Below are 57,671 nucleotides of genomic sequence, written 5' to 3' on the forward strand. Positions count from 1 at the left end.
ACCATTCATTTCCGATGAGCCATTGACGACCGCCTGAGGCGTATAGACCATCTTGGCATTGAAAGAATTGCGATAGGCGTTCTGGCGGTCTGTATTGTCCTGTGAGGCGAGCGTGTCACGCCAGCCCATGTAATCCCAGTAATTAACGTGGAACGATAGAGCCAGGACATTGGCGTCGTCGGCATATTTCGCCAAATTCTTGTCAGCCTGCGGACAGGATTTACAGCCTTGGCTGGTATAGAGTTCGAGAACAGATGTTCGCGTGCTGCTATCCTGAGCTTTCGCTACGCCCTGCATTGATAGGCAACCGGTGAATGCCAGCCCCAATGCAGCACAAACACCGCGCAAGCCGGGAACATAGTCGCCGGAAAGCCATGTATGTGTCCCATGGAAGGGGTAATGGAAGGTCACTTTGGGTTCATCCTACAATAATTGACGCTGACATCTATTATGTAGGAACTACGACGATCAATAGGAATTCACGTTGCAGTGAGATTTGCATACAGTGTGTTTCTTTTACCTCACTAAAGCATGTCGCGCTCAAATGGATTCATTTGAGCTCCCGCGAACATGCGACAATTAAAACAATCTAGAGCGAGCGCCATGGGTGCGATTAAGCGCGACACTCTCTAAGATATGTCTCCCATAAGCGGCAGTTGGCTCTTTGGGTATATGTGCAGCGTCGCGCTTTAATAATAGGCAGATTGAGAATGAGACCGAGTTTGAGAGAAAAGGGCATTGCCATCTGCGATGAGAAGATTGCGAAGAAGGGCGATACGGTCGGCATTTCGTTCTATGCATTCTTCGCCAACAAAAACACGGAGCCAGAGCTTCTTATGGAAGCCGCTGAGTGGTGGATAAAGATCCACACTCTCGATCATTTCGAAAAGGCCGTCAAAATCCGCGAAATGATCCGTTCAGGCCAATAAGATAGAAAAAGCCGCCGAATTGCTCCGGCGGCTTTTAGTTTGAAGCGCATCGCTGATTAAGCAGCGAGATCGCGCAAAACGGTCTGCAGAATGCCGCCGTTCTTCATGTAGTCGAGCTCGTCCAACGTATCGATACGGCAGATGAGCGGAACCTTCTTCACTGTACCATCGGCATAGGTGATCGAAGCGTCGACCTTCTGACGTGGGCGTACATCGGCAAGGCCTTCGATGGAGACGATTTCGTCGCCCTTCAGACCCAGTGTCTGCCAGCTTGTGCCTTCTTCGAAGACGAAAGGCACAATACCCATGCCAACGAGGTTGGAGCGGTGGATACGCTCAAACGACTGTGCGATCACGGCCTTGACGCCGAGCAGGTTGGTGCCCTTTGCAGCCCAGTCACGCGACGAGCCGTTGCCATATTCGACGCCCGCGAAGACGACGAGTGGCACACCTTCTGCCTTATACTCCATGGCCGCGTCGTAGATCGAGGTTTCTTCCTTCGACGGGTAATGGATGGTGTAGCCGCCTTCACGACCATTTTCGCCCAGCATGTGGTTGCGAATACGGATGTTGGCGAAGGTGCCGCGCATCATCACTTCGTGGTTGCCGCGACGTGTGCCGTACTGGTTGAAGTCGGCAATACCGACGCCATGGTCGATGAGGTATTTGCCGGCAGGCGACTGTGCCTTGATCGAACCGGCAGGCGAGATGTGGTCGGTGGTGATCTTGTCGCCGAAGAGGCCGAGGATGCGTGCACCCTTGACGTCGCCGATCTGACCTGCCGACTTGCCCATTCCCACGAAGTAAGGTGGGTTCTGTACATAGGTCGAGTTGTCGTCCCATGCATAGGTCTGGCCAGCAGGAACCTGAACGGCCTGCCAGTTTTCGTCGCCCTTGAACACGTCCGCATACTTCTCGGAGAAGATTTTGCGGGTAACGTTCTTGGCGATGAATTCCTGGATTTCAACTGACGAAGGCCAGATATCACGCAGGAATACCGGGTTGCCGTCCTGATCTTCACCAAGTGGCTCCTTGGTCAGGTCCTTGGTGACCGTACCGGCAAGAGCGTGAGCAACGACGAGCGGCGGCGAAGCAAGGTAGTTTGCTTGCACGTCCGGCGAAACGCGGCCTTCGAAGTTACGGTTGCCGGACAGAACGGCAGCCGCGATCAGGCCCTTTTCGTTGATCGTCTTGGAGATCGGTGCAGGCAATGGACCGGAGTTACCGATGCAAGTCGTGCAGCCGAAGCCGACGAGGTTGAAGCCAAGCGCATCCAAATCCTTCTGGAGTCCAGCGGATTCAAGATAAGCGGCAACCACCTGAGAGCCGGGAGCAAGCGAGGTCTTGACCCAAGGCTTGGTCTTGAGGCCCTTGGCAACTGCGTTGCGGGCCAGAAGACCAGCAGCAATCAGCACGCTTGGGTTGGAGGTGTTGGTGCAGGAGGTGATTGCGGCAATTGCCACATCGCCATGACCGAGATCGAAATCTTCACCTTCAACAGCGTAACGCGCAGTCTGGCCGGTGGTCTTCTTGTATTCGGTTTCAAGTGAGGTTGCGAAGCCCGATCCGATGTTTTCCAGCGCAATACGGCCTTCTGGCCGTTTTGGACCAGCCATCGACGGAACGACTTCACTCATATCCAGTTCGATAATATCCGTGAATACCGGATCAGGGCTGTCTGCTTCACGCCACATGCCCTGTGCACGCGAATAAGCCTCAACGAGCGCGATGCGGTCTTCTTCGCGACCGGTCGTGTTCATGTAGTTCAGCGTTTCTTTGTCGATCGGGAAGAAACCACAGGTCGCGCCATATTCAGGGCCCATGTTCGCAATGGTTGCGCGATCGGCAAGGGTCATATTGTCGAGACCCGGACCAAAGAACTCAACGAACTTACCAACCACGCCTTTTTTGCGCAGCATCTGTGTAACGGTGAGCACGAGATCGGTTGCTGTCACGCCTTCCTTGACCTTGCCGGTCAGGCGGAAGCCGATAACTTCCGGCAGCAGCATGGAAACAGGCTGACCCAGCATCGAGGCTTCAGCTTCAATACCGCCAACACCCCAGCCCAGAACGCCAAGGCCGTTGACCATGGTTGTGTGGCTGTCTGTACCAACGCAGGTGTCAGGATAGGCAACGGTCACGCCGTCTTCTTCCTTGGTCCATACGGCCTGTGCCAGATATTCGAGGTTCACCTGATGGCAGATGCCTGTGCCCGGAGGAACAACGCGGAAGTTCTTGAACGCCTGCTGCCCCCACTTGAGGAAGCGGTAACGTTCGCCATTGCGCTGATATTCGAGGTCCACATTGGCCTTGAAAGCCTGCGGATTACCAAATTCATCGACGATGACTGAGTGGTCGATGACGAGGTCAACGGGAACCAGCGGGTTAATCTTTTCCGGATCGCCGCCGAGGTTCTTCAGGCCGTCGCGCATGGCTGCCAGATCGACAACGGCGGGAACGCCGGTGAAGTCCTGCATGAGTACGCGTGCCGGGCGGTAGGCGATTTCCGCGCCTGCCGAGCCACGATCATTCAGCCACTTGGCAACGGCTTCGATGTCCGACTTCTTGACCGAGCGGTCATCTTCGAAGCGGAGCAGGTTCTCGAGCAGAACCTTCATGGAGAACGGGAGCTTGGAGATGCCTTCGAGGCCGTTCTTTTCGGCTTCGGTCAGGCTGTAATAAACATATTCCTTACCGGCGACGGTAAGGGTTTTGCGGCATTTAAAGCTGTCAATGTGTGACACTGCGTTCGTCCTTCATGCTACTGGCCGGAAAACCAGGACGAACGCCTCTGCTGCGTTTCAAGGACGCGCTAAAGGTGCGGGTGCAGTCATTTCCGCTGTCCGTCCCGAAACCTGTGCCCTCACGGGCCCCAAGTCTTTGAGATCGGCCAAAATTCGTTTCCACACCGACCGCTGGCATGGTAGCCCTCATATAGAGAGTTTCCTAAAACGATTCCAGACAGAATATCGTGAATTTGCTCCCTTGCGGCGAAATGTTGCGATCCTCGTGTTTAGCCCGAGCTGGACGCGCCTATTGCATAATTTCTTAAACTTGAATCAGTTTAAGATAAAAATATGCAGCAAGTTTAACTGTTAGAGCGACCCTTTGTGCGCCTTGCAGAGCGCCTGGCGCTCTAAGGAGAGAAAATGCGGCTTGAGGCCGAAAATCTGGCGGGTGAGCGCGGCGGCGAGACGATCTTCTCTGCCCTTTCCTTCGAATTGTCTTCCGGCGAAGCGCTGGTGGTCACAGGTCCGAACGGCTCTGGCAAATCAACAATGCTCCGAATCATATGCGGTCTTCTTGCGTTGGAAGAAGGTACGGTTACGTTGTTTGATGAAGGAACCGCGCTTCCTGTTCGCGCGGCTTGCCACTATCTCGGCCATCAGAATGCCATGAAACCTGCCTTGAGTGTGCGCGAGAATCTGTTGTTCTGGCAAAAGTTCAATGGCGAGCCACGCCTTGGTATTGACGAGGCGCTTGAGGCAGTTGATTTGCCTGGCGTCGAGCATTTGCCTTTCGGTTATCTTTCCACGGGACAGAAGCGGCGCGTTTCAATTGCCAAGCTGCTGGTCAGTCATCGCCCGTTGTGGATTGTCGATGAGCCGACTGCTGGGCTCGACAAAGCATCAGAGGCGCGCTTTGCAGGACTCATGCGTGGACATATGCAAGACGGCGGACTGGTTATTGCCGCCACGCATATCCCGTTGGGCTTAGACACCATTTCAGGAGCTGGTTTCGCGTCTGAAACTGCGTTTGAAAGAAACATTGGCGTCAAGTCGCTCGATATGGCCGACTATTCGCTTGAGGGCGTGTGATGCTGGCGCTTTTTATCCGAGATATGCGCCTCAGTTTCCGTGCCGGAGGCGGGGCGCTGATTGGAATTTTGTTCTTCCTCGCTGTGATCTCGGTGATGCCGTTCGGCGTCGGTCCTGATCTCAATCTCCTGTCGCGCATCGGCCCAGCCATGCTGTGGATCGGTGCATTGCTGGCAACATTGCTGGGATTGGACCGGCTGTTTCAGGCCGATCGCGAGGATGGTTCGCTTGATCTGCTGTTGATTGGCGCTGATCGGCATATGCTGGCATTTACCGTTTTTGTGAAATGTCTGGCCCATTGGGTGGCAAGCGTATTGCCGCTGGTGATTGCTTCGCCGATGTTAGGGCTGTTCATGAACATGGATGCAACCGCCACGGCTGCGACAGCACTCACACTTCTGGTCGGTACTCCGGCGATTGCCTTTATAGGAGCGGTGGGTGCGGCATTGGCCGTAGCCTTGCCGCGCGGTGGTTTGCTGGTTTCTGTCATCGTACTGCCATTGACCATTCCGGTGCTGATTTTTGGCGTATCTGCGTCTTATGGCGCGACTGATGCCGTGGCCCCCTTTTTTGCACCATTCCTTATTCTGTGTGCACTCACTTTGTTTTTCGCGGTTTTGGGTCCGCTGGCTGCAGCAGCTTCATTAAAAAGTTCGGCGGACTAAAGCATTTCCAGCAAAAGTGTGAAGCGGTTTTGCGTAGGATAATGCTCAAATATAATGTGATCCCGAAAAGCGGGAGCCGGTTTTCCAAACTTATAGTGTTTGGCGGATTGACGCAGTTGATTACGGTCAATTGAACGGCATACGGGGGGAGGTTAAGTATAGCGCATGACGAAAGACATCGCGAAAACCACAAGCTGGCTTGATCTGGCAAATCCCACACGCTTCCTGGCCTTTACGGGCAGGGTCTTGCCATGGCTTGGGCTTCTGTCTGCCCTGTTTCTAGCCGTCGGGCTATATATGGTTTTCCTGTCGCCAGAGGATTACCAGCAGGGCATTACAGTCCGTATCATGTATATTCATGTGCCTTTCGCATGGCTTTCCATGATGTGTTACTCAATTATGGCTATTTCATCGCTGGGTACATTGGTCTGGCGTCATCCGCTGGCCGATGTTTCTATTCGCGCAGCCGCACCCTTGGGTGCAGTGTTCACTGCTTTGGCGCTGGCCACAGGTTCGCTCTGGGGCAAGCCGATGTGGGGAACGTGGTGGGTGTGGGATGCACGGCTGACTTCCGTTTTCGTGCTGTTTCTCATGTATCTCGGCATTATCGCTTTGTCGCGCGCCGTGGATGATCCCACCAAGAGCGCCAAGTCTGTTGCGGTTCTGACGCTGGTCGGCTTCATCAATATCCCCATCATCAAATTCTCGGTCGACTGGTGGAATACTTTGCACCAACCAGCCTCTGTCTTCCGCATGGACGGCCCGACCATTGACGGCTCCATGCTGCGTCCGCTTTTTGTGATGGCGATTGGCTTCACGCTGCTGTTTCTCACGCTGCACATGATGGCGATGCGCAATGAAATCTGGCGCCGTCGCGTGGCCATGATGAAAAAGCTCGCGGCTCGCAATGCCGACCGCAGCCGTATGAAAAGAGAACGTACCGAGACCCAAGGGGAGGCAGTTCAATGAGCCACATGGCTTTTGTTGTAACGTCCTATGGCATTGCCGCAGGAGCACTTGCCATCACCATTGGCTGGATATTGATCGATCAGCGTATGCTGAAGAATGAGCTGAAACGGCTCGAGGCGCAGGGCGTGCGCCGCCGTTCGGCTAAAGGTTCAGCGCAATGACCGAGACGGTGCAGAAAACCGATGCGGCCAAAAAATCGCGCACATGGGTGGCGCTGCTGCCGCTACTGATCTTTGTCGGGTTGGCCGCAATCTTTGCCGTGCAACTCCTATCAGGCAAGGATAATACGACCATCCCCTCCGCCCTGATCGGCAAGCAGGCACCGCAAACAAATCTGCCAGCCGTTGAAGGCTTGCTGCGCGATGGTGCGCCTGTGCCGGGTCTCAACAGCGAAGATTTTATCGGTAAGCTCACACTGGTCAATGTTTGGGGGTCGTGGTGCGTACCTTGCCGTCAGGAACATCCATTGCTGATGGAAATCGCCAAGGATGAACGCATCCGCGTGGTCGGCCTCAATTACAAGGACCAGCCGGAAAACGCGCGCCGCTTTCTGGGCGATCTCGGCAATCCATTCGCTGCAGTCGGAGCCGACCGTGCCGGACGCTCAGCCATTGAATGGGGCGTCTATGGCGTGCCCGAAACTTTTCTCGTCGGCCCAGATGGCAAGATTATCTACAAGCATGTCGGGCCGTTCACGCCGGAATCAGTGAAGAATGATCTGATGCCTGTGGTGACTGGCGCGCTTGGCAACCGATAACAGGGATATTGCCATGTCTGGTTTGGATGTTGAGACGTCAGAATTGATTCACAATCAGGACGACGATCAAACAGGCGATTGCGCCCGCGAAGAGCGACAGAGACAATGTTATCCAGAACAGGATGAGCAGCCAGATGGCGCGCAACGGTTTGCGTGTGCGTAACAGATAAACTAGCTGCGCGAGGGGAAGCAGCAAAGCGCCGACGAACAGCAGCCCCCGAGAGGGAAGTGTGTGGCCGTTAATCAGTGCATCGGAATTAAGTGCCTGAAGCGATGCCATGAGAACTACAATAGCGGGGGCGATGACGGTCAGTTCCCGAAAATTTCCGCCCAGACCAAGTATGCCGTCCAGATAAAACGACATAGCGCCCATTATAAAAGGTATAAGGAATACTGCGCACAAAAGCGCCTTATTGGATTTAAAATTTTCTCGCACCACTAATTATACCCCTCACCATCAAGTGATTCTCCGATTGATGGTATAACGTGGGAGTTACTCAAGGTTGCAATAAAAAAGGCGGCTCGCGCCGCCTTAAATAATCTCTCCGATCAATCCGGCAACTTCCGCACCGCGCCCTTGGCAGCACTGGTTGCCATGGAGGCATAGGCTTTCAGCGCGGTCGAAACCTTGCGCTTGCGTTCTTCCAGAGGCTTCCAGCCCGTTGCTTCCTGCTCTTCGCGGCGCTCGGCCAGCGTTGCATCATCAACGGCCAGATGGATCTTGCGGTTCGGGATGTCGATATCGATGATATCGCCTTCACGTACCAGACCGATCGTGCCACCTTCAGCTGCTTCCGGCGAAACGTGACCAATCGAAAGGCCCGAAGAGCCACCCGAGAAACGTCCATCGGTGATCAGCGCGCAAGCCTTACCCAGACCCTTCGACTTCAGATAGCTGGTTGGATAGAGCATTTCCTGCATACCCGGACCGCCGCGCGGACCTTCATAGCGGATCAGCACAATGTCACCAGCCTTGATCTTGCCGTTCAGAATTGCAAGGACGGACGTGTCCTGGCTTTCAAAGATACGCGCAGGACCGGAGAATTTCAGGATGGAATCGTCCACGCCTGCCGTTTTCACGATGCAGCCATCTTCGGCCAGATTGCCATAAAGCACGGCCAGACCGCCGTCCTGACTGAAAGCATGTTCCTTGGAACGGATAACGCCTGTTTCGCGGTCGGCATCGACGCTGTCAAAGCGGCGATCCTGTGAGAAGGCGACCTGTGTCGGCACACCGCCAGGCGCTGCGGAATAGAACTTGTGCACCATTTCGCTCTTTGTGCGCGTGACGTCCCAGTGGTCGAGCGCCTTGGCCATGGTTTCGCTGTGCACGGTCGGGAGCGCAGTATTGATCAGGCCCGCTTTGTCGAGCTGACCGAGAATGCCCATAATGCCGCCTGCACGATGCACGTCTTCCATGTGAACCGTGTTGTTGGCGGGTGCGACCTTGCAGAGCACCGGCACGCGGCGCGACAGACGGTCGATATCAGCCATCGTGAAGTCGATTTCGGCTTCCTGTGCAGCAGCCAGCAGATGCAGAACCGTGTTGGTTGAGCCACCCATGGCGATGTCGAGCGTCATGGCGTTTTCAAAGGCCGGGAAGCTTGCAATCGAACGTGGCAGTACGTTTTCATCGTCCTGCTCATAATAACGGCGAGCGAGATCGACAATCAGATGACCAGCTTCCACAAAAAGGCGCTTGCGGTCAGCATGGGTTGCGAGCGTCGAGCCATTGCCGGGCAACGAGAGGCCGAGGGCTTCGGTGAGGCAGTTCATCGAGTTTGCTGTGAACATGCCTGAACACGAGCCACAGGTCGGACAAGCGGAACGCTCGATCTGCTTGACCTGATCGTCGGTGTAACTGTCATCGGCTGCTGCAACCATCGCATCCACGAGGTCGAGTTTCTTGACCTTGTCGTCCCAGACGACCTTGCCGGCTTCCATTGGGCCACCGGAAACGAACACGACCGGGATATTGAGGCGCAGTGCCGCCATCAGCATGCCGGGAGTGATCTTGTCGCAGTTGGAAATGCAGACCATCGCGTCGGCGCAATGAGCATTGACCATATATTCAACTGAGTCGGAGATGAGCTCGCGCGATGGCAGCGAATAGAGCATGCCGTCATGGCCCATCGCGATGCCGTCATCGACCGCAATGGTGTTGAATTCCTTGGCAACGCCGCCAGCCGCTTCGATTTCACGCGCGACGAGCTGGCCGAGGTCTTTCAAGTGCACATGGCCTGGCACAAACTGGGTGAACGAGTTCACCACAGCAATAATTGGCTTGCCAAAATCCTCATCCTTCATGCCGGTGGCGCGCCATAGGCCGCGCGCGCCAGCCATATTGCGGCCGTGGGTGGTAGTACGCGAACGATAAGGAGGCATTTTCAAACCTTTTAGGACTATCTCAGAGTGAACCTCGCCCCTTAAATAGGGTCGAAATGCGCTCTATTCTACTTTGTGATGCACATCTTATCCGAAAACTGCTTCACATTTTTCGGGATGCGCTAACCTGTGATGCCGGTATGGCAGAACCATTCCCGCAGAGCAAAGCGCAAATTGCCCCAGCGCTTGCACCGGGCGCGATCCTTTAAGGACATTGCGTTCAGCGGAAAAGTTCAGGCGTGCAATAGCAATCGCAGACACCGACAACAACAATCTAGCATAGTATTGATATAATGCAAAAGATTTAGCGTCTCAAACGTAACGAAATTTCTTTGATTGGCTGCGCACCCCAAAACCGGCGACGTGGATTCTGGATGAGATAGGCGGAAAACGAGAAGCTTTAACTTCCAGCCGTTACCATGGCGCTATCAAGCAGCGCATTGGCTGTCTTCATGCGTTGTTCTGCGGCAAGGCGAAACTCTTGTGGCAACCGGTCAGGGTGATTTTGCGCAGCGAACAGGCGGCGCAGACGTTGAAGTTCTGCCCGTTTCATCTCAGGCCGCAGATTGAGTTCCTTGCTAATGGATGCTTGCGACTGGATTTCCATTCGCTTTGCCAGGTCACACATTTCGCGTTCAAGCTTGTCCCGATCATTATCAACGTCTTGAAGATCAAATTGAGGAACAATACTTTCTGTCGTGTAAGACCCGTTTGAAACAGGATTGAACCCGGCAGAAAACACTGCAGACGCGAGATTAACAGTTGGTCGCAGTAACTGATCATCGCTGTCGCGATCCGCTTCAACTTCTTTCAACACGGTTGCAAAATCGGGGAAGCTTTGACGCATCAGACGCCTTGAGCCATGTTGGGTGTAAGCGCTGAGGCCAACGCTCTTGTCAGCACGTAAGGTGGAACAGGTTTCTGGAAAACGGGCATTTCCGGATAGCGAGCCGCGAGATGCGCAGGCAATCCACCGCCTGTGTGAATGACTACGAAGATGTTCCGGCTTTTCAGCCTGTCGAGAATGGGTTCCAGATCGCCATCAGCCAAGTTGACGTCGAGAATAGCTGCGTCGACATCCTGTTTATTTATAATATCTATGGCCTGCCTTACGGTACCCACGGGACCGACAACCGTTCCGTTGGCATCTTCTACAGTGGCGGCCACGTCGAGGGCGACGAAAATTTCGTCCTCTACGACCAGTACTCGCCTATGTTCAAGATTATCCATCTTCTTTCCAGTGTCGCTTTCGATCTAATCTTTCGTGAAGCCCATTTGGGCGGGCTATCACAGAGTCAATGCGCAAGGACACAGGGAGGTTCCCTGAGTGATCAGGATAATAGACTAATGGTGAATCAAATCTTTACTGCTCGGCTATTTACAACCTCGAGACGCGTGTATCGGATTCGGCCAAGTCAAACGTGCTCTAAAACGCGGTAAATGTGAGGGTGGTCAGCGAACGCACAATGTTTGGAATGTTCAGCACGTTTTCATTGATGAACTTGCCGATATCGTCACCTTCAGCGACATAGATTTTGGCGAGAAGGTCATATTCGCCGCTCGTCGAATAGAGTTCCGAAACGATCTCACGCTGAAAGAGCGTGTCCGCAACTTCATAAGTCTTACCAGGCGTGCATTGCAGTTGCAGGAAAACGGGCTTCATATCTCTTCCTTTCGCGGCAAATTGCTGTTTGACCGCTTATTCAATGCCTAGTGGTCATACAGCTAGAGTGCCGATTGCGTTTGCAGGTTTCAAGCACGGGCGGATACTTGAAATCAAGAGCGTTTCATCGGAACAGTCTGCGTTTCGATGGCCATTCTAATTTACTGAATTGTGTTTTTAATGAAGGAAGGCGATAAGACTCTCCAACAGTTGAAATAAGATAATAATTAAATGCTCTATGTACTGCCAGCCGTTCTGCTCCTGTTTTCACTGGCCTTCGTCATTGTCTGGGCTGCAGATCAACTGCGTCGCTATCTTTTGTGGTGCGCGTTGTGCTTTCTCTGCATTGGCTTGGCCATGCTTGCTCAGCTTGTCGATATACCCGCTGATGATGGTCAGAACACGATGTTGACGGCCACAGTCTACGTGCTTGGGGCTTTGGCAGGCGGGCATGGGATTCTACGCCGATCAGGCCTCAGTTTGCCGCTCTGGTTCTGCGCTGCAAGTCTTACGCTCGTCCTGGGTGGCGTTATCTATTTTCTGTATCCCCATCCAAGCCTGCTTGGCCGGGTGTATGTTCTCAATCTGGGGCTTGCATGTGTGATTCTGGGTATTGTCTGGTATCTGCGCGGCCTCGTTCATGGTTCTCCTGCTGACAAGCTCATACTGGGCATGCTGGTTCTGGTGGCGGTACAATTTTTTCCACGCACACTGCTGACTGCGCATTCCATTGTCAGTGAAGATACGCCGGTCGATTTTGCCTTCACGCCTTTCTGGCAATGGACAGTTTTTTCGACAGCCGTTGCAGCGGTTATTGCTGGTCTGGTGTTGTTTGCAGCAGCAAGTGCTGATCGATTCAATGAGCTGGTTAATGAGCGCGATAGCGATCCCCTCACAGGGCTTCTCAACCGACGTGGGCTGGAAACGCGCATGTTGGCTATGGGGCGCAGCAATGTTTCGGGTTGGGTTGTGGCCTGTGACATCGATTACTTCAAAACGATCAACGATGTTTATGGTCACGCAACGGGCGACGTTGTGTTGAAAGAGTTTGCCGATGTTCTCCAGTCGCATTTAAGGAGCGGTGATTTGACGGCACGTACCGGCGGCGAGGAGTTTATTCTTTATCTCAATGACATGCCGTCAGATGCCGCATTCGCCTTGGTCGAGAAGATACGGGAAAGCGTCAAGGCACGCGAATTTTCGCGTCTCTCAAGTGGCGCAAACGTTACATGCAGCTTTGGTGTTGTCAGGCTTCGAAACCAGGATGACCTCTGGCAAGTAGTGGAACGTGCCGACAAGGTACTTTATGCTGCTAAAGAAGCGGGCCGTGATCGCACCTTGTTTGAAGAGAATGTTTCCTGACAGCGCGGGGCGATCTTGTGGGGATGAAGGCCGATAAAATTGCCGTGATGGTCGACAAGCTGACGCAAAGAGTGTGTTATTAAAGAATTTCCAACAAAAGTGCGAAGCGGTTTTGTGTCGAATAATGCAAAAAAATAGATAGAGCAGTTCTAACGATTCAATCTCAACTGGATGCTCTAACCTCTTTCTTAAATCTCTTGCGAAGCGAGTTGCCCGAAATCTCATGAAATTTTTATCTGCTCTGATCCCGAATTCATTCGTCGCTCACCTTTTGTCGTTCATTACTATGTCGGTCGTCGTTTCTGTGAGTGCGCCGTCCATGGCTATGACAGCGCTCGAAAAGGCTCAGCTTGAAAAGCTCGATCCTGCAACGCGTCTTGAACAGCGCTGCGATGTCGAGGCGATGGAGCGGATCAGCCGGGACGAGAGAAAGTTTTCGGTCGACAAGGTTCTGGCCTATGCTTTTTCTGATCCAGTAGCGGGAAAGAACAGCATTCAGGCTGAAGGTGCTGCGTTTCGCAGCCGCGAGCATTGGTATAAGCTCGCTTTCGTTTGCAAGACGGATGACGAGCACATCAACGTCGTATCATTCGACTATGATATTGGTGATGAAGTTCCGCAGGATCAGTGGGACAAGCACTATCTCGTCCCCTGATCATTGGAGCGGTTTCGTTAAAACCGAACCGTTCGAAACGCTCTGATTATTTATTTTTACGCATTTCCGAACGCAAAAGCGGTTCCCGCTTTTGCCGGAAATGCTTTATTGTTCACTATCGTCAGCGCGACAGGACGAGAGAATTGTCGCCTCTTTGGCTGAATCGTCGGCTTCGAGGTGGCTTAAGATGGCTTTGCCGTCTTTTTCAGCCCAGCGATAGCTGTCTTGCTCATCCATGGCGACATATTTTTTGAGAGCGTCGTGCCATTGCAGCGCGACCATCTTGCCTTCAGCGTCGAGGACCGCGAAAGCTGGTTCCTCACCTGCATGAATGTAGGTGACTGGCACGACAACGCCGCGTTCACAGACGTAGTCGATGCGAATAATGGAATCCCGGCTGATTGATTGCGCCAGAACCGGGCTTGCCGTGAGAACTGTCATGACGGTTGCGATACCTGTGTTGTATAGGCCTTTTTGCATAACGACTTCTCCTTCGCCCGACCTGTTATCTGGCCTGTCGGTGCTATCCTCACGCCTTAGAGCGCGTTTCGATCTGATTGGATCAGATCGGCGCTCTAATTATCTGTTTTAACGCGCATCTTTGTCCGAAAACCGTTTCACACTTTTCGGGATGCGCCTTAATATGGCAATAGTTGTCTTTGCAAATATCAAACTCTGTTCGCCGCAAGCAGTTTGGCAATGCGTAGCAGAAAAGAGTCTTAAAATTTCAATTTTGTACGGGAACCTAATCCATCTTTATCCGTTGTAGCTCTGCTGGTCGTTAGATCGGCCGGGACCCGGACTAAATTTGCCCCCGCAATCCCAATCCGGGTCCCACCTTTTCCGGGGAACTGCCAATTTTAGAACCGGCATCTCTTCTATCTTAACATTGATAATTCTTACCTTCCTTCCAGGTATTGGAGGAGGGAGGTAGAAATTTATTCCTCACAATCCATTAGGATTGCTCATAATTTCCGAACTGCTTTCAAATAAGAGAAACCTTGTGGCATCCTGTGAGCTCAGACCTCTGATACTGTTTGATGAATGAAACGCGGAGAGGTGGCCCTGAACATGTCGAACAACATATCGAGATTCTCATTAACGCTTGCAGCTTTTGTGGCAACGGCGTCACTGGCAGGAACTATTCAGGCAAGCCATGCCGATCAGACGTTGCTGAATGTGTCCTATGATCCGACGCGTGAGCTGTACAAGGATTACAACGCGGCCTTTGCAAAACACTGGAAGGATCAGACAGGCGAAAATCTGACCATCCGCGTTTCCCATGGTGGATCGGGCAAACAGGCACGCTCGGTCATTGACGGCGTTAAGGCTGATGTCGTGACGCTTGCTCTGGAAAGTGATATCGACGCGATTGTCGAACATTCCGGGAAAATCGACAAGGATTGGCGCAAACGTCTTCCGGACAATTCCTCCCCCTATACCTCCACGATCGTTTTCCTCGTTCGCAAGGGCAATCCCAAGGCCATCAAGGATTGGGGTGATCTGGTAAAGGACGGTGTCGAGGTCATTACCCCCAATCCGAAAACCTCGGGCGGTGCACGCTGGAATTATCTGGCGGCTTGGGCGTGGGCTTATAAGGAGTATGGCGGCGATGAAGCTAAGATAAAGGATTATATCGGCGAATTGTTCCGCCACGTGCCTGTGCTTGATACCGGTGCACGCGGTTCGACAACGACCTTTGTGCAGCGCCAGCTTGGCGATGTGTTGTTGGCTTGGGAAAACGAGGCCTATCTTTCGATCGCTGAATTCGGTGAAGATGCTTTTGACATCGTGGTTCCACCGCAATCCATCCTCGCAGAACCACCAGTGGCGCTGGTCGACAAGAATGCCGATGAAAATGGCACCCGCAAAGTTGCCGAGGCCTATCTCGAATATCTCTATTCGCCGGAAGGTCAGGCGCTTGCATCCAAGCATTTCTACCGTCCATCCAAGCCGGACGTCGTACCTGCTGACCAGAAGCGCGAGTTTCCACAATTGCAGCTCGTGACGATCGATGATCCAATCTTTGGCGGATGGGCCAAGGCGCAGCCTTATCACTTTGGCGATGGTGGAACATTCGACCAGATATACAAGCCCGCAAAATAATCCGGCTGGTGGTTTAATTTCGACCCACTAGGACGCAGTCACACGCAAGATCAATAAAAGGGAACAAATATTGATGTCTTCGCGCCCTGCACCGGTCAGAGCAGGGTGGCATTTCAGAAAACCGAGTGTCATTCCGGGTTTCGGACTGACACTCGGTTTTAGTGTCGCCTATTTGACCCTTCTTATTCTTATTCCGCTTGCGGCTCTCGTGCTGCGCTCAACCGATGTCGGCCTGTCGGGGTTTTGGCGTATCGTCACTGACGAACGCACCATAAAAGCGCTTGAAACGAGCTTTGGCACAGCCTTCATTGCAGCACTTGTCAATGTTGTGTTTGGCGTGATCTTGGCCTGGGTATTGGTGCGCTATCGCTTTCCGGGGCGTCGGTTCATTGACGCAATCGTCGATATTCCGTTTGCACTTCCAACGGCTGTTGCCGGTATCGCACTGGCCTCGATCTATGCGCCCAATGGCTGGATCGGCAGCTTGTTGGCTCCGTTTAATATTCGGATCGCTTTCTCGCGTGCTGGCATCGTCGTCGCACTCATCTTCATCGGCTTGCCATTCGTGGTGCGCACTGTGCAGCCCATTATGGAAGAAATCAGCCGCGAAGTTGAGGAAGCTGCAGCAACACTTGGCGCATCGCGTTTCCAGACAATCTGGCGGGTGCTTCTGCCAAGTCTGCAACCTGCTATTCTCACAGGCTTTGCACTGGCTTTCGCACGCGGAGTTGGCGAATATGGCTCGGTTATCTTCATTGCGGGTAACACACCTTATGTATCGGAAATCGCGCCCTTACTGATCGTCATCAGGCTTGAAGAATATGACTATGCCGGTGCAACCGCACTTGCGACCGTGATGCTGGCACTTTCCTTTGCCATGTTGCTGTTTATCAATCTGATCCAGTCCTGGACGAGAAAGAAGTATGGCCATGGCGAATGACATGACAACTTCGATGCGCAGCGCTGTGACGGAAAGCCTGCCGACGCGGCTCCTTTTGATTGGTGTAGCGCTGGTGTTTCTGGCGCTCTTCCTCATTCTTCCGGTAATCGCAGTTTTTGTCGAAGCCTTTCGTAAGGGAACGGAAGAGTATCTTACAGCACTTGTTGAGCCGGACGCCTGGGCAGCGATCAGGTTGACCTTGTTGGTTGCGGCAATATCCGTGCCCGTCAATCTGGTGTTTGGTGTCGCCGCTGCTTGGGCAATTGCCAAGTTCGAGTTCAAAGGCAAAGCCGTTCTGACAACCTTGATTGACCTGCCATTTTCGATATCGCCGGTTATTTCCGGTCTTGTTTTTGTGTTGCTGTTCGCAAGCCATGGACTGCTTGGACCATGGCTATCGAGCCATAATATCCAGATACTCTTTGCTGTGCCCGGTATTGTGTTGGCAACGCTCTTTGTGTCATTCCCATTTGTGGCGCGTGAACTCATTCCGCTCATGCAGGAACAGGGAAGCGGTGATGAAGAAGCTGCAATTTCGTTGGGGGCAAATGGCTGGCAGACCTTCCGTTATGTGACTTTGCCCAACATAAAATGGGGGCTTCTCTACGGAGTTTTGCTCTGTAATGCGCGGGCGATGGGCGAGTTTGGCGCGGTTTCCGTGGTGTCGGGCCATATCCGTGGTCTTACCAATACGATGCCGCTGCACGTCGAAATCCTCTATAATGAGTATAATTTCGTTGCAGCCTTTGCTGTCGCTTCACTGCTGGCGCTCCTTGCTCTCGTGACCTTGGCACTAAAAGCATTTCTGGAGCTGCGTTATGGTGATGAACTGGCTGGTAGTAACGGGCATTAACAACTAACTTACAGACGATAATAAACCGCTCAGGCTTTGTTTTAGCAATTGGCGGTAGGGGAAAGGATTTGGAATGGAAGTTCGTGTCGCCGGTGTGCGTAAAGAGTTTGCTCGCTTTCCGGCATTGCATAATGTGTCGCTGGACATCCGTTCGAGCGAATTGATTGCGTTGCTTGGACCGTCGGGCTCAGGCAAGACAACTTTGCTGCGCCTGATTGCTGGGCTGGAAAAACCAACCGAAGGTGCCATTTATTTTGGTGAAGAGGATGCTTCGCACAAGAGTGTGCAGGAGCGGAACGTCGGTTTCGTGTTCCAGCATTATGCGCTGTTTCGCCATATGACGGTTGCCGAGAATATCGGTTTTGGCCTGAAGGTTCGCCCGAGCAGCACACGTCCTGCCACTGTCGAGATTAAACGCCGCGCGCTTGAATTACTCGATCTTGTGCAGCTGAAAGGGCTTGAAAACCGTTACCCATCACAGCTTTCTGGTGGCCAGCGCCAGCGCGTGGCTCTTGCGCGCGCTATGGCTATCGAGCCCAAAGTCCTACTTCTCGATGAACCATTTGGAGCGCTTGATGCGCAGGTTCGCAAAGAACTGCGCCGTTGGCTCCGTGAGATCCACGACAAAACTGGCCATACAACGGTGTTCGTCACCCACGATCAGGATGAAGCGCTTGAACTCGCAGATCGAGTGGTGGTGATGAGCCAGGGTCGTATTGAGCAGATTGGTACACCTGACGAGGTTTATGATACGCCCAATTCGCCTTTCGTTTACGGCTTCATTGGTGAATCCAGCACTCTGCCCGTGCGTATCGAGAAAGGCGAACTCTGGCTGGCTGACCGCAATATTGGTCTGACGGTCGATGGTGCCACCGACGGTGAAGCGCGGTTATTTTTCCGTCCGCACGATGTCGAGTTGCTTGACGGTTGTGGCGGCTGCATTGCGGGTACGGTAGTTGCGAGCCGCAGGTCTGGCGGCAAACGCCGTGTAGAGCTTGAAATCGGCGGTGCGCGCGAGCGCGTTGAGATCGAGATACCGGCCGAGCATCCGGCTTCGGAAAAAAGCCGCATCGCTTTTCGTCCTCGCTATTGGCGCGTTTTCGGAAATGATGATGCGCCCAATGCAATTGAAAACCCTCCGGTTTTAACCGAGGCTCAGGCCTAAAAATCGGCTGATCGATGCAGGACTGTATCAATGTGACATCCGCGTTTTTTAATAGATGCGGATGTCTTTTATCTTTTAAGGGCGAAGCGCGCCCTCGAGGCATTTTCGCAATCTATTACGCAGAGTAGTATTATTCTTATTTTCAGTATGTTAGGGTTGCAAAAGGCGCATATTTTATAACGCAACATTAATGTTCGGAAAGAATTGTGCGTTGCGATTTAAACGGTTTGAATATCAGCACAACCCGTCGTCGCATTTTGGCCAAATCATATCGACATTCAGGGAACCGAATACGGATACTGTCGTTCCCCTGAGATGAAAATTCTAAGTGCATTCAGTATCCACCCGCCGCATTTAACTTATTCCCTTCGGAAAGGCTGTTAAGGCACATGCCGGAATTGTCTTCTTCGCCGTCTAATTCGTCCATTGCCGATCGCAAGACTTCGGATCAGATTCCGCCCGAACAACCCTCTCCGATACGGGCTCTTTACAAAAGCGAGGATGAGCTGCGCGAACTCGCGGCCTCCGTTGCACGTGGCGAAGAGCTGGATTTGCCCGGCTATCAGGCTTTTGAATTCGATCAACGCCTGTCTGAAAATGGCAAGCTGATTCTGCACGCCTATCGCTCGTCCGATGCTGCTTCCCGCGCTGGCGAAACGATTACGCCAGCTGCACAGTGGCTCCTCGATAATCATTATCAGATCGATAAGACCGTTCAGCAGACACGCCGCGATCTGCCGCGCAAATTCATTCGCCAGCTGCCGCCCTATGCGGCCCGCGTTGAGAAATATCAGGACATGCCGCGTATTTTCGCGCTTGCATGGCTTTATGTTGCCCATACTGACAGCAATTTCTCGCTCAAGTCGCTGACCGCACTTGTTCAGGGCTTTCAGACTGTCGAGCCGCTTAAGATTGGTGAGCTGTGGGCGCTGCCGTCGGCCGTGCGTTATTTCCTCATTGAGAATGCGCGTCGTCTGGCGCTGCGCGTTGATCGCGCGCGCAACATGCGCAACCTCGCCAATACGGCTGCAGATCGCATTGTTGTTGCTGCGAATGGCGAGGAGCTCGACACGGTTCTGGCGCAATATGCGCATGCCGCCCGCGACAGCACATTTGCTACGCATCTGCTCTATCGTCTGCGCAGCGCTTCGACCGATACATCGGCCGCAGCAAGCTGGCTAGAGCGTATTCTTGAGCAGGAAGGCAGCAATCCCGAAGACGCCATCGTTGAAGAACATGCCCGCCAGTCCACTGGTGGCGTCACGATGGGCAATGTCATTCGAAGCCTCAAAACCATCGATGATATCGATTGGGAAACCTGGTTTGAAACCGTCAACGAGGTCGATGCGATTCTGCGCGATCACAGCGATTTCGAACTTCTGGATTTCCGTTCGCGCAACGCGTATCGCGTGACGATTGAAAAGCTTGCCCGCTTTTCGAACATGAGTGAAATCGACATCACCTGGGCCGCCCTCAAGCTTGCTGAAGACAGCAAGTCTGCCGGACCCGCCGATATCAACGGCACAGAAGGCAAGGGCTCAATCGCCCATTATCTTTCGGGTGAAGGTCGCTCCGAGCTTGAAAAGGTATGCGGCTACAAGGCACCATTCGGCGTCAAAGTCCTGCGCTTCTATCGCAATCTGGGTCTGTTGGGCTTCTTCATACCAACGGCCATTTTCACGATTCTGATCCTGCTGACGGTCAATTATTGCATGAGCCGGGCCGGGCTTTCGACCGATTTGCGCACTTTGTTCACGTTGCTCGCGATCTTCCCGGCAATGGACGCGTCATATTCGCTCTTCAATGCGCTGGTACCGTGGTTTGTGCAGCCGACGCGCCTGATCGGCTTTGAATACAAGGAAGGCCTGCCTGTTGAGGCACGCACGCTTGTTGCCGTGCCGACGCTTATCAATTCGCGCGATTCCATCGATGAGCAGATCCGCAATCTTGAAGTCCATTATCTGACCAATCCGCGCGGCGAGATTTATTTCGCGCTCGTTAGCGACTGGGTGGATGCCAAGCAGGAAATCACGCCTGCCGATATGGAAATCTATGAATATGCGCGTGATGAAATAGCCAAGCTCAACGAGCATTATACCGGTGGCGAGCAGCCGCGTTTCTTCCTGCTTCACCGTCGTCGTCTGTTCAATGAAAAGCAGAGCTGCTGGATGGGCTGGGAGCGCAAGCGCGGCAAGCTACACGAGCTGAACCTGCTGCTTCGCGGCGATCAGGATACGAGCTATTTCCCACCGGATGAGCGCCTGCCGAAAGACGTCAAATTCGTCATGACGCTGGACGCAGATACGCGGCTTACGCCTGAATCGGTCACCAATCTTGTTGGCAAGCTCAGCCATCCATTGAACCGTCCGGTTTTCGATGAGAAAACCGGCAAGGTTGTTCGTGGTTATGGCATTTTGCAGCCACGTGTGACGCCTTCGCTGACAACAGGCGACGAAGCTTCATTCCTGCAGCGCGTTTTCTCGGTCAATCGCGGCATCGATCCTTATGTCTTTGCCGTTTCCGATTCCTATCAGGATCTTTTGGGTGAGGGCACCTTCACCGGTAAGGGTCTTTACGATATCGACGCCTTCGAAATTGCGATGAAAGATCGCGTTCCAGAGAACACGCTTCTTAGCCACGATCTGCTTGAAGGTGGCTATGCGCGCGCGGCGCTGGTCAGCGATGTCGAAGTTGTTGAAGATTATCCGACCGGCTATAACGTCGACGTGTCGCGCCATCACCGTTGGGCGCGTGGCGACTGGCAGCTTCTACCATGGTTGTTTTCGACAGGCCGTGGTGTCAGCGCGATCACGCGCTGGAAGATGGTGGATAATCTGCGTCGCTCGCTCAATCCGATCCTGTGGCTGGTTGCGGCAATTGTCGGCTGGAGCGTGCTGCCAATCGGACCGGCGGCTGTCTGGCAGGGCTTCCTGATCATCAGCATGTTTGTGGCGCCGACCTTTGGCATCGTCACCAATCTTATTCCGTCAAATATGGACTATTCGCTCAAAGGCCATGCGCAGTCGGTTCTGACCGATATTGCATTGGGCACGGCGGATGTGGCGCTTCGCACCACCTTTATTGCACATTCCGCGTTCCTGATGGCTGATGCGATTGCGCGTACGATTTATCGCCTCTTTGTGTCGCGTCGCAATCTTCTCGAATGGCGTACAGCGGCACAGGCAAAGTCCGCCCCCGACACACTTCTGTTCTATTTCCAGATGATGTGGCCAGCCATTGTTATTGCGGGCATTGCGATTTTCATGCCGCTGGCTGCTCAAAGCCATGCTGCAATGATTGCGGCACCTTTTGCAGTCATCTGGTTTGCATCACCGCTCATTGCCTGGCTCGTCAGCCGTTCTGCCAAGCCGCAGGACACGCTGGAAGTGCTCTCGTCCGACAAATCGGCTCTGCGCCGGTATGCGCGCCGTACCTGGCGCTATTTCGCCGAGTTCACGAATGAGGAAAACAACCATCTTCCGCCCGATAACTTCCAGGAAGATCCAGCTCCGATCGTTGCGCAACGTACGTCGCCAACCAATATCGGCGTGTATTTTCTCTCGGTGATTGCGGCGCGTGACTTTGGCTGGATCGGCTTTACCGAGACGCTTGATCGCGTCGCAGCAACCGTCAACACGCTTGAGAAGATGGAGAAATATCAGGGCCATCTCTATAACTGGTATGAGACCAATACGCTGACGCCGATGCGTCCGCTCTACGTCTCTGCCGTGGATAGTGGCAATCTCGCTGGACATCTTGTGACACTCTCGTCGGCGCTGGAAGAATGGGCTGAAGCACCTTCGGTCTATCTTCAGGCTGATCTCGACGGTATTCTCGACGTCAACGACGTGCTTGAGGAAACAATTGCACGTATTCCTGATGATCGTCGTATCCTTCGTCCATTGCGCCGTCGTCTGGAAGAGCGGATCGCCAATTTCCGTCGTGCAGTGCGTACCATCAAGGAAGAGCCGGAAACCGCATCCTTCCGCACTATCAATCTCTCGCTCTTTGCGACCGATATTGTGCGCCTGATGGAAGAGCTCGACAGCGAGATCGAAACACCTGCAAGTGCGGAAGCGCGCGAATGGGCTTACATTCTCGTTGAAACCTGCAAGGCCCACACCGACGATTCTATGGGCGAGCACAACACCGATGAGCTGCGTGAGCGACTGCGGGATCTTGCTTCACGTTCGCGCCAGCTGGCCTTTGACATGCAGTTCGGTTTCCTTGAGCGCAAGGAACGTCGTCTTCTGTCGATCGGTTTCCGTGTGCAGGAAAACGAGCTTGACGAAAGCTGCTACGATCTTCTGGCGTCAGAAGCTCGTCTTGCGAGTTTGTTTGCCATTGCCAAGGGCGACGTGCCTGTTGAACATTGGTTCAAGCTTGGCCGTCTTCTGGTTCCAGTGGGTTGGAAGGGCGCTCTGCTCTCCTGGTCCGGCTCGATGTTCGAGTATCTGATGCCGCCGCTGGTCATGTCGGAGCCGCTCGGTTCGCTGCTAGATCAGACCAACAAACTCGTTGTGCAGCGTCAGATCGACTACGCGACCTCGCGCGGTCTGCCTTGGGGCATTTCGGAAGCGGCATTCAATGCGCGAGACGCGCATATGAATTACCAATATTCGAACTTTGGTGTGCCGAACCTCGGTCTTCAGCGAGGCCTGTCGCGTAATGCGGTTATCGCGCCTTATGCAAGCTTGCTGGCTTCTCAGTACCAGCCTGCCGCAGCCGTCGCCAACCTGAAGCGTCTGGAAAAACTCGGTGCACTCGGCCGTTATGGTTTCCACGATTCCGTGGACTTCACCCCGTCGCGCGTTCGCGAAGGTGAAACCTGTGCAGTGGTGAAAAACTATTATGCCCACCACCATGGCATGTCGATTATTGCGGTCAACAACGTGATCTTCGAAGGCCGTATGCGTGAACGCTTCCATTCCGATCCGGTGATCGAAGCAGCCGAACTGCTATTGCAGGAAAAGGCACCGCGCGAAATTCCGATGATCTATGCGAAGACGGAAAATCCGATGCGTGTGGATTCGGGCGGCTTCGACGATGCGCCGATGCGTATTATCGATGTGCCGTTCAAGGCCCCGCGCACAACGCATATGATGTCGAATGGCCAGTATGCGCTGATGGTGACGGCGAATGGCTCCGGCTACAGCCGTTGGCACAATTGGGACATCACTCGTTTCCATGCCGATGCGTCGGAAGACTTGCAGGGCACGTTCTTGTTCCTGCGCGATATGGAAAGCGGATACTGGTGGTCGGCGACCGGAGAGCCGGTACGCAACCCAGAGGAAGAAACCAAGACTGTCTTCACCGAAGACAAGGCGGAATTCTACAAGACTGCCGGTGACATCAAAACGGTTATGGAAGTGATCGTTTCGTCAGAATCTGATGGTGAAGGCCGCAGGCTTGATATCATCAACACCAGTGCGCGGGATCGTGTGATTGAAGTCACGTCCTATTCCGAACTGGTGCTGACCGATAGCGACAGCGATGCAGCACATCCGGCGTTCGCCAAGATGTTTGTCGAAACCGAAATCGCTGACAATGGCTCGACCATCTATGCGAAACGCCGCAAGCGTGCGCCGTCCGATCCGGACATTCATGTTGCGCATTTCGTAACCGATTTGTCGGGCTCCATCCGTGAAACCGAAGTCGAAACCGACCGTCGTGCATTTATCGGTCGCGGGCGTTCGTTGCGTGATGCCGCAGCCTTTGACGACGGTGCGACATTCACCGGAAGCCAGGGCTGTGTGCTTGATCCGATTGCATCGGTACGCACCCGCGTTCGCGTTCCGGCACATAAGAAGGTTAGCCTTGTTTTCTGGACCTTTGCGGGTGGAAGCCGTGATGCGGTTGAACATGCGGTCGCGATGCATCGCCATCCGGAAACCTTTGCTCGCGAATATTCTCTGTCATGGACAAGTTCGCAGGTTCAGCTCTACCATATCGGCATCAAGCCGGCGGAAGCTGCCGACTATCAAAAGGTTGCAGCCTATCTGCTTTACCCGGAACGCACTTTGCGTCAGCCGCCTGAAACGATTGCAAGCGGCCTTGGCAAGCAGTCCGATCTCTGGCCGATGTCGATCTCGGGCGATTATCCGATCTTTGCTCTTCGCATCGATAATGAAGCGGATCTTGATGTGTTACGTGGCGTGCTGCGCGCGCAGGAATATTGGCGTAGCAAGGGCCTGACGGTCGATGTCGTTGCGGTCAACGAGCGCGCATTCTCCTATGCGCAGGATACGCAACGCGCCATCGACTGGATCGTTGAAGGCTTCCGCGCGCGTGGTGGCGGTCAACCGCATATCTTTGCGGTTCGTCGCGATCAGATGAGTGAAGAAAGCTACAACACGCTTCTCGCTTCAGCCCGCATCGTGATGCATGCGCAGAATGGTTCGCTTGCCGAACAGTTGCGTCGCAGCGAGGAAATCACGGTTGATCTGGCCGCAAGAAGCGACGCAAAAACACCTGCAATTGCCCAGCAGGGCTTGGGTGCCGCAGGGCTTGCACCTGTTGCGCTTGAGCGCGGCACGGAAGAGCGCCGTCTGGTTGCTAAGCCAAAATCAGTCACACGTCCGGCTCCAACCGGCGATGATCTCCAGTTCTGGAACGGTTATGGCGGATTTGCTGAGGATGGCAGCTACGTTGTGCGGATCAACAACCGAACAACCACGCCGCATCCATGGATCAACGTTATCGCCAATCCGGATTTCGGGTTCCATGTTTCGGCGGAAGGTTCAGCCTTCACCTGGGCTGGCAACAGCCGCGATTATCAGCTTACCCCGTGGGCAAATGATCCGGTCACCAATCGTCCGGGTGAGGCGATCTATATTCTTGATCGTGAAACCGGACGCAGCTTTGCCCCGACAGCCAATGTACTGCGCGACGAAGCTGTCACCTATGAAGCCCGCCATAGCCATGGCTACACCACCTTCTCGGCACAGCACGGCGAACTGGCACTGGAGCTGACCCATATCGTTGACGCCGAAAAGCCGGTTCGACTTTCGCGTCTGACGATTACCAATAAGGGGCGGTCGAAGCGCAAGCTGCGTGCCTATGGTTATGTCGAATGGGTGCTGGGCAACGCCCGCGCCAAGAATGTGCCGTTCATCGTGCCATCGCAGGATGAAGAGCTCGGTGCGCTCTTTGCAGGCAATCCATATCATCCGGACAAGTCCGGCCAAGTGGCGTTTTTTGCGGCAACGGAAAAGCCGCAATCAGTCACGGCCGACCGTGGCGAGTTCATCGGTTCGACAGGATCGGTTGACAAGCCGGAGGTGGTTCTAGCTGGTAAGGCCCTTTCGGGAACGGTTGAAGCAGGACGCGATCCATGTGCAGCGCTTGCGCTCGATATTGAAGTCGGTCCGGGCGAAAGCCGTGAAGTGGTCTTCCTGCTCGGTAATGCTGCCGATCAGCAGCAGGCAAAGGTGCTTGTCGCAGAAAGCCGCAATGCATCCTTCGATGACAAGCTCACTGCTGCGGCCAAGCATTGGGAAGGGCTGTTCAGCCGCGTTCAGGTCAAGACGCCTGATCCGGCCTTTGACCTGCTGATCAATGGCTGGTTGCCTTATCAAGCAATTGCTTGCCGTATCTGGGCGCGTGCTGCCTTCTATCAGGCCAGTGGCGCGTTCGGTTTCCGCGACCAGCTGCAGGATACGCTGTCGCTGCTGCTCATCGATCCGTCATTGGCTCGTGCGCAGATTCTCAATGCGGCCTCGCGTCAGTTCCCTGAAGGCGATGTGCAGCATTGGTGGCTTCCAGCAACGGGTGCCGGTGTGCGTACGCTGATCTCTGACGATGTAGTCTGGCTTGGCTACGGCACATCGCTCTATGTGGAAACGACAGGTGATCGCGCGATTCTCGACGAGAAGCTGCCATTCCTTGAAGGCCGCAAGCTCGAAGAGGGCGAACATGATGCGTTCTACGAGCCGCAAATCTCGAAGAACACTGAAAGCCTATATGAGCATTGTGCGCTGGCACTCGATCTTGCGATTGAACGCACCGGCAAGCACGGTCTGCCGCTGATCCTTGGTGGCGACTGGAATGACGGCATGAATCTTGTCGGCGTAAAGGGCGAAGGCGAAAGTGTGTGGCTTGGCTGGTTCCTTGCCTATACATTGCGCCAGTTCATCCCGATTGCTGAATCTCGCAAGGATGCAAAGCGGGCAACCGCATGGGCTGTGCATCTTGAAAGTCTGACAAAGGCGCTTGATCGCGATGGCTGGGATGGCGAGTGGTATCGCCGTGGCTTCTTCGACAATGGCTCTCCGCTTGGCTCAAAAGACAGCGACGAATGCCAAATTGATGCCATCGCGCAATCATGGAGCGTGTTGTCGGGTGTTGCCGATCCAAAGCGTGCCGAACAGGCAATGGCTTCGCTCGAAAAGCATCTGCTTGACGATCAGGGCGAGTTGCTGCGTCTCTTCACGCCGCCTTTCGACAAGACGGTGCAGGAACCAGGCTACATTAAGGGCTATCCGCCCGGCGTTCGCGAGAATGGCGGTCAGTACACGCATGGTGCAACATGGGCCATTCTGGCACTGGCTCGCATGGGCAAAGCCGCAGAAGCGTGGCGTCTGTTCTCGCTCATCAGTCCGGTCAACCATGGACGCAATCCGGACGTCTATCGCGTCGAGCCATATGTGATCGCAGCTGACATCTATTCGGTCGAGCCGCGTCGCGGACAGGGTGGCTGGACCTGGTACACAGGTTCTGCTGGCTGGTTCTACCGCGTGGCAACGGAAGGTATTCTCGGTGTCACAAAGCGTGGCGATCGCCTGCATTTCGACCCGGCATTGCCACCTGAATGGGACGGCTATGAAGCTGATCTGCGCTTCGGCGACGCGACCTATCACGTGAAGGTGGTAACAGGTGCCAAGTCAAAGGCGATCAAGCTCAATGGCCGTAAAATCACCAAGCCCGATGAAGGGGTTGCGATCAAGCTCGATGGTGAACATGAGATCATTGTAGAGCTTCCCAAATCTGAATGAAGCATTTAAAAAGGCGGGTGAAAACCCGCCTTTCTTTTTGCTGCAAATCATCTGGGTGGTTGCAGCACATGCTCATGCAATGGAGGCCGTCATGGCCAAAACCGATATCGCACGGCGCGTCTTTAATCACGCATGGAAGCTTGATCCGATTGTTCGCAGCCTTCTGGACACGGATTTCTACAAACTTCTGATGTTGCAGATGATCTGGGGGCTTTACCCCAAGGTGGATGCGACCTTTGCGCTCATCAACCGCACAACCTCGGTGCGTCTTGCCGATGAGATCGATGAAGGCGAGTTGCGCGCGCAACTCGATCATGCACGCACGCTGCGTTTTACCAAAAAAGAGATGATCTGGCTGGCGGGTAACAGCTTCTACGGACGCAAGCAGATTTTCCAACCGGAGTTTCTTAATTGGCTGCATGATTTCCAGCTGCCAGAATATGATCTGCGCCGCAAAGACGGTCAGTATGAGCTGCATTTCCATGGGCCATGGTCGCACACGACCATGTGGGAGATCCCAGCGCTTGCGATCATTAATGAGCTTCGCTCGCGCGCCGCGATGAAAAACCTCGGGCCTTTTTCGCTAGATGTGCTTTATGCCCGCGCCAAGGCCAAGATGTGGAGCAAGGTTGAGCGGCTTCGCGAATTGCCGGACCTGAAAATTTCGGATTTCGGCACGCGTCGCCGTCACTCATTCCTGTGGCAGCGCTGGTGCGTCGAGGCCTTGAAGGAAGGTATCGGCGGCGCATTTACCGGAACCAGCAATGTGCTTTTGGCGATGGATAACGATCTTGAAGCGCTCGGCACCAATGCGCATGAACTCCCGATGGTGCTGGCAGCGCTTGCCAATACGGATGATGAGCTACGCACAGCACCCTATCGGGTGCTGCAGGACTGGAACCGCTATTATGGCGGCAATCTTCTGATTGTGCTGCCCGATGCTTTCGGCACAGCTGCTTTCTTGCGTAATGCGCCGGACTGGGTTGCCGATTGGACTGGCTTCCGCCCCGACAGCGCCCCACCAATCGAAGGCGGCGAACGCATTATCGAATGGTGGAAGTCTCGCGGCAAAGACCCACGCGAAAAACTGCTGATTTTCTCGGATGCGCTGGATGTGGATACGATTGAGGAAACCTATCGCCATTTTGAAGGCCGGGTCCGCATGAGCTTTGGTTGGGGCACAAATCTCACCAATGATTTCGCCGGTTGCGCGCCAACCACCATTCATGGCCTCAAAGCCATATCGCTGGTCTGTAAGGTAATCGATGCCAATGGACGCCCGGCGGTCAAACTTTCCGACAATCCGCAGAAAGCGACAGGCGATCCCAAGGAAGTCGAACGCTATCTCAAGTTTTTCGGCAACGAAGAGCGCGTCGAGCAACTCGTCAAGGTTTGACGATAAGTATGTCCGGAGAACTGTGAATTGATTTTCGAATAAGATTCGCACCACGGAATAGTTGAGACGCTTCGACCTTAATCATTTGGATCGAAGCGTACTCTTATCTTTATTCCATCAATCGGGCTGTGCCGGAAAGACGAATAGAGTCGCCACGCACATGGCCAATTTCTGCACGCAGATGAGATGGCACACCCATATCTTCGCCCTGAAACACTTCAATAGATCCGCCATGCGGCCAGCCCAAGTCGCGTAAATAGGCGGCGAAAGCTGCAGTGGATGCGCCGGTCGCCGGGTCTTCATAGACGCCGCCCGAGGCAAAGGGATTGCGGCTGTGAAAGCGCTGCGGCGTTTCTGAATGCACCAGAAGGATCGTTGTCCAGCCTTGCCGCTTCATCAGGACCCGCCCGCGCGGAAGATCATAATGCATGGCCGCAAGTTTCTCGCGTGAGCGCAATGCCAACACAATATGATCTGCGCCCGCATGGATAAGTGCCGGCGGAATGCCCGGTGCCAGATCATCTTTTTCATAATTGAACAGCGCTAGCGCCTGCTCAATCTCGATTTCAGATGCGGCGCGGTTGCGCGTCCCGGGTGATTGCAAGCTCGCAGAAAACAGATCGCCTTCCTTGCGGCCCTCCACGCTGATGTCGGAATTGTTGAGCTTTAATGCAAAACGCCCGTCACCTTCGCGCATGGCAAGTGCTGCACCGAGCGCAATTGTGGCATGGCCGCAGAACGGAACTTCCATTTCGGGCGCAAAATAGCGCACACGCCAGCTGTCTCCTTCCGGCATGGCAAAAGCCGTTTCCGAAAAGCCAACATCCTTGGCGATTTTCTGCATTTCCTCGGCTGAGGGGAGTTTTTCAGAAATCAGTACACCGGCGGGGTTACCGCCCTGATTGCCTTGCGAGAAGGCTGCTATGCGCAAGACGTCCAATGATTTGTCCTTCGCCAATTTTCGATTCTCTCCCGCCCTTCTTCTATAGAAAGCGCGAAATGCGTCGGGTCAAGGGCAATGCAGATCGATGGTACTTTGTGCCCGGTTATCGACGCGCTGATACGATCAGAAGCATTGGGCGCTCAACCTCATCGCGCAAGGCGGGCATTGCTTCGATTTGAGCAGGTGTAGGCCGCCATTCCTCAAGACTGTTGATGTCAAATCCTGCTTCAAGCAAAGCATTGACGGTCGTGCTGAGGCGACGGTGGTATTTAATGACACCATCTGCCAGCCAGTTGGTACGTCTTTCGCCCTCAATGGCATAATGATCAACTGGCCAATGCTTGTTTTGGTCTTCATCCACGATCCAACCGGGCATTAGCGGTGCCATGAAAATCGGATGTTCTATTGTGAAGATGAAATGGGAACCGGGACGAAGCGCCTGATGGATCGTGTTGAGCAGTCGGGAAAAGTCGCGGATATAGTGAAAGGCCAGCGAGCTATAGGCCAGATCGAATCGAGCTTCTGGTAGTTCTAATGTTTCCATATCTGCCTGCACATACCGGATCGCATCGTCCTGCGTGTCGTGCTGCGCGCGTTCAAGCATGTTCTCCGACAGATCGTACCCAGTGACGGAAGCCGCCCCCTGTTCGCGGGCAAAGCGAGAAAACCATCCAAAGCCGCAGCCCAGATCCGCAACGTCGTTGCCGGATAAATCAGGCAGCAGCGAGCGAATATAAGGCCACTCAGGCGCACCATCCAATCCGTAGACTGAGCGTGGCAGTTGGCTATAGGCGTTGAAAAAATCGGCGCGGTCGTAAATATTCTGAGCCATTGTCTGCTTTCCTGTTACTGAAAAGCAGAATTGGCTCTCGCCATCGAGAAATCAATCCCGCATTTCTGTTGCCCATGGCGGATTGGCACCAGCACGAGAAACAGTGATGGCCGCAGCGCGAACACCCAATGCCACCGCAGCATGGATCTGGTCTTCGTCGAGATTGGCTATAGCATCCTTCGTCAGTAGTCCCTGACCATGTAGGCTCGCGAGAATACCCGCATTGACAGTATCGCCAGCTCCCACAGTATCCACCACATCTACCTTCACGCCAGGCACGCGAACAGTTGCGTTTGCAGTATAGGCGTCGGCACCATGAGCGCCCTTGGTGATGACGATCAGCGTGGGGCCAAGCTTGAGCCATTCGGCGGCGATCTCGTCATGGCTGCCTTTTTCGCCGAACCAGTCGAGATCTTCATCTGAAAGCTTCACGATATCCGCGAGCGCGATCATGCGCTTCATGCGGGCGAGATGTTTTTCCCGATCGCTGACGAAGCTGGCACGAATGTTCGGGTCAAGGAACATAACACGCTTTGACGCTTCACGTGTCATCAGCGCTTCGTAGACGCTGCCACATGGTTCTGAAATCAGGCTGATGCAGCCAAAAAGCAGCGCATCTATCGCATCGTCTATCAGCGGTATGTCATTTTCTGAAAGCATGCGCAGTGCTGTGTTCTCATCATAAAAAGCGTAGCGTGCCTGTCCATCGACAAGGCGCACAAAGGCCAACGTCGTTGGCCGATCAGAGATCGCCGAATAAGAATAGTCGACATTCGAGCGTGCGAGCGTATCGCGCAGCACTTCGCCGAAGAAATCCGATGAAAGGCCTGAGAAAAAGCCAGTGGGAACACTCAGCCTGCCAAGAGCGATGGCCGTGTTGAACACGGAGCCGCCAGCAAAGGGTACAAAGGCTGTTTCGCCTTCTGCCGTTTCGCGTGGCAACATATCAATCAGGGCTTCACCGCAGCATAGGATCATATGGTCAACTCGGCTGTTAAATCGATTGAAGGTTTAGAATTGACAAGGTAAACACAAAAGCGCGGTGTTTTTCAACGCCGCGCCTTCGAAAATAATTAGACGTGCTGACCACCATTGATATGGATTTCCGAGCCGGTCACATAGGATGAGGCTTCGGAGCAGAGATAATAAATGGTCTCGGCCACTTCGGAGGTCTTTCCAAGGCGCCGCATTGGCAGCTGTTCTACCAGCTTTTCCGTACCGGGTGACAGGATGGCGGTGTCGATTTCGCCGGGCGCAATGGCATTCACTCGGATTCCATGCGGGCCAAAATCGGAAGCCATTTCGCGTGTAAGCGCTGCCAGTGCTGCCTTGGACGTCGCATAAGCAGTACCTGCGAAGGGATGAACGCGACTGCCTGCAATAGAAGTCACGTTGACGACAGAACCCTGTGCTGCTTCCAGCTCCTTGAACAGTCCGCGCGCCAGCATGATCGGGGCCATGAAGTTCACCTGAAAAACATCGCGCCAGACAGCCATGGGAGTTTCAATTGAATTCATGCGACGACCGCCTTCTGCTTTTGGCGAAATGCCAGCATTATTGACGAGCGCATGCAATTTACTGCCGTTGGCTTCCAATCTGCGGCGGATTTCAGCAATGGCTTTGCCGATATCTTCCTGATCGGCCAGATCGACCTTGATGTGGTCTTCGGGGCCTGCGGGCCAAGGGCAGTTTTCGGCGAAGTCCTGACGCGAGCAGGTAATGACGCGCCAACCGGCGCGCGAGAAGCGCTTGACCGTGGCGTGGCCAATACCGCGACTTGCCCCTGTCAGCACAAGGGTCTTACGTTCCGCATCTGCCTTGGGAGTGTCTGACTTGGGAGCATCAGACCGGGACGTATCAGTGTGGGAAACTGTAGACATGAAAACCTCACTCTCAATCCTTGAATAGACTAAGCTGCTCAGGATTTCGAGGGGAATTAGCAACAGGCAATGCGTGGTGCTTCACTTGATCGCGAGGCTAAAGCATGTCGCGCTCAAATGGATTCATTTGAGCTCCCGCGAACATGCGACAATTAAAAGAATCCAGAGCGAGCGCCTTGGGTGCGATTAAGCACGACACGCTCTAGGCCGATCAACGACCGGCCCGACTTTACGAGAGAACACTCCTACTGCGTATTACCCATGATGATGTCGAGCAACGTCGTTGAATCGCGCTGCTGCGGTGGTGGACCGCCAACATTACCCGGAGGCAGTGGTGCGCCATTGTCATTCACCGGATAATTGGCCGGTACGCCGGATTGCTGACCCTGCTGAACCGTATTGCGAGCGGGGGAGTCAGGTGCTGGTGGCCAATAGCCATCATCACCATTGCCTGCCATTGGTTGATCGCCATAGCCGCCTTGCGGAATCATGCCAGGTTCATATGGATTGTTCGGATCGATGCCGTCGCTGCCACCTGGCACGATGTTCTGAATGTCGTAATGGCCCGGAAGTTCTGCGACAGGCACACCCTTATGGGCTTCCTTCATGAAGGTTTTCCAGGCGGCAACAGGAAGCGTGGAGCCAAAGACCCGCTTCATGCCCTTGCCATCATCATTGCCGAACCAGACGCCGGTCGTGAGATTTGCTGTATAGCCGACAAACCACGCATCGCGGAAATTCTGGCTGGTGCCGGTTTTGCCAGCTGCAGGCCAACCAAAAGCTGCACGTTTGGCCGTGCCATCTTCCACTGTACGACGAAGCATCGCATTCATCATGCCAACAGTGCGCTCATCGATCACGCGCGGACCGACACCATCTTCTCTCTGGTAGAGAACCTTGCCTTCAGAATCCGTGATCCGGGTAATGAAATACACTGGCGCACGATACCCACCATTGGCAAACGGCACATAGGCGTCTGCCAATTCAAGCAATGAGACTTCTGAGGTGCCAAGTGCCAGCGAGGCATTGGGTTCGAGCTTAGACTGAACGCCAAGGCGGTGTGCGGTGTCGATTACGGTCTGCGGACCAACTTCCATGACCAGCTGCGCCGAAACGGAATTAAGCGAGTGAGACAGAGCCGTCGCCAGCGTCACTTCACCCATATATTTGCCGTTGTCGTTGCTGGGCGTCCATTTGCCGATCCGCACAGGCGCATCGTTGCGTACGGAATCCGGTGTACGACCCTGTTCTAGCGCTGTCAGATACACAAAAGGCTTGAATGAAGAGGCAGGCTGACGGCGCGCGTCGGTCACGCGGTCGAACTGGCTGGCGGCATAATCATAGCCACCCACCAATGCGCGCACTGCACCCGTACCATCAATGGAAACGAGCGCCCCCTGACTCACATTCATCTTCTTGCCGTTTGTTGAGATCTGATCCTTGATCGCTTCTTCGCCAGCGCGTTGGAGATTAAGATCGACAGTGGTTTCAACCGTGATATCGGTCTTTGTCTCGCCGATAAGCGCCGGAATTTCGGCAACGACCCGGTCGGCAAAATAGTTTTCAGAGCCCTGCCAGTAAGAGGCTGCGCGCGTTGGCGGCTCACTTTCTGCAATCGCCACCTGACGGTCATCGATCATGCCTTCTTCGCGCATGGCACCCAGCACCAGCTTGGCGCGGGCACTTGCTGCCTCTGGATCGCGCGCAGGCGAAAGACGCGAAGGGGCTTTGAGAAGACCGGCAAGAGTCGCCGCTTCCATCAGGTTCACGTCCTTGGCGGATTTCCCGAAATAGCGTCGCGATGCAGCATCGACACCATAGGCACCTGAACCAAGATAAACACGGTTCAGATACATCTCTAATATCTGCTCTTTGGTGTATTTATGCTCAAGCCAGAGGGCGAGCATCACTTCCTGTACCTTACGCTCCAGTGTGCGGTCGGGCGAGAGGAACAAGTTCTTGGCGAGCTGCTGTGTGAGCGTCGAGCCGCCCTGTACAGCGCGGCCCGAGGTCACATTGGTCACAATCGCACGCGCGAGACCAATCGGGTCAATGCCGAAATGTGACATGAAACGGCGGTCTTCGATCGCCATGACGGCTTGCGGAATAAACGGCGACATTTCATGCAAGCCGACTGCTTCGCCGCCAGTTGTGCCGCGATTAGCAATCAAGCCACCCTGGACATCAACAATACGCACATTTGGCGGACGATCCGGGATAGTCCAGTCGGTTGTCGGCGGCATTTTGGCTGCGAAGTAAACGAGCATGCCCGCAAAGGCGATGCCGCCCCAAAGACCCAACACGAGGCACCAGTAGAAGGCGCGGCGAACAAAGCCGAAAAAGCCACCACGCTTTTTGGGCGAGCGGCGCGAACCGCGGGGCTCGCGATCTTTCGTTGGTTTGCTTTTGCGTTGCGGACGGGCCATGCGCTCCTCCTCGTCGACGCGAAACACGTCCTCTTCCTTTTCCTGCGGTTTGCCGAAGGAAGGTTCGATACGTCCGTTTCTGCCGTCTCGCGATGTCATGTCGTTTTAGATCCGCCCACCTGCTGATCGGTTATTGGTTTTGTAACCGCTTAATTCATCAACCCGCATATATCGAGGGCGTTTATCGCCTGAAGGGTAAATGCGGCAGTTTAAAGGGGGGTAAACTTCGCATTCACAAAAAATAACGGTTCTGTCGCGCAAAAGGAAAGGCCCCGCAATGCGGGGCCTTTCCTGAGAACTCATCTGAACAGGTCAGATTAGAACTTGTATGCAACGCCGAGGCGAACTTCGTTGGTCTTGAACTTGTCGCGAACCGAACCGTCGCCAAAGCCGAAGTCGTAGTCCTTGTTACCATAATCGGTGTAACGGTATTCAAGACGTACGATGACGTTGTCAGTTGCTGCATAGTCAATACCTGCGCCAGCGGTCCAGCCGGTGAGGGTCTTGCTCTGCGAAGCTTCGAACGAGCCATCAGCACCAGTCGACGACAATGTGTTCTTTACGCTTCCGAAAGCAACACCACCAGCGATGTATGGAAGGAAGCGATCAACTGCGTAACCTGCACGGGCACGAACCGCACCCGACCAACGCAGCTTGCTTTCAACGCTGTCTGTTCCGTCAAGGAAAGTTTCAGAGTAGCTGTCCTTGAGGTTGTTGTAGGTCACGTCACCGTCGATACCCAGAACAACGCTGTTGCCGAGGTCGAAGTTGTAACCTGCATAGAGACCACCGAGGAAGCCGTCTGGCTTGACATTGATGCCGCCGTCAAAACGCGACTTGCCCCAGCCGTAACCGATCTGGCCACCAAGGTAAGCGCCGTTCCAGGTAAAGGACGGAGCGACGACAACTGGAGCTGGTTCTTCGTAAACTACAGCGTCAGCTGCCTTTGCGCCAGTTGCTGCGAGAAGAGCAACGGTGGATGCGAGAAGAAGAGACTTGAGCTTCATAATAAATCTCCTTTGGAGAACGGGGAATTCTAAATCTGTTGTACCCAATATAAGCGATTGCCGAAAAGAGTCTGTAGCAAGAAGGCCACAGTCGCGTAATTGTCGCAAAAGTTGCGCACAGAATCGTGATTAGCTTGATTAGCTGCTGTTCTTGGTTACCAAACAGTTAAAATCCAGGGTTGTATTCGGTGAGGATGTTTTTGCTATTTGGATTGGGGTATAGGGTGCGGGTCTAAAGCACGGAGAAAATAAAATGGGTGGGGCAACTGGCGCTGCGCAGCGTGTCGACTGGGTCGATATTGCCAAGGGTATCTGCATAATCTTTGTTGTCATGATGCATTCCACGTTGGGCGTGGAAAAGGCCGCCGACTCTGAAGGCTGGATGCATCATGTAGTGGCTTTCGCCAAGCCCTTCCGTATGCCTGACTTTTTCCTGATCTCCGGTCTCTTTCTCAACCTTGTCATCGATAGACCATGGCGGCGCTATCTTGATCGCAAGGTCATTCACTTTCTGTATTTCTACATTTTATGGCTGACGATCCAGTTCGCATTCAAGGCACCAGCTATTGCAAGCGAGGCCGGTATTGCCGGTGTTGTCGAAGCTTATATCATGGCGTTCATTGAGCCATTCGGAACACTCTGGTTCATTTACATTCTGCCGGTCTTTTTCGTTGCGACGCGCCTGTTGAAGCGCGTACCCGTTGGGTTGACTTTCGCATTGCTGGCCATTCTGGAAATTCTGCCAATCCATACCGGTTGGACAATGATCGACGAGTTCTGCTCGCGCTTTGTCTATTTCTTTGCAGGTTATGCTTTCGCACCCTTGATTTTCCGCACCGCCGATTGGCTGCGTCAACGCCCTGTAGTGGGAATATCTGGGCTGCTTATCTGGGGGCTTATCGAATATAAGCTGGTTTTCATGCCAGTACCGGAAAGCCTTGCTTTGCTGATAGCGCCGGCGGGTGACCTTTTAAACGGACGAGGGGCTATAAGCGATCTTCCGATTATTTCGCTTTTGCTGGGGCTTGTCGGTGCATTAGCGATAATTTCGATTTCATCGCTGTTGAGCTTGCTGCCGCATAAAAATGTGCTGCATCGAGGGTTAAGCTGGCTCGGAGCTCATTCGATTGTCGTTTATCTCGCATTCTTCCTGCCGATGGCGATCGCGCGGACAATTCTTCTGAAATTTGGTTTTCTTGATACCGGTACAGTTTCGCTGCTGACAACCGCAAGCGGTGTCATCGGACCGGTCATTCTCTACGGGTTTATTCAATGGGCAGGCTACGGGCAGTTTCTGTTTCGCCGTCCGAAATGGGCCATGATTGACCATACGCACCAAAAGAAAACTGCGGGTCAAGCGCATCCGGAAAAATGTGGAACGGTTTTCGGGCAGGATGCGCGTTAAACAAATAAAATGAGAGAGCGCTCTAGAGCGCCGTGCGCCCTCTTGGGCGCACAAAGGTCGCTCTAATACTTTATATTTACAGCATAATTTTACCTTAAACTGATTCAAGTTTAAGGAATTATGCTGTAACCTGAGCGCTCTCTCATGTCGCCGTTTAAAATGCTAAGAATGAGCGAATATATCTTGATCAGGCCACCCCATCAGATCAAGTTCAGAGCGGGTTGGCAGGAATTTGAAGCAGGCATCAGCCTGTTTCGCACGGCCATCACGCTCTAAACGCTTTTCGAATACTGCTTTCAGGCGATGCAGATAAAGCACGTCTGAGGCTGCATAATCGAGCTGGGCTTGGGAAAGCACTTCCGCTGCCCAATCAGATGATTGCTGTTGTTTGGAAATCGAAACATCGAGAAGCTCGTTGCAGATTTCCTTCAAACCATGACGATCCGTATAGGTACGCGTCAGCTTCGAGGCGATCTTCGTGCAGAAAACCGGTTGTGGCATGGTGCCGAACGTATGTGCAAGTACTGCGAGATCGAAACGTCCATAGTGAAAGATTTTGGTAATCGAACGATCTTTCAAAAGCTTAACCAGATTGGGCGCTTTCTTCTGTCCGGTTTCGATCTGGATCACATCTGCAGTGCCGTCGCCAGGCGAGATCTGAACGACGCAAAGCCTGTCGCGATGCGGGTTCAGGCCCAGTGTTTCGGTGTCGATAGCGACTGCATCAACCTGATAATTATCCAGGTTGGGCAAATCGTGCTTGTGAAAACGGATCGTCATTTAGTCTTCCTTATTTGGCTGCGATAGCGGCCATAATGCGAGCCCAAGAACGCTGGCCCTTATGGAAGGAATTCAGCTCATATTTTTCATTGGGCGAATGGATGCGATCATCTTCAAGGCCGAAGCCGACCAGCAGCGATTCCATACCGAGGAACTTGTCGAAGTCGCCGACAATCGGAATCGACCCACCCATGGCGATCAATACGGCTGGCTTTGGCCATTCGTCGGAAAGCGCATCCTTTGCCTTGGAAACAAGCGGAGAATCATATGGCAGCTGGATCGCCGGCGAACCGCCATGCGGATGGAATTCGACCGAGCAGTCGGCTGGCAGGCGTGCTTCAACGAATGCGCGGAAAGCTTCGCGGATTTTCACCGGGTCTTGCTTGTGAACAAGGCGGAATGAAACCTTGGCGGATGCCTCAGCCGCAATCACGGTCTTGAAGCCTTCGCCAGTATAGCCGCCGATAATGCCGTTGACTTCAGCCGTTGGGCGAGCCCAGGTCAGTTCCAGAACGCTGCGGTCTTTTTCGCCCGAAGGGACTGAGAGGCCAATTGGACCAAGGAAATTTTCAGCCGTGCGGCCAAGGCTTTCCCACGATTGCAAAATCTGCGACGGCGTTTCTTCTACACCTTCATAGAAACCCGGAACCGTAACCCGGCCGGTTTCATCATGCAGGTCGGCAAGGATTTTTGCGAGAATATGGATCGGATTGGCAGCCGCGCCTCCGAAGAAGCCGGAGTGCAGATCGCGGTCAGCAGCCTTGATGACGATTTGTTCGCCGACAAGTCCGCGCAGACCCACACTGATCGCTGGCGTCTCGGCGTCCCACATGGCGGTATCGCAAACAAGCGCCACATCGGCTTTCAGCTCTTGTTTATGGGCATCAAGGAAAGGCTTGAGCGAAGGAGAACCGGATTCTTCTTCGCCCTCAAAAAGCAATGTCACCTTCACTGGCAGATTGCCGTTAACGGCTTTGTAGGCACGGCATGCTTCGACAAAGGTCATGAGCTGCCCCTTGTCATCGGATGTTCCGCGACCGGTCAAGATCTTGCGACCATTGCCAACGTCCTTGATTGCAGGCTCAAATGGATCGTTGTCCCAGAGATTGAGTGGATCAACCGGCTGCACATCATAATGGCCGTAGAACAGCACGTGTGCCGCATCAGCAGTGGCACCGTCATGATGGGCAACAACCATCGGGTGACCCGGCGTGTCGCGCACACTGGCATCAAAGCCAATGGATTTCAGGTCTTCGACCAGCCATTCGGCGGCCTTCCGGCAGTCGGCCTTGTAAGCCGGGTCAGTCGAGATCGACTTGATCCGCAAAAGATCAAAGAGGTGATCGATGCTCTTATCGAGATTGGTGTCGAGATAATTGAGGACTTTATCGAGTGATTGCGCGGACATGGATGCTTCCTGACGAGTCGTAATACTGGTGGCACACTACAACCAGCAACCCGAAGAAGAAACCCAAATTGAACGCAAAACTGAGAGCAGAAAATGAATTGGCCGTTGCGGTGAGGGGGTTACCACAACGGCCATATCACTACACTCAAAAGCGACAGCCCGGAGAGGGGAATGAGGCTGTCGCGACAACCGGTATCCAACGGGGGACGGGTCAGAAAACCGGCGACCGACGTACTGTCGATGGGTGTAATCTGGCCCTCCAACTGTGGCTATTCAAGGGCATTTAAGATTACAAATTCGTAACATAAACGTTACCTTGCCGGATGAAATCCGTTATCAGTGATAACATGAAAACGTGTGAGGGAAGAGGCACTTATGGATAAGATCACAATGCTCAGTAAGAAGGGCTGGGAAAAGACGTCAGGCAAGTGGCACGGTGAGTTTGAAGGAAATGTGTTCGGGGCGGGTGCGTCCGTCATGTTCTATGCAACTGAAGAAGCGGGACGCGGCCCCAGATTGCATCGCCACCCCTATGACGAGATTTTCATTGTGCGTAAAGGCCGGGCCTTATTCACGGTTGGCGAAGAGCAATTCGTAGCCGACGAAGGCAGTGTCGTATTCGGTGCGGCCAATATTCCACACAAATATGTTAATGTGGGCCCAGGCCTTCTCGAGATGATCGATATTCATGTTTCTGGTGAGTTCATACAGGAAGATCTGGAGTAGCTCCCGTCTCTGAAAAGCGCACTCGTGCGATCCAACGGTGGACACTCGTTTCTCCTGACATAAGGCCGGTTTTCTTTGAGCTTTGTTTCCTTTAATTCTAAGCCATGAAAAAAGGTGATCATCTCTTCCTCGTTGACGGCTCGGGCTATATTTTCCGTGCCTATCATGCCCTGCCACCGCTGACGCGTAAGACGGACGGCTTGCCTGTTGGGGCCGTGTCTGGTTTCTGCAACATGCTGTGGAAGCTGTTGAAGGATGCGCGCAGCACCGATGTTGGTGTGGTGCCGACGCATTTTGCGGTCATTTTCGATTACTCGTCGCAGACTTTCCGCAAAGAGATTTTTCCCGAGTATAAGGCAAACCGCACCGCGCCGCCGGAAGATCTCATTCCGCAATTCGGCCTGATCCGTCAGGCAACGCGTGCATTCAATCTGCCTTGCATCGAAAAGGAAGGTTTTGAGGCCGACGACCTGATCGCAACCTATGCCCGTCTGGCTGAAAATGCAGGCGGCGATGTTACAATCATTTCGTCCGATAAAGATCTCATGCAGCTCGTGACGCCACAGGTGTCCATGTATGACAGCATGAAGGACAAGCAGATTTCGATCCCGGAAGTGATTGAAAAATGGGGCGTGCCGCCTGAAAAGATGATCGATCTGCAATCGCTGACTGGCGATAGCACCGATAATGTACCGGGAATTCCAGGCATTGGCCCGAAGACCGCTGCGCAATTGCTGGAAGAGTTTGGCGATCTTGATACGCTGCTCGCACGCGCTTCTGAGATCAAGCAGAACAAACGTCGTGAAAATATCATCGCTTTTGCTGACCAGACAAAAATCGCGCGGGAGCTCGTAACGCTTAAAACAGACGTGCCGCTCGAAGTTGATCTCGACGGTCTGGTGCTTGAGCCACAGAATGGTCCAAAGCTCATTGGCTTTTTGAAAGCGCTGGATTTCACAACGCTGACCCGTCGCGTGGCCGAAGCAACCGACACTGATGCGTCGGCGGTAGAGCCATGTCATATCGAAACGGAATGGGGTGCAGATGCACACGGTCCCGATGTCGATGTGCCAGCAAAATCAGCGGCCGCTTCGTCCGAAGTTTCTGTTGCCTCCGAAGTGTCTGACGTCAGTGGCTACACGCCGAAAGCATTAGCGGAAAGCCGTGCTGCAACGGCACTTGCGCAGAAAATCGACACCACGGCCTATACCTGCATTCGCGATCTTCCGACGCTGAACAAGTGGCTCGCGGAAGCTGTTGAGACCGGTCTTGTTGCCTTCGATACAGAAACCAATTCGCTTGATCCGATGCAGGCAGAATTGATCGGTTTCTCGCTGGCACTTGCACCGGGCAAGGCAGCTTATATTCCGCTCCAGCACAAATCCGGCATGGGTGATCTTCTCGGCGGAGGCATGGTCGAGGGGCAGATTCCACTTGGGGCGGCGCTCGACGCCTTGAAGACCGTTCTTGAGGACAAATCTGTTCTCAAGATTGCACAAAACATGAAATATGACTGGCTCGTCATGCGCCGTCACGGCATCAACACCGTGTCCTTCGATGACACGATGCTGATTTCCTATGTGCTTGATGCAGGCACCGGCGGACACGGCATGGACCCGCTTTCCGAACGCTGGCTTGGCCATACACCAATCGCCTATAAGGATGTAGCGGGCAGCGGCAAAAGCTCTGTAACCTTTGATATGGTCGATATCGATCGCGCAACGGCTTACGCAGCTGAAGATGCAGACGTAACGCTGCGCCTCTGGCAGGTGCTGAAACCACGTCTGGCCGCAGAAGGATTGGCGTCGGTTTATGAGCGTCTTGAACGTCCGCTGGTCGATGTGCTGGCACGGATGGAAGAACGCGGTATTTCTGTTGACCGACAGGTTCTTTCGCGCCTTTCGGGCGATCTCGCACAGTCAGCGGCCGCCTATGAAGATGAAATCTATGAATTGGCTGGGGAAAAATTCAACATCGGCTCGCCCAAGCAGCTTGGCGATATTCTGTTTGGCAAAATGGGTCTGCCGGGCGCGTCCAAGACCAAAACTGGACAATGGTCGACCTCTGCACAGGTGCTGGAAGATCTTGCCGCTGAAGGCCTACCTCTGCCGCGTAAGATTGTTGACTGGCGTCAGCTGACCAAGCTTAAATCCACTTATACGGATGCGCTGCCGGGCTTTATTCACCCGCAGACCAAGCGCGTTCACACCTCTTATGCGATGGCATCGACCTCGACAGGGCGTTTGTCTTCATCTGAACCAAACTTGCAGAATATTCCGGTTCGTACAGCCGAAGGCCGCAAGATCAGGACGGCATTCATTGCTGAACCCGGCAACAAGCTGATTTCTGCCGATTACAGCCAGATCGAATTACGCGTACTGGCTCATGTCGCCGATATTCCGCAGTTGAAACAGGCTTTTGCTGATGGCATCGACATTCATGCCATGACAGCATCAGAAATGTTTGGTGTGCCGGTCGAAGGTATGCCTTCGGAAGTGCGTCGCCGCGCCAAAGCGATCAACTTCGGTATTATCTACGGCATTTCGGCCTTTGGCCTTGCCAACCAGCTTTCCATTCCGCGTGAAGAAGCTGGCCAATATATCCGAACCTATTTCGAGCGTTTCCCCGGTATCAAGGACTATATGGAAGCGACCAAGGCGTTTGCGCGCGAACATGGCTATGTCGAAACGATTTTCGGGCGTCGGGCGCACTACCCGGATATTCGTGCTTCCAACCCGCAAGTGAGGGCGTTCAACGAACGTGCGGCAATCAATGCGCCTATTCAGGGTTCCGCAGCCGATGTCATTCGCCGTGCCATGATTCGCATGGAGAAGACGCTGGACGAAGAAAAGCTTGCAGCACGTATGTTATTGCAAGTGCACGATGAATTGATCTTCGAAGTGCCTGAAAGCGAGGTCGAGAAGACAATCCCTGTCGTTCGTCATGTGATGGAGAACGCTGCCATGCCTGCAGTGCCGCTTTCTGTGCCGTTACAGGTCGATGCGCGTGCAGCGCATAACTGGGATGAGGCGCATTGAGGGCTCAACCGGTTGACCTGAGAGGTTTGACACTATAGGTAAGCGGCAATTCTGTTGCTTCGGTAGTCGTCAGTGGGTTTGTGGCCAAAGGGTTTGCGGCCAAGGGTGTCGACTTGTGAAGCTTTTTTGAAAGTTAATCATGTCTCTGCCTGAATCCATTGCTCCGGCTCTCTCCGGAGCATTAGCCGCTCGTGGCTACAACACTCTCACCGCTGTTCAGAACGCTGTTCTTGCACCGGAAACGCTTCACGCCGATCTGCTCGTTTCAGCACAGACCGGCTCCGGTAAGACCGTTGCTTTCGGTCTTGCCATGGCTTCCACAATCCTTGGTGATGAACTGCGCTTCGGTAATCCTGGTGCGCCACTTGCCATGATCATCGCACCAACGCGCGAGCTGGCTCTGCAGGTTCAGCGCGAACTGGAATGGCTCTATGCTGATACTGGTGCACGTATTGCTTCGTGTGTTGGTGGCATGGATATCCGTTCTGAGCGCCGTGTGCTTGAACGCGGCTCGCATATCGTTGTCGGAACGCCTGGTCGTCTGCGTGATCATATCACCCGTAATGCGCTCGATATGTCTGAACTGCGCGTCGTCGTGCTCGATGAAGCTGACGAAATGCTCGATATGGGCTTCCGTGAAGACCTCGAATTCATTCTCGGCGAAGCACCTGCTGACCGCCGCACATTGATGTTCTCGGCAACCGTACCGAAGCCGATTGCACAGCTTGCCAAGCGCTTCCAGAAAGATGCACTGCGTATTTCTGCTGCGGGCGAAGCCGGTCAGCACGCCGATATTGATTATTTCGCGATGCCTGTTCCGCCGCAGGAGCGTGATCACGCGATCATCAATACGCTGCTTTATTATGATGCACAGAACTCGATCATTTTCTGCTCGACCCGTGAAGCTGTGAAGCACATGGCGAGTCGCCTTTCCAACCGCGGCTTTGCAGTTGTGGCCCTTTCGGGCGAACTGAGCCAGGCTGAACGTAACAACGCGCTGCAATCGATGCGTGATGGCCGTGCCCGCGTTTGTGTGGCAACCGACGTTGCTGCCCGCGGTATCGATCTACCTAATCTTGATCTCGTGATCCACGCAGATCTGCCAAACAATGCTGAAACCATGCTGCACCGTTCAGGCCGTACCGGTCGTGCGGGCCGTAAGGGCACCTGTGTTCTGGTTGTTCCATTCTCGCGCCGCCGCATTGCAGAGCGTCTTCTGCATATGGCAAAGCTTGATGCGCAGACTGTTCCAGCACCGGGCATCGCTGCGGTTCAAGCAAAGAACAACGAACGCATTCTCAATGGCGAGGCTTTCAATCAGCCGGTTGAAGAAGAGCATCAGGAACTCTTGAAAGCACTGACCGAGCGTTACACGCCGGAACAGATCGCCAGCGCGTTCCTCAATCGCGAACTTGCTGCGTTGCCTGCAGCCGAAGAAGTTTCTGACGCTCCGGTTCATCCGGTTGGCGGAAAGAAGCCTCGTGAACGTTCAGAACGTGGTGATCGTCCAGAACGTGGCGAACGCTTTGATCGCGGTGATCGTGCAGAGCAAGGCGAACGCTTCGACCGCAATGCGCGTTTCGATGGCGTCTGGTTCTCGGTTTCCGCCGGACGTAAGCACCGCGCCGATCCTAAGTGGCTTCTGCCTTTGATCTGTAAGGCCGGTGACGTTTCCAAGCGCGAAGTCGGTTCGATCAAGATTTTCGACAACGAAACGCGTTTTGAAATTGTTGCTTCCAAGGCTGATGAGTTCCGTCGTTCGGTTGAAGAACGCGGTACCGGTGAAAAGGGCCTCGTGATCCGTCCGGCCGTTGCAGGCGCTGGCGGCGACGCTGCTCCGCGCGAAGGCAAGCGTGATTTCAAGCCACGCAGCGACAAGCCAAGAAGCGATTTCCGCGACGGTCCGCGCGACAATAATCGCGACAATGCGAAGAACAGCTGGGCCAAGCCTAAAGGCGACTTCAAGAAAGATGGTTTCAAGAAGGACGGAAAAAGCGGCTATCCGAAGAAGAACCGCGGAGAGTAATTTCCGATCATAAAAAAAGCCCGCCAATCGGCGGGCTTTTTGTTGTCATCGGTTTTTGTCTTGTCTTGAATAAAAAGCCCCCGAAAGCTTTGATGTCTTTCGGGGGCTGTTTTTATACGTCCAGATTGGCAACGCTGAGCGCGTTTTCCTGAATAAACTCGCGGCGTGGCTCGACTTCATCACCCATTAGGCGCGAGAAGAGCGAGTCGGCATCGGTTGCGTCGTTTACCCGGACCTGCAGTAGCGAACGCACGTTCGGATCGAGCGTGGTTTCCCAAAGCTGATCGGCGTTCATTTCGCCCAAGCCTTTGTAACGCTGTAGCGTGAGACCTTTGCGGCCCGTTGCGAAAATCGCATCAAGCAGAGCCATCGCGCCGGAAAGCGTTTCAACCTTGTCTTTGCGACGAAGTACAGGCGGCTCGGCAAAGACTTCCGACATGCGTGACGCCACACGGTCGATCTGGCGTGCATCGGCAGAACCGAGCAGTGCCATATCGAGAATTGCGACATCCTTGACGCCACGAACTACGCGCTCAAAACGATAGCCGCCATCTTCAGTCACATGTGCAGTCCAGCCACGCTCTGTTTCTTCCGAGATCATGTCGAGACGCTGTGCAACAATGCCCGCAGAGGTTTGTGCAGTAGCGTCGTTTGCCGTTGAATTGGGGTTGAGAAGTCCGGCAATCGCTGCCTGTTCAACGACACTCCGGTCATAGCGCGTGTGCAGACCGGAGAGCAGCTGACGCAGCGTGCGTGCATCATCGACGACGGAACGAAGGTCTGGTCCGGCGCGCACTTCACCGCTTGCCATTTCAAGGGTTGCTTCTTCGAGGCCAGTTTCAATGAGGAAGTCCTCAAAGGCTGCTTCGTTCTTGATATATTGCGAGGACTTGCCGCGAGACACCTTATAGAGCGGAGGCTGCGCGATGTAGATATGACCGCGCTCGATGAGTTCCGGCATCTGGCGGAAGAAGAAGGTCAACAGCAGCGTACGAATATGCGCACCGTCGACGTCAGCATCCGTCATGATGATAATCTTGTGGTAGCGCAGCTTATCCGGGTTGAAGCCGTGAGTTTCATCTTTGCCGATGGAAGTGCCGAGCGCTGTAATCAAGGTGCCGACCTGATCCGATGAGATCATCCGGTCAAAACGGACGCGCTCCACATTGAGGATCTTGCCGCGCAGCGGCAGAATCGCCTGGTTCTGGCGCGAGCGACCGCTCTTCGCGGAACCACCTGCGGAATCACCCTCGACGATGAAGATTTCCGACTTAGCAGGATCGCGTTCCTGACAATCGGCAAGCTTGCCGGGCAGGGACGTCACACTCAGATTGCTCTTGCGGGTGATGTCGCGCGCCTTGCGGGCTGCTTCACGCGCTGCTGCTGCCTGAATGACCTTTTCGACGATGGTCTTGCCACCCGCCGGATGTTCTTCGAGCCATGTCGAAAGCGCTTCGTTGACGAGGCTCTCCACAATCGGACGCACTTCCGAGGAAACCAGCTTGTCCTTGGTCTGCGACGAGAATTTAGGGTCAGGAACCTTGACGGAAAGAACAGCGGTCAGACCTTCGCGGCAATCATCGCCGGTGAGCTGCACCTTTTCCTTCTTGGTCATGCCGGAAGCATCCGCATAGCCTGTTACCTGACGGGTGAGGGCACCACGGAAACCAGCCAAATGGGTGCCGCCATCGCGCTGCGGAATGTTGTTGGTGAAGCAAAGCACCTTTTCGTGGTAGGAATCATTCCACCACATGGCGACTTCAACGGTCATTCCGTCTTTTTCGCTCTTGATATAGATCGGCGTTTCCAGAAGCGACTTTTTGCTCTGGTCGATATATTTCACGAACTCGATGACGCCACCGTCATAGTGGAGTTCCTGTTCGCGAATATCGGCATGACGGCGATCAGCAAGCTTGATACGGACGCCGGAATTTAGAAACGCCAGTTCACGCAGACGGCGTTCCAGCGTGTCGTAATCAAACTCGATCATCGTGAATGTATCGGGCGACGGCAAAAAGCTGACTTCGGTCCCAGTGTCGCTGCCAGCGTCACCAGTGACGATCAGCGGGGAATCCGCGACGCCATGCGTGAAGCTCATTTCGTGGATTTTGCCTGCGCGGCGAATTTTCAGCTTCAGCCAGATCGACAACGCGTTCACAACTGAAACACCCACGCCGTGCAGACCACCCGAAACCTTATAGGAGTTCTGGTCGAATTTACCGCCGGCATGGAGCTGTGTCATGATGACCTCAGCCGCCGAGACGCCTTCTTCCTTGTGGATGTCGGTCGGGATGCCGCGACCGTTATCGGTCACGGTGCAGGAGCCGTCGGCGTTAAGCGTAACGGTGACAAGCGTTGCATGTCCGGCAAGCGCTTCATCAATGGCGTTGTCCACCACTTCGTAGACCATGTGATGCAGGCCGGAGCCGTCATCCGTGTCGCCGATATACATGCCAGGGCGCTTACGAACAGCGTCCAGACCTTTCAGCACACGAATGGAATCCGCGCCATATTCGGCGGGGGCTTCGGAATTCATCTCTGGAGTCTCGCTCATGAAAATCTTTCGAAAATGCGCCGCGGATGCGGCCTTAAAGCCTGCTGCAACTGCAGCATCAAAAACACTGTCGAATCACACGACAAACATGGTTTTAATATAGGCGTTAAAGGCGATTTTTCCAAATTTGGGGGCCAAATTTGCCGGGGATTCAGCTCATTTGGCTAGCTATACAGAATTGGGTTGGCGTGGGGTGTCTGGAACCGCCACAATTGGAGCTTATATTCTCTCAACGGGGGCGTTCTTGACCCGATTTTATAAACCCTGATTTTTTTAAAAAGGAACGCTTGATGGAAATTGCAGCCAAGATGACCGACACAGCAAATCCCTTTGTTCCGCCTGCACCGCGTCCGCGTGAAAAGCCGGTAGGCCGTTTCGAGATGATGCGCGTGGTTTATAAAAACCCGCTCGAATTATGGGGTGAGCCCTCATACAACGAGCCTTGGGTGTCGGTGAGCTGGCTTGGTATAAAAACCATCATCGCCAATGATCCCGGACTAATCCGCCATGTGCTGGTTGATAACGCCGCCAATTACCCCATGTCCGCCATTCGCCAGCGCGTTCTACGCCCAATCCTGCGCGATGGTCTTCTAACGGCAGAGGGGCAGGCCTGGAAGCGCTCGCGCAAGGCGATGGCACCGGTTTTCACACCGCGCCATATTGGCGGTTTTGCCGAGACCATGCGGGAGCGCTCAAAGCATTTTGTCGAGCGTTACAAGACAAGTGGCACGATAACCGATGTCGCCCACGACATGACGCTTTTGACCTATGATATTCTGGCAGAAACCCTGTTTTCCGGCGAGATCGCTGGCGATCCTAATGATTTCGCCCGCCAGATCGACAAGCTGTTTGAAACCATGGGCCGCGTTGATCCCTTTGATCTGCTTGGCCTGCCGGACTGGCTTCCACGTTTCACGCGTCTGCGCGGCCAGCAATCGCTTGGCTTTTTCCGTGAACTGGTTTCCGGCACAATTGCTATGCGTAAAGAGCGCATGGACAAGGGCGAGGACGTTCCAAATGATTTCCTGACGCTGCTTTTGCGCGCTGAAGGACCGGACGGACTGAACCGCTCCGAGATTGAAGATAACATCATCACCTTCATTGGTGCCGGGCACGAGACCACCGCCCGTGCGCTTGGCTGGACGCTTTATCTGCTTGCGAAGGCACAGCAGGAACGTGCACGCGTGGAAGCCGAAATAGACGCTTTCTTTGCGGATGGTGGCGATGATCTGCCGCCGCAGGAATGGCTGGCAAAACTGCCCTATACGCGCGCAGCGTTTGAAGAAGCGATGCGGCTCTATCCGCCCGCGCCGTCGATCAATCGTGAGGCGGCAGTCGATGACAGCTATGGCGATCTGAAAATTGCCAAAGGTACGGCTGTTTTGGTGATGCCGTGGGTGATCCATCGCCACAGGCTTTACTGGCAGGAGCCGGACGCTTTCAAGCCGTCACGCTTCTGGCCGGAAAACCGTGATCAGATCGACCGTTTCCAATATCTGCCGTTCGGCGCAGGCCCGCGCGTCTGCATCGGTGCAAGTTTCGCGCTTCAGGAAGCGGTTATTGCGCTTGCCATCTTGCTACGCGAACACCGCTTCGACGTGCTTGAAACGACGAAACCTTGGCCGGTTCAGAAGTTGACCACCCAGCCACAGGGTGGTTTACCGATGAAGGTGGTGAAGCGTTAAAGCATTTCCAGCAAAAGTGGGAACCGGTATTGCGTTCGGATATGCGTAAAAACAAATAGTTACAGGGATTCCAACGGTTCACTGTTAACTGGAACCGCTGTAAGTCGAGGCGGTGTTGGTCGCAACCCGGGCAAGGTGCTGATACTCAGCATCCGCAAGATTGAGAAGGTTCGCGAGTTCTTCGGGGCTGAACCATTTTATTTGCGAATGTTCATCGCAGACATTACGGGGTTCGCCACCGTCCCATGCCGTGACTTGATAAATCTGGCAGATGGAATCGCCGTATAAATCAGGTCTTTTCTCATCGACTGCACCGATCCAGCGGAACTGCGTTGGGCGAATACCGATTTCCTCACCCATTTCGCGAATGAGCGCCTCTTCCAGAGTTTCGCCGGGTTCGACATGACCACCGGGCGTGTCCCAATGTTCGGGCCATGCCTTTTTCCAAGGGGAGCGTAACCCCATCAGTACTTTTCCTTCGTCATTCACGACGAAGGCGCCGACTGTGACGACTTTTTTCTCCACGATGGCACTCCTGTTCTGACGAGGCGTTTGTAAACTAACTCACAGCGGTTCCAGTTAATATTGAACCGTCGGAACCGCTGTAACTATTTGTTTTTAAGCATTTCCGAACGCAAAACCGATTCCCACTTTTGCTGGAAATGCTTTAAGCGCCAGTTCACAAACGCACATTGCCAATTCTTATCTGCCAAGATGTTCTGCATGCCACTTGAGATGGTCATCCATGAAGGTCGAGATGAAGAAATAGGAATGGTCATAGCCTTCGTGCATGTTGAGCTTGAGCGGGATGCCAGCTTTCTTGCAGGCTTCTTCCAGCAACCACGGACGCAGGCCGTCATTGAGGAAGCCGTCTGCTGTGCCTTGATCGACAAGAAATTCCGGAAAGCGATAGCCATCTTCAATCAGCAGCGTTGCGTCATAGGCACGCCATGCGCGCTCTTCTGCCCCTAAATATTTTTCCAATGCAGGCTTCGACCATCCCGCCGTTGACGGCTGGACAATCGGCGCGAAAGCCGATGCCGACTTGAAACGGTCGGGGTTTTTTAAAGCAATTGTTAGCGCGCCATGTCCGCCCATCGAATGGCCGGTGATTGCCTGTCGCGACATATCGAGCGGAAACTCACTTGCCACCAGTTCGGTCAGTTCCTTGGTGATGTAGCTATACATCTGATAGTTCTTGGCAAACGGCTCTTGCGTGGCATCGACGTAGAAGCCAGCGCCTTTGCCAAATTGCCAGTTATCCGGCTCGTCGGGGACATTGTCACCGCGCGGACTTGTATCAGGGCAAATAACGGCAATTCCAAGTTCTGAGGCCATTTGGCGATATTCGCCCTTATCCATCACGTTTTGATGCGTACAGGTAAGGCCAGAAAGATACCACAGCACCGGAACCGCACCATCCTTTGCCTGTGGCGGCAGGAAGACGGCAAAGGTCATGTCGCATTGATTGGTCTCGCTCTTATGGCGATACACGCCCTGCGCGCCACCAAAGCTCTTTGCGGTGGAGATCGTTTCCATGAATAATCCTAATTTCCTAATGCCACCGCGACATTGACTGCCGCTGCGACAAGAACCGTATTGAAGAAGAACGAGACGACACTGTGCAACAATGTGGTGCGGCGCATATAGGTCGTGCTCAAATTGGTGTCGGAGGTTTGTGCGGTCATACCGATGACGTAGGAGTAATACGCAAAATCCCAGCCGCATGGCGCATCAGTTTCTGGAAAAAGGAACCCGCCTTTATGGCCGGCTTTGCTGGACTTGTCGGGCTGCCAGAAAACATGGGCATAGTGCAGCGCCGCCATCATATGGATCGTTGCCCAGCCAAGTGGCACGGCGGCAAGTGTCATTACGAGTGCAAAGCCATCGGGTTCCGGTTTCTGGTTAATCAGAATAAACAGCGAGGCAACCGCAACAATTACGGCAGCAAATGTCACCGAGAAGATGATCCATACTGGTTCGTCAGCGCTCGCTGCGTGTTTTTTCAGATAGGTCGCGGTGAGTTGGGGCAGTGCATATAGCGCGAGCCCCAGATAGATCAGGAAGAAGCAGTTTGCGCCAACGACTGGGGCAAGCGGGCTTTTAAGCGCGTAAGCGATGATGAATGCTGCCACGCCGCCAGCGGCGCCAAGGTAAAACGACATATGGCGGCGCAGCAAAAACATCAGGCGGTTACTTCCTTTGGGTCTAACCGCATATCGACATGCGGGATGCCGTCTTCGAGATATTCTTCCGAAATCGCGACAAAGCCGAACGAACCATAGAATTTCTGCAGATGGCTTTGCCCACCAAGCTCGATAGCGATGCCGGGGAACCGTTCATGCGCAAACTCCACCGCCTCTTTCATCAGACGCTGGCCGAGTTTGTAGCCGCGATAATCTGCTGCCACGACAACACGCCCGATCTTCACTGGCTTTCCTGTGCTCTCTGGCGGAAGAACGCGCAAAGACGCTGCAAGTTCCTCGTTATCAAGAATGCGTAAGTGAAACGCGTCATAGTCCTTGCCGTCGATTTCGGGGTAGGGGCATTTCTGCTCCACCACGAAAACATCCACGCGCAGCTTCAGCATCGCGTAAAGCGCGCGCGGCGTCAGGTTGTCGAGTTCACCCCACTGGGAAACGAAAATCTTTTCGCTCATCAGTAGACGATCACTGAGCGGATCGACTTGCCTTCATGCATCAGATCGAAAGCTGTGTTGATCTCATCAAGCGGCATGGTGTGGGTGATCAGGCTGTCAATGTCGATCTTGCCTTCCATGTACCAATCGACGATCTTCGGCACATCGGTACGACCGCGCGCGCCGCCAAAGGCCGTACCCTTCCAGACGCGTCCGGTGACGAGCTGGAACGGACGCGTTGCGATTTCCTTGCCGGCTTCCGCCACACCGATGATGATCGATTCACCCCAGCCGCGATGGGTGCATTCCAGCGCCTGACGCATGACATCGGTATTGCCGGTCGCGTCAAACGAATAATCCGCGCCGCCATCGGTCAGGTCCTGAATCGCCTGAACAACCTTGTCGTTGCCAATCTCGCGCGGGTTGATGAAGTCGGTCATGCCGAACTTCTTTGCCATTTCAACCTTGGATGGATTGATGTCCACACCGATGATTTTGTCGGCGCCAACCATGCGTGCGCCCTGAATGACATTGAGGCCAATGCCGCCAAGACCAAACACAACAACATTGGAACCCGGACGAACCTTAGCCGTATAAATAACCGCGCCAATGCCGGTGGTGACGCCGCAGCCGATATAGCAGATCTTGTCGAAAGGCGCGTCTTCACGAACCTTGGCAAGAGCGATTTCCGGCAGAACTGTGAAGTTCGAGAAGGTCGAACAGCCCATATAATGGAACACTTCGCCGCCATCGCAAGAGAAGCGCGTGGTGCGATCCGGCATCAGGCCCTGACCCTGCGTGGCGCGGATCGAGGTGCAGAGATTGGAGCGCTGCGACAAACAGGTTTTGCACGAGCGGCATTCCGGCGTGTAGAGCGGGATCACGTGATCGCCGGGCTTGACCGAAGTAACACCCGCGCCCACTTCCCGCACAATGCCTGCACCTTCATGGCCGAGAATGGCCGGGAATTTGCCTTCGGAATCAAGACCGGAAAGCGTGTAGGCATCGGTGTGGCAAACGCCGGTCGCCATGATTTCGACTAGCACTTCGCCAGCGCGTGGACCGCCGATTTCGATGGTTTCGATGGTGAGCGGCTTCTTTGCCTCCCAGGCAACGGCGGCACGTGATTTCATGGCTCTAGTCCCTTCCAGTTCATAAGGCACCTATTTCAGGTAGGTGCGCAAAATCCGCATGATTTCGTCGATTTGTGTATCAGGATCAGCCACGGAATCTTGCGCTATGGTCTCACGAGACTCCCCGCGCACTTGGCCAAATGTCTCGCGAAAATGGCTTTCCAGCACTTCCGCCATCAATCCGTTGGCAGCCCCGCGCAACGCTGCAATTTGCTGCAACAGGGCCGAGCATTCCGTGCCTGCTTCCACCGCGCGCTCCAATGCTTCGGCCTGCCCCTTGATACGGCGCAGGCGCGTCATCGCGCGCTTTTTGTCTTCCGGTGAATGCGGCATGAAATCTCCCGATTATTGCGAAACCTATATACTATAGGGGAGTATGTCAATTGCTCCAGAAATGCCTCTTGCGAGAATGATTTTCCCTGCAATTTGCCTATCGCGAATTTTACGCCTCAAGCTGCAAGTGCAAGAGCGGATAAGGGCGTCCCTGATCGTCAGTTTCCGAACGACCTGTCTCAACAAAACCGACATGGCGATAAAAGCCCACGCCTTGCGTGTTCTGCTCGTTCACATCAACAGTCAGCACCCCGATAATACCTTTCGCGTGGGCGATCATGTGCTTGCCAATGCCTTTGCCGCGCTCAACCGGTGAAATAAACAGACTGTCGATGTTGCCTTCGGTCATCCCCATGAAGCCGACCGGCGTACCGTCGTTTTCAACGACATCGACTTCTACATTCGGCAGATATTGCTCTCCGACCAACTTTTCGAGTTCAATGAAATCTTCGCGGCTCAGAAAGTCATGCGTCGCCAGCACGCTTTCCCGCCAGATCGCGGTGAGGGCCGGGGCATCGGCGGGCGTGGATTTTCGTATATGGATCATCGTCGTTCCTTGTGGGATAAGCACCAAAGCAACGCCTTTATAATACGGAATTTCATTTGACGAGTCTGCCCGATCTTCCCGTTACGCGCATTCTGCCGCAGCTTGATGCCGCGTTGGCTACCCACGCCTCCGCAGTTCTGGTTGCCCCTCCCGGTGCTGGTAAAACAACGCTAGTGCCGTTGCATTTTTTGAATGCAAGCTGGCGCGGCGATGGGATGATTGTGCTGCTTGAACCGCGTCGTCTTGCGGCGCGCGCTGCGGCACGACGCATGGCGCAGTTGCTCGGCGAAGAGCCGGGCGAAACGGTTGGCTATCGTATGCGCCTTGAAAGCAAAGTCTCGGCGAAGACCAAAATCCTCGTCGTCACTGAAGGCGTTTTCGCACGCATGATCCTTGATGATCCTGATCTCAAAGGTGTCGCGGCGGTTCTGTTCGACGAGTTTCATGAACGCAGCCTCGATGCCGATTTCGGTCTGGCATTGGCGCTTGACGTACAGGCAGCCTTACGTGACGATCTCAAAATTCTCGTCATGTCGGCCACATTGGACGGTGCGCGTGTGGCGCAGCTTTTGGGCGAAGCGCCGGTCGTTGAGAGCGAAGGCCGCGCCTATCCTGTCGATATTCGCCACCGCGACCGCAAGCCCGATGAGCGCATTGAAGACGCGATGGTCGAAGCCATTCGTGAAGCGCTGGCCGAAGAAACGGGCAGCATTCTTGCCTTTCTTCCCGGTCAGGGTGAGATCGAACGCACAGCCGCTATTCTGGAAAAGTTTCTGTCTACCAATATCATTCTGGCCCCGCTTTATGGCGCGATGGAGGGGCGCGATCAGGATGCGGCAATCAAGCCCGCGCCTGCAGGTCATCGCAAAGTGGTGCTGGCAACGTCGATTGCCGAGACCTCCATCACCATTGATGGCGTGCGAGTGGTGATCGATTCAGGCCTTGCCCGTCTGCCAAAATATGAACCGGCCACCGGCCTGACTCGCCTTGAAACCGTGCGTACTTCCCGTGCAAGTGCCGATCAGCGCGCTGGTCGTGCCGGTCGTACCGAACCGGGTATCGCTATCCGCCTCTGGCATCAGGGACAGACGGCATCGCTCCCCGCATTCTCACCGCCAGAAATTCTGGAAGCGGATCTCTCCGGCCTTGTGCTCGATGCGGCCGCATGGGGTGTGACTGATCCGACGACTTTGTCGCTGCTCGACAAGCCGCCGCTATCCGCTCTCAAAGAAGCCAAAGCATTGCTTAGTCGGCTTGGTGCACTGGATAAAGCGGGGCGTTTGACTGCGGATGGCGAGGCTATGCGCGCGCTGGCGCTTCCAGCACGCCTTGCGCATATGGTGGCGGAAGCGGGCAAACGCGGCGAAGCCTTATGGGCGGCAGAACTAGCCATGCTTCTGACCGAGCGCGGCCTCGGCGGCAACGAAACCGACCTCGACACCCGCATGTCGCGTTTTCGTAACGACCGTTCCGACCGTGCGCAGCGCGCCAAAGGCTTGGCAAAACGCCTTGCTGCCAACGTACCAAACAAAGGCGAGCCTGCCGGGTCTACTACTGGCCGTATGTTGATCGACGCTTACCCGGACCGCATCGCCAAGGCACGCGGCCAGACCGGGCAATTTCTGCTGGCCAATGGGCGCGGCGGCGAAGTCGGTCCCGGCATCAGCCTCAGCCGCGCATCATGGCTTGTCGTGGCCGATATGTCTGGTAGAGCGGGTCGGGCGCGTGTCCTTTCCGCCGCTGAAACATCGGAAGCTGAAATCCGTGCCGCTCTTGGCAACAAGATCGAAAGCGGACGGCAGGTCGTCTATGACGCGGAAAAGAACGCATTGCGTGCACGTGAAGCCGTGCGCATCGGTGCCATTGCTCTGTCAGAAAAGCCGCTCGCGGCCCCTTCCGGCGGCGCTGCCGACGAGGGCGTGATCGCTGCCGTGCGTGAGCATGGGCTGCAAATCCTGCCTTGGGGCAAGGAAGCGGAAATCTTGCGCCGCCGTTTGGGTTGGCTTTATCGCGGCCTTGGCGATCCATGGCCTTCCATGGACGATGATAATCTTATCGCGCATCTCGATGACTGGCTTTTGCCTTTTCTCACCGGCGAGGCACAGCTTGACCGTATCCCCGCCCACGCACTTAAAAATGGCCTGATAAGTCTTGTGCCGTTTGATCTGCAACGCCTCGTTGATCAACTGGCACCAACGCATTTTGAAGTGCCGACTGGCTCGAATATCCCGATCCGCTATGACACAGAGGAGCCGGTTCTTGCTGTTCGCGTGCAGGAGCTTTTCGGTCTTGGCATTCATCCAGCCATTGCCAATGGCAAAGTACCGCTTTTGCTGGAGCTGCTTTCACCTGCCCATCGTCCGATCCAGATAACGCGGGATTTGCCTAATTTCTGGAAAGGGTCATGGGCTGATGTGCGCTCCGACATGCGCGGTCGTTATCCGCGTCATGTCTGGCCGGAGGATCCCGCGAACGCAGAAGCCACGCGCAGGGCTAAGCCGCGCGGCACTTGACATTCTTACGAATGCAGAACGATCCGAACTTCGTCCTGATCCCGGATGTCGAGATTTTCGCGTATGCGTTTATCCGAGATCAGCTCAAGACAGTCGTGCATATGCGATCCGATACGCCGGAAAACCCAGACATGCATGGAACGGGAATGGGAGTGAAGCGTCGCACGCCACGCTTGACCTGTGCCGCGGCTTGGCTTGAAAAGCTTGCGTTGCAGGCTGTTATTCTTAATTGCATTCTGCGGGATCACAAGGGTTGGTGGGACGAGGCCGCGGTCCAGCGCCTTGAGGTTTTTCCGGCTGCTGCGCAGAAGAGATGGATATTCCGTGATCCGCACATTCAGCGAACCCGATGCGAATCTGTCTGGCCAGTCAGTTGGCGAATTTTTCAGCTCTCGTTTCCCCGGAATGACGAGTTCCGAATGTTTCCCCAGTCCAGACGATATTGTCCCCCTGAAAACAATCATGTACCCCCCATTACTATATGTATCGGGAGCATTATAATTTCTTCACAAAATTGACACAATTGCTGCGGGCGGCGTTAACGTTTTAGTGAAGTCTCACAAACGCCCACTGTATTGGTGTTCTCAGGCGTCTCAATTTGTACTGCGACTGGATGACACAGTTCCGCTTGCGTGAATATGCGCGTTGCCGCATAAGGGGCTCGTCAGAGCGTATTTGCTTTTTTAATCTGAACGACTGCTCTGTGTCCTTATCTACGTATTTCCAAACGCAAAACCACTTTTATACGTTTGCTGGAAATGCTCCGGGGTGATCATGCACGCAGAATTCGATAACCGAGCTTCAAATCTTTCGCGAAAACCGCGTCTTACCACCTTGGTGCGTCTGCGCTGGCTGGCGATTGCCGGGCAGACCGCCGCGGTTATGTTTGTCGCGCTCTATCTGCAATTCAATTTTGCTGTTGGCATTTGCTTTGCCCTGATTGCTTGTTCCGCATGGCTCAATCTTTATCTCGCATTTCGCTTCCCGACCAATCACCGGCTGAGCCCGACTGCCGCCAGCATTGTTCTGGCATTTGATATTCTGCAACTGGCGGGGCTGCTCTATCTGACAGGTGGAGTGCAAAACCCCTTCGTTATCCTGATGATCGCCCCGGTCATTATATCGGCCACATCGCTGTCGG

46 protein-coding genes (2 of these 46 only partly in view) are annotated in these 57,671 nt (G+C 54.2%); 21 read left to right on the top strand and 25 right to left on the bottom strand.

Annotated elements, in window-relative coordinates; all coding sequences use genetic code 11:
- A protein-coding gene (locus tag OIV19_RS01945) for a DUF1223 domain-containing protein (protein ID WP_095447823.1) crosses the window boundary here: on the bottom strand, positions 1 to 327 show its beginning. Its footprint begins 408 nt before the window's first position; 327 of the gene's 735 nt are visible here — the first part of the coding sequence; it begins with the start codon at positions 325 to 327; the stop codon falls past the left edge of the window.
- Positions 328 to 710: 383 nt separating this feature from the next.
- Between OIV19_RS01945 and OIV19_RS01950 the strand changes: the two genes are divergently transcribed.
- Positions 711 to 929, top strand: a complete 219-nt coding sequence (locus OIV19_RS01950; protein WP_264230518.1) for a DUF6500 family protein — start codon at positions 711 to 713, stop codon at positions 927 to 929.
- Positions 930 to 985: 56 nt separating this feature from the next.
- Here the strand turns inward: OIV19_RS01950 and acnA are convergent, their stop codons facing one another.
- Positions 986 to 3,673, bottom strand: a complete 2,688-nt coding sequence (acnA, locus tag OIV19_RS01955; protein WP_264230519.1) for an aconitate hydratase AcnA — start codon at positions 3,671 to 3,673, stop codon at positions 986 to 988.
- A 405-nt stretch (positions 3,674 to 4,078) separates the two neighbouring features.
- Between acnA and ccmA the strand changes: the two genes are divergently transcribed.
- The 5 genes from ccmA (at position 4,079) to OIV19_RS01980 (ending at position 7,138) form a co-directional block, all read left to right on the top strand.
- Positions 4,079 to 4,747: a heme ABC exporter ATP-binding protein CcmA gene (gene ccmA / locus OIV19_RS01960; protein ID WP_264230520.1), complete on the top strand. Its 669-nt coding sequence runs from the start codon at positions 4,079 to 4,081 to the stop codon at positions 4,745 to 4,747.
- Entirely contained in the window at positions 4,747 to 5,412 is a 666-nt protein-coding gene (ccmB, locus tag OIV19_RS01965) for a heme exporter protein CcmB (RefSeq protein ID WP_094578708.1), read from the top strand. The genes ccmA and ccmB overlap by 1 nt, the downstream gene beginning before the upstream one ends.
- A gap of 165 nt (positions 5,413 to 5,577) precedes the next feature.
- A complete protein-coding gene (locus OIV19_RS01970) occupies positions 5,578 to 6,381 on the top strand; it encodes a heme ABC transporter permease (RefSeq protein WP_264230521.1) in 804 nt (267 codons plus the stop codon).
- The gene (ccmD, locus tag OIV19_RS01975; protein ID WP_095445863.1) at positions 6,378 to 6,542 is read left to right on the top strand and encodes a heme exporter protein CcmD; all 165 of its coding nucleotides are present in this window, start codon (positions 6,378 to 6,380) and stop codon (positions 6,540 to 6,542) included. Before OIV19_RS01970 ends, ccmD begins: the two co-directional genes overlap by 4 nt.
- The gene (locus tag OIV19_RS01980; protein ID WP_264230522.1) at positions 6,539 to 7,138 is read left to right on the top strand and encodes a DsbE family thiol:disulfide interchange protein; all 600 of its coding nucleotides are present in this window, start codon (positions 6,539 to 6,541) and stop codon (positions 7,136 to 7,138) included. Before ccmD ends, OIV19_RS01980 begins: the two co-directional genes overlap by 4 nt.
- Before the next feature lie 37 nt (positions 7,139 to 7,175).
- Here the strand turns inward: OIV19_RS01980 and OIV19_RS01985 are convergent, their stop codons facing one another.
- The 5 genes from OIV19_RS01985 to OIV19_RS02005 all read right to left on the bottom strand — a co-directional run bounded on the left by OIV19_RS01985 (position 7,176) and on the right by OIV19_RS02005 (position 11,186).
- Positions 7,176 to 7,502 carry a hypothetical protein gene (locus tag OIV19_RS01985; RefSeq protein WP_264230523.1) on the bottom strand — a complete coding sequence of 109 codons (327 nt, stop codon included), beginning with the start codon at positions 7,500 to 7,502 and terminating at the stop codon, positions 7,176 to 7,178.
- Positions 7,503 to 7,687: 185 nt separating this feature from the next.
- Complete coding sequence (gene ilvD, locus OIV19_RS01990; RefSeq protein ID WP_264230524.1) at positions 7,688 to 9,523, bottom strand: dihydroxy-acid dehydratase; 1,836 nt, start codon at positions 9,521 to 9,523, stop codon at positions 7,688 to 7,690.
- A gap of 400 nt (positions 9,524 to 9,923) precedes the next feature.
- Positions 9,924 to 10,370 (bottom strand): hypothetical protein, encoded by a 447-nt coding sequence (locus OIV19_RS01995; protein ID WP_095445867.1) that lies wholly within the window; start codon positions 10,368 to 10,370, stop codon positions 9,924 to 9,926.
- Complete coding sequence (locus tag OIV19_RS02000) at positions 10,370 to 10,753, bottom strand: response regulator (protein ID WP_095445868.1); 384 nt, start codon at positions 10,751 to 10,753, stop codon at positions 10,370 to 10,372. The genes OIV19_RS01995 and OIV19_RS02000 overlap by 1 nt, the downstream gene beginning before the upstream one ends.
- Positions 10,754 to 10,949: 196 nt before the next feature.
- Complete coding sequence (locus OIV19_RS02005) at positions 10,950 to 11,186, bottom strand: Lrp/AsnC ligand binding domain-containing protein (protein WP_024898218.1); 237 nt, start codon at positions 11,184 to 11,186, stop codon at positions 10,950 to 10,952.
- Positions 11,187 to 11,417: 231 nt separating this feature from the next.
- Between OIV19_RS02005 and OIV19_RS02010 the strand changes: the two genes are divergently transcribed.
- Positions 11,418 to 12,548, top strand: a complete 1,131-nt coding sequence (locus OIV19_RS02010; protein WP_264230525.1) for a GGDEF domain-containing protein — start codon at positions 11,418 to 11,420, stop codon at positions 12,546 to 12,548.
- Positions 12,549 to 12,771: 223 nt separating this feature from the next.
- A complete protein-coding gene (locus OIV19_RS02015) occupies positions 12,772 to 13,203 on the top strand; it encodes a DUF930 domain-containing protein (protein WP_095445870.1) in 432 nt (143 codons plus the stop codon).
- Between the two features lie 105 nt (positions 13,204 to 13,308).
- Here the strand turns inward: OIV19_RS02015 and OIV19_RS02020 are convergent, their stop codons facing one another.
- Positions 13,309 to 13,683 carry a lysozyme inhibitor gene (locus tag OIV19_RS02020; RefSeq protein WP_280523392.1) on the bottom strand — a complete coding sequence of 125 codons (375 nt, stop codon included), beginning with the start codon at positions 13,681 to 13,683 and terminating at the stop codon, positions 13,309 to 13,311.
- Between the two features lie 591 nt (positions 13,684 to 14,274).
- On the opposite strand from OIV19_RS02020, the gene OIV19_RS02025 reads away from it, so the two are divergent.
- The 6 genes from OIV19_RS02025 (at position 14,275) to pncB (ending at position 28,656) form a co-directional block, all read left to right on the top strand.
- Positions 14,275 to 15,309, top strand: a complete 1,035-nt coding sequence (locus tag OIV19_RS02025; protein WP_095445871.1) for a sulfate ABC transporter substrate-binding protein — start codon at positions 14,275 to 14,277, stop codon at positions 15,307 to 15,309.
- A 73-nt stretch (positions 15,310 to 15,382) separates the two neighbouring features.
- On the top strand, positions 15,383 to 16,249 hold the full coding sequence (cysT, locus tag OIV19_RS02030) for a sulfate ABC transporter permease subunit CysT (protein ID WP_095445872.1): 867 nt from the start codon (positions 15,383 to 15,385) through the stop codon (positions 16,247 to 16,249).
- A gap of 1 nt (position 16,250) precedes the next feature.
- Entirely contained in the window at positions 16,251 to 17,102 is an 852-nt protein-coding gene (gene cysW, locus OIV19_RS02035; protein WP_498831024.1) for a sulfate ABC transporter permease subunit CysW, read from the top strand.
- A gap of 73 nt (positions 17,103 to 17,175) precedes the next feature.
- The gene (locus OIV19_RS02040; RefSeq protein ID WP_095445873.1) at positions 17,176 to 18,267 is read left to right on the top strand and encodes a sulfate/molybdate ABC transporter ATP-binding protein; all 1,092 of its coding nucleotides are present in this window, start codon (positions 17,176 to 17,178) and stop codon (positions 18,265 to 18,267) included.
- 389 nt (positions 18,268 to 18,656) lie between these two features.
- Positions 18,657 to 27,260, top strand: a complete 8,604-nt coding sequence (locus tag OIV19_RS02045; protein WP_264230527.1) for a GH36-type glycosyl hydrolase domain-containing protein — start codon at positions 18,657 to 18,659, stop codon at positions 27,258 to 27,260.
- A 91-nt stretch (positions 27,261 to 27,351) separates the two neighbouring features.
- On the top strand, positions 27,352 to 28,656 hold the full coding sequence (pncB, locus tag OIV19_RS02050; RefSeq protein WP_095447825.1) for a nicotinate phosphoribosyltransferase: 1,305 nt from the start codon (positions 27,352 to 27,354) through the stop codon (positions 28,654 to 28,656).
- Positions 28,657 to 28,765: 109 nt separating this feature from the next.
- Here the strand turns inward: pncB and OIV19_RS02055 are convergent, their stop codons facing one another.
- The 6 genes from OIV19_RS02055 to OIV19_RS02080 form a co-directional block, all read right to left on the bottom strand.
- Complete coding sequence (locus OIV19_RS02055) at positions 28,766 to 29,596, bottom strand: PhzF family phenazine biosynthesis protein (RefSeq protein ID WP_151095646.1); 831 nt, start codon at positions 29,594 to 29,596, stop codon at positions 28,766 to 28,768.
- A gap of 106 nt (positions 29,597 to 29,702) precedes the next feature.
- Positions 29,703 to 30,431: a class I SAM-dependent methyltransferase gene (locus tag OIV19_RS02060; RefSeq protein WP_264230528.1), complete on the bottom strand. Its 729-nt coding sequence runs from the start codon at positions 30,429 to 30,431 to the stop codon at positions 29,703 to 29,705.
- Between the two features lie 51 nt (positions 30,432 to 30,482).
- A complete protein-coding gene (locus OIV19_RS02065; RefSeq protein WP_264230529.1) occupies positions 30,483 to 31,409 on the bottom strand; it encodes a carbohydrate kinase family protein in 927 nt (308 codons plus the stop codon).
- Between the two features lie 95 nt (positions 31,410 to 31,504).
- Entirely contained in the window at positions 31,505 to 32,311 is an 807-nt protein-coding gene (locus OIV19_RS02070) for an SDR family NAD(P)-dependent oxidoreductase (RefSeq protein ID WP_095445877.1), read from the bottom strand.
- Between the two features lie 245 nt (positions 32,312 to 32,556).
- Positions 32,557 to 34,836: a transglycosylase domain-containing protein gene (locus OIV19_RS02075; RefSeq protein ID WP_095445878.1), complete on the bottom strand. Its 2,280-nt coding sequence runs from the start codon at positions 34,834 to 34,836 to the stop codon at positions 32,557 to 32,559.
- Between the two features lie 218 nt (positions 34,837 to 35,054).
- Positions 35,055 to 35,744: an outer membrane protein gene (locus OIV19_RS02080; protein WP_095445879.1), complete on the bottom strand. Its 690-nt coding sequence runs from the start codon at positions 35,742 to 35,744 to the stop codon at positions 35,055 to 35,057.
- Positions 35,745 to 35,997: 253 nt separating this feature from the next.
- On the opposite strand from OIV19_RS02080, the gene OIV19_RS02085 reads away from it, so the two are divergent.
- Positions 35,998 to 37,149, top strand: a complete 1,152-nt coding sequence (locus OIV19_RS02085; RefSeq protein WP_264230530.1) for an acyltransferase family protein — start codon at positions 35,998 to 36,000, stop codon at positions 37,147 to 37,149.
- Between the two features lie 162 nt (positions 37,150 to 37,311).
- Here the strand turns inward: OIV19_RS02085 and OIV19_RS02090 are convergent, their stop codons facing one another.
- Positions 37,312 to 37,929 (bottom strand): ribonuclease D, encoded by a 618-nt coding sequence (locus tag OIV19_RS02090; RefSeq protein ID WP_264230531.1) that lies wholly within the window; start codon positions 37,927 to 37,929, stop codon positions 37,312 to 37,314.
- Positions 37,930 to 37,939: 10 nt separating this feature from the next.
- Positions 37,940 to 39,337: a dipeptidase gene (locus tag OIV19_RS02095; RefSeq protein WP_264230532.1), complete on the bottom strand. Its 1,398-nt coding sequence runs from the start codon at positions 39,335 to 39,337 to the stop codon at positions 37,940 to 37,942.
- Between the two features lie 375 nt (positions 39,338 to 39,712).
- On the opposite strand from OIV19_RS02095, the gene OIV19_RS02100 reads away from it, so the two are divergent.
- The 3 genes from OIV19_RS02100 to OIV19_RS02110 all read left to right on the top strand — a co-directional run bounded on the left by OIV19_RS02100 (position 39,713) and on the right by OIV19_RS02110 (position 45,127).
- On the top strand, positions 39,713 to 40,063 hold the full coding sequence (locus OIV19_RS02100) for a cupin domain-containing protein (protein ID WP_151094789.1): 351 nt from the start codon (positions 39,713 to 39,715) through the stop codon (positions 40,061 to 40,063).
- A gap of 104 nt (positions 40,064 to 40,167) precedes the next feature.
- Positions 40,168 to 43,101: a DNA polymerase I gene (polA, locus tag OIV19_RS02105; RefSeq protein WP_191793700.1), complete on the top strand. Its 2,934-nt coding sequence runs from the start codon at positions 40,168 to 40,170 to the stop codon at positions 43,099 to 43,101.
- Positions 43,102 to 43,240: 139 nt separating this feature from the next.
- Positions 43,241 to 45,127, top strand: a complete 1,887-nt coding sequence (locus OIV19_RS02110) for a DEAD/DEAH box helicase (protein WP_151094785.1) — start codon at positions 43,241 to 43,243, stop codon at positions 45,125 to 45,127.
- A gap of 112 nt (positions 45,128 to 45,239) precedes the next feature.
- Here the strand turns inward: OIV19_RS02110 and gyrB are convergent, their stop codons facing one another.
- Positions 45,240 to 47,681: a DNA topoisomerase (ATP-hydrolyzing) subunit B gene (gene gyrB / locus OIV19_RS02115; protein WP_095445886.1), complete on the bottom strand. Its 2,442-nt coding sequence runs from the start codon at positions 47,679 to 47,681 to the stop codon at positions 45,240 to 45,242.
- A 290-nt stretch (positions 47,682 to 47,971) separates the two neighbouring features.
- On the opposite strand from gyrB, the gene OIV19_RS02120 reads away from it, so the two are divergent.
- The gene (locus OIV19_RS02120; RefSeq protein WP_264230533.1) at positions 47,972 to 49,366 is read left to right on the top strand and encodes a cytochrome P450; all 1,395 of its coding nucleotides are present in this window, start codon (positions 47,972 to 47,974) and stop codon (positions 49,364 to 49,366) included.
- Positions 49,367 to 49,450: 84 nt separating this feature from the next.
- Here the strand turns inward: OIV19_RS02120 and OIV19_RS02125 are convergent, their stop codons facing one another.
- The 7 genes from OIV19_RS02125 to OIV19_RS02155 form a co-directional block, all read right to left on the bottom strand.
- Complete coding sequence (locus OIV19_RS02125) at positions 49,451 to 49,891, bottom strand: NUDIX hydrolase (protein ID WP_264230534.1); 441 nt, start codon at positions 49,889 to 49,891, stop codon at positions 49,451 to 49,453.
- Between the two features lie 177 nt (positions 49,892 to 50,068).
- Positions 50,069 to 50,905, bottom strand: coding sequence for an S-formylglutathione hydrolase (gene fghA / locus OIV19_RS02130; RefSeq protein ID WP_151094779.1), 837 nt, complete (start codon positions 50,903 to 50,905; stop codon positions 50,069 to 50,071).
- Between the two features lie 8 nt (positions 50,906 to 50,913).
- Positions 50,914 to 51,552 (bottom strand): DUF1345 domain-containing protein, encoded by a 639-nt coding sequence (locus OIV19_RS02135; protein ID WP_264230535.1) that lies wholly within the window; start codon positions 51,550 to 51,552, stop codon positions 50,914 to 50,916.
- On the bottom strand, positions 51,552 to 52,025 hold the full coding sequence (locus OIV19_RS02140; protein WP_095445891.1) for a GNAT family N-acetyltransferase: 474 nt from the start codon (positions 52,023 to 52,025) through the stop codon (positions 51,552 to 51,554). The genes OIV19_RS02135 and OIV19_RS02140 overlap by 1 nt, the downstream gene beginning before the upstream one ends.
- A complete protein-coding gene (locus OIV19_RS02145; protein WP_264230536.1) occupies positions 52,025 to 53,137 on the bottom strand; it encodes an S-(hydroxymethyl)glutathione dehydrogenase/class III alcohol dehydrogenase in 1,113 nt (370 codons plus the stop codon). Before OIV19_RS02145 ends, OIV19_RS02140 begins: the two co-directional genes overlap by 1 nt.
- A 30-nt stretch (positions 53,138 to 53,167) precedes the next feature.
- Positions 53,168 to 53,470, bottom strand: coding sequence for a metal/formaldehyde-sensitive transcriptional repressor (locus OIV19_RS02150; RefSeq protein WP_095445893.1), 303 nt, complete (start codon positions 53,468 to 53,470; stop codon positions 53,168 to 53,170).
- A 109-nt stretch (positions 53,471 to 53,579) separates the two neighbouring features.
- Complete coding sequence (locus OIV19_RS02155; protein ID WP_095445894.1) at positions 53,580 to 54,017, bottom strand: acetyltransferase; 438 nt, start codon at positions 54,015 to 54,017, stop codon at positions 53,580 to 53,582.
- 56 nt (positions 54,018 to 54,073) lie between these two features.
- On the opposite strand from OIV19_RS02155, the gene hrpB reads away from it, so the two are divergent.
- Entirely contained in the window at positions 54,074 to 56,530 is a 2,457-nt protein-coding gene (gene hrpB / locus OIV19_RS02160) for an ATP-dependent helicase HrpB (protein WP_264230537.1), read from the top strand.
- A gap of 5 nt (positions 56,531 to 56,535) precedes the next feature.
- On the opposite strand, the gene OIV19_RS02165 is transcribed toward hrpB, so the two are convergent.
- A complete protein-coding gene (locus OIV19_RS02165) occupies positions 56,536 to 56,994 on the bottom strand; it encodes a hypothetical protein (RefSeq protein ID WP_151094769.1) in 459 nt (152 codons plus the stop codon).
- Positions 56,995 to 57,304: 310 nt separating this feature from the next.
- Here OIV19_RS02165 and OIV19_RS02170 point away from each other — a divergent pair, with 310 nt between their 5' ends.
- Positions 57,305 to 57,671, top strand: the start of a protein-coding gene (locus OIV19_RS02170) for an ActS/PrrB/RegB family redox-sensitive histidine kinase (protein ID WP_095447827.1). The gene runs 941 nt beyond the window's last position; only the first 367 of its 1,308 coding nucleotides appear in the window; the start codon lies at positions 57,305 to 57,307; the stop codon falls past the right edge of the window.

Origin of the sequence: Brucella sp. HL-2 (genome assembly GCF_025846885.2) — a bacterium.
Lineage (GTDB): Bacteria > Pseudomonadota > Alphaproteobacteria > Rhizobiales > Rhizobiaceae > Brucella > Brucella quorumnocens.

Excerpts from the sequence above, each read along its gene's own strand:
- OIV19_RS01950 (WP_264230518.1), top strand. The coding sequence starts at position 711 with ATGAGACCGAGTTTGAGAGAAAAGGGCATTGCCATCTGCGATGAGAAG.
- ccmA (WP_264230520.1), top strand. The coding sequence starts at position 4,079 with ATGCGGCTTGAGGCCGAAAATCTGGCGGGTGAGCGCGGCGGCGAGACG.
- ccmB (WP_094578708.1), top strand. The coding sequence starts at position 4,747 with ATGCTGGCGCTTTTTATCCGAGATATGCGCCTCAGTTTCCGTGCCGGA.
- OIV19_RS01970 (WP_264230521.1), top strand. The coding sequence starts at position 5,578 with ATGACGAAAGACATCGCGAAAACCACAAGCTGGCTTGATCTGGCAAAT.
- ccmD (WP_095445863.1), top strand. The coding sequence starts at position 6,378 with ATGAGCCACATGGCTTTTGTTGTAACGTCCTATGGCATTGCCGCAGGA.
- OIV19_RS01980 (WP_264230522.1), top strand. The coding sequence starts at position 6,539 with ATGACCGAGACGGTGCAGAAAACCGATGCGGCCAAAAAATCGCGCACA.
- OIV19_RS01985 (WP_264230523.1), bottom strand. The coding sequence starts at position 7,502 with ATGTCGTTTTATCTGGACGGCATACTTGGTCTGGGCGGAAATTTTCGG.
- ilvD (WP_264230524.1), bottom strand. The coding sequence starts at position 9,523 with ATGCCTCCTTATCGTTCGCGTACTACCACCCACGGCCGCAATATGGCT.
- OIV19_RS01995 (WP_095445867.1), bottom strand. The coding sequence starts at position 10,370 with ATGCGTCAAAGCTTCCCCGATTTTGCAACCGTGTTGAAAGAAGTTGAA.
- OIV19_RS02000 (WP_095445868.1), bottom strand. The coding sequence starts at position 10,753 with ATGGATAATCTTGAACATAGGCGAGTACTGGTCGTAGAGGACGAAATT.
- OIV19_RS02005 (WP_024898218.1), bottom strand. The coding sequence starts at position 11,186 with ATGAAGCCCGTTTTCCTGCAACTGCAATGCACGCCTGGTAAGACTTAT.
- OIV19_RS02010 (WP_264230525.1), top strand. The coding sequence starts at position 11,418 with ATGCTCTATGTACTGCCAGCCGTTCTGCTCCTGTTTTCACTGGCCTTC.
- OIV19_RS02015 (WP_095445870.1), top strand. The coding sequence starts at position 12,772 with ATGAAATTTTTATCTGCTCTGATCCCGAATTCATTCGTCGCTCACCTT.
- OIV19_RS02020 (WP_280523392.1), bottom strand. The coding sequence starts at position 13,683 with ATGCAAAAAGGCCTATACAACACAGGTATCGCAACCGTCATGACAGTT.
- OIV19_RS02025 (WP_095445871.1), top strand. The coding sequence starts at position 14,275 with ATGTCGAACAACATATCGAGATTCTCATTAACGCTTGCAGCTTTTGTG.
- cysT (WP_095445872.1), top strand. The coding sequence starts at position 15,383 with ATGTCTTCGCGCCCTGCACCGGTCAGAGCAGGGTGGCATTTCAGAAAA.
- cysW (WP_498831024.1), top strand. The coding sequence starts at position 16,251 with ATGACAACTTCGATGCGCAGCGCTGTGACGGAAAGCCTGCCGACGCGG.
- OIV19_RS02040 (WP_095445873.1), top strand. The coding sequence starts at position 17,176 with ATGGAAGTTCGTGTCGCCGGTGTGCGTAAAGAGTTTGCTCGCTTTCCG.
- OIV19_RS02045 (WP_264230527.1), top strand. The coding sequence starts at position 18,657 with ATGCCGGAATTGTCTTCTTCGCCGTCTAATTCGTCCATTGCCGATCGC.
- pncB (WP_095447825.1), top strand. The coding sequence starts at position 27,352 with ATGGCCAAAACCGATATCGCACGGCGCGTCTTTAATCACGCATGGAAG.
- OIV19_RS02060 (WP_264230528.1), bottom strand. The coding sequence starts at position 30,431 with ATGGCTCAGAATATTTACGACCGCGCCGATTTTTTCAACGCCTATAGC.
- OIV19_RS02065 (WP_264230529.1), bottom strand. The coding sequence starts at position 31,409 with ATGATCCTATGCTGCGGTGAAGCCCTGATTGATATGTTGCCACGCGAA.
- OIV19_RS02070 (WP_095445877.1), bottom strand. The coding sequence starts at position 32,311 with ATGTCTACAGTTTCCCACACTGATACGTCCCGGTCTGATGCTCCCAAG.
- OIV19_RS02075 (WP_095445878.1), bottom strand. The coding sequence starts at position 34,836 with ATGACATCGCGAGACGGCAGAAACGGACGTATCGAACCTTCCTTCGGC.
- OIV19_RS02080 (WP_095445879.1), bottom strand. The coding sequence starts at position 35,744 with ATGAAGCTCAAGTCTCTTCTTCTCGCATCCACCGTTGCTCTTCTCGCA.
- OIV19_RS02085 (WP_264230530.1), top strand. The coding sequence starts at position 35,998 with ATGGGTGGGGCAACTGGCGCTGCGCAGCGTGTCGACTGGGTCGATATT.
- OIV19_RS02090 (WP_264230531.1), bottom strand. The coding sequence starts at position 37,929 with ATGACGATCCGTTTTCACAAGCACGATTTGCCCAACCTGGATAATTAT.
- OIV19_RS02095 (WP_264230532.1), bottom strand. The coding sequence starts at position 39,337 with ATGTCCGCGCAATCACTCGATAAAGTCCTCAATTATCTCGACACCAAT.
- OIV19_RS02100 (WP_151094789.1), top strand. The coding sequence starts at position 39,713 with ATGGATAAGATCACAATGCTCAGTAAGAAGGGCTGGGAAAAGACGTCA.
- polA (WP_191793700.1), top strand. The coding sequence starts at position 40,168 with ATGAAAAAAGGTGATCATCTCTTCCTCGTTGACGGCTCGGGCTATATT.
- OIV19_RS02110 (WP_151094785.1), top strand. The coding sequence starts at position 43,241 with ATGTCTCTGCCTGAATCCATTGCTCCGGCTCTCTCCGGAGCATTAGCC.
- gyrB (WP_095445886.1), bottom strand. The coding sequence starts at position 47,681 with ATGAGCGAGACTCCAGAGATGAATTCCGAAGCCCCCGCCGAATATGGC.
- OIV19_RS02120 (WP_264230533.1), top strand. The coding sequence starts at position 47,972 with ATGGAAATTGCAGCCAAGATGACCGACACAGCAAATCCCTTTGTTCCG.
- fghA (WP_151094779.1), bottom strand. The coding sequence starts at position 50,905 with ATGGAAACGATCTCCACCGCAAAGAGCTTTGGTGGCGCGCAGGGCGTG.
- OIV19_RS02135 (WP_264230535.1), bottom strand. The coding sequence starts at position 51,552 with ATGTTTTTGCTGCGCCGCCATATGTCGTTTTACCTTGGCGCCGCTGGC.
- OIV19_RS02140 (WP_095445891.1), bottom strand. The coding sequence starts at position 52,025 with ATGAGCGAAAAGATTTTCGTTTCCCAGTGGGGTGAACTCGACAACCTG.
- OIV19_RS02145 (WP_264230536.1), bottom strand. The coding sequence starts at position 53,137 with ATGAAATCACGTGCCGCCGTTGCCTGGGAGGCAAAGAAGCCGCTCACC.
- OIV19_RS02150 (WP_095445893.1), bottom strand. The coding sequence starts at position 53,470 with ATGCCGCATTCACCGGAAGACAAAAAGCGCGCGATGACGCGCCTGCGC.
- OIV19_RS02155 (WP_095445894.1), bottom strand. The coding sequence starts at position 54,017 with ATGATCCATATACGAAAATCCACGCCCGCCGATGCCCCGGCCCTCACC.
- OIV19_RS02165 (WP_151094769.1), bottom strand. The coding sequence starts at position 56,994 with ATGATTGTTTTCAGGGGGACAATATCGTCTGGACTGGGGAAACATTCG.